This is a genomic window from Actinoallomurus sp. CA-142502, from assembly GCF_050936355.1.
Classification (GTDB): Bacteria; Actinomycetota; Actinomycetes; order Streptosporangiales; family Streptosporangiaceae; genus Actinoallomurus; species Actinoallomurus iriomotensis.
The window spans coordinates 7,957,729-8,015,399 of record NZ_JBNJMY010000001.1 but is presented as its reverse complement, the minus strand read 5'-3'; the positions used below and the strand labels follow the sequence as shown (position 1 = coordinate 8,015,399).

Annotated in this window: 43 protein-coding genes and 1 riboswitch (2 of these 44 only partly in view); of the genes, 22 read left to right on the top strand and 21 right to left on the bottom strand. The window is 71.0% G+C overall.

Annotation, left to right across the window (positions count from 1 at the left end; all coding sequences use genetic code 11):
- From ACQEV1_RS37415 to ACQEV1_RS37380, 8 genes are all read left to right on the top strand, one after another.
- On the top strand, positions 1-1,405 hold the 3' portion of the coding sequence (locus tag ACQEV1_RS37415; protein ID WP_433400724.1) for a bifunctional aldolase/short-chain dehydrogenase. Its footprint begins 635 nt before the window's first position; 1,405 of the gene's 2,040 nt are visible here — the last part of the coding sequence; the start codon falls outside the window, past its left edge; it ends in the stop codon at positions 1,403-1,405.
- A gap of 280 nt (positions 1,406-1,685) precedes the next feature.
- A complete protein-coding gene (locus ACQEV1_RS37410; RefSeq protein ID WP_433400721.1) occupies positions 1,686-4,685 on the top strand; it encodes a glycosyl hydrolase in 3,000 nt (999 codons plus the stop codon).
- Between the two features lie 106 nt (positions 4,686-4,791).
- A complete protein-coding gene (locus ACQEV1_RS37405; protein WP_285635769.1) occupies positions 4,792-6,846 on the top strand; it encodes an alpha-L-rhamnosidase C-terminal domain-containing protein in 2,055 nt (684 codons plus the stop codon).
- Between the two features lie 86 nt (positions 6,847-6,932).
- A complete protein-coding gene (locus ACQEV1_RS37400; protein ID WP_433400718.1) occupies positions 6,933-9,353 on the top strand; it encodes a beta-L-arabinofuranosidase domain-containing protein in 2,421 nt (806 codons plus the stop codon).
- Positions 9,350-12,472 carry a family 78 glycoside hydrolase catalytic domain gene (locus ACQEV1_RS37395; protein WP_433400715.1) on the top strand — a complete coding sequence of 1,041 codons (3,123 nt, stop codon included), beginning with the start codon at positions 9,350-9,352 and terminating at the stop codon, positions 12,470-12,472. Before ACQEV1_RS37400 ends, ACQEV1_RS37395 begins: the two co-directional genes overlap by 4 nt.
- Positions 12,473-12,535: 63 nt before the next feature.
- Positions 12,536-15,700 carry a family 78 glycoside hydrolase catalytic domain gene (locus ACQEV1_RS37390; RefSeq protein ID WP_433400712.1) on the top strand — a complete coding sequence of 1,055 codons (3,165 nt, stop codon included), beginning with the start codon at positions 12,536-12,538 and terminating at the stop codon, positions 15,698-15,700.
- A gap of 11 nt (positions 15,701-15,711) precedes the next feature.
- On the top strand, positions 15,712-18,375 hold the full coding sequence (locus tag ACQEV1_RS37385; RefSeq protein WP_433400709.1) for a family 78 glycoside hydrolase catalytic domain: 2,664 nt from the start codon (positions 15,712-15,714) through the stop codon (positions 18,373-18,375).
- A 171-nt stretch (positions 18,376-18,546) separates the two neighbouring features.
- Positions 18,547-19,368 carry a DUF1684 domain-containing protein gene (locus ACQEV1_RS37380; protein ID WP_285635784.1) on the top strand — a complete coding sequence of 274 codons (822 nt, stop codon included), beginning with the start codon at positions 18,547-18,549 and terminating at the stop codon, positions 19,366-19,368.
- Between the two features lie 49 nt (positions 19,369-19,417).
- On the opposite strand, the gene ACQEV1_RS37375 is transcribed toward ACQEV1_RS37380, so the two are convergent.
- From ACQEV1_RS37375 to ACQEV1_RS37365, 3 genes are all read right to left on the bottom strand, one after another.
- Positions 19,418-20,143: a DUF899 family protein gene (locus ACQEV1_RS37375; protein WP_433400706.1), complete on the bottom strand. Its 726-nt coding sequence runs from the start codon at positions 20,141-20,143 to the stop codon at positions 19,418-19,420.
- Positions 20,144-20,223: 80 nt separating this feature from the next.
- A complete protein-coding gene (locus ACQEV1_RS37370; RefSeq protein WP_433400703.1) occupies positions 20,224-21,447 on the bottom strand; it encodes an RNA polymerase sigma factor in 1,224 nt (407 codons plus the stop codon).
- On the bottom strand, positions 21,444-21,779 hold the full coding sequence (locus tag ACQEV1_RS37365) for a YciI family protein (RefSeq protein WP_285635789.1): 336 nt from the start codon (positions 21,777-21,779) through the stop codon (positions 21,444-21,446). The genes ACQEV1_RS37370 and ACQEV1_RS37365 overlap by 4 nt, the downstream gene beginning before the upstream one ends.
- 61 nt (positions 21,780-21,840) lie before the next feature.
- On the opposite strand from ACQEV1_RS37365, the gene ACQEV1_RS37360 reads away from it, so the two are divergent.
- On the top strand, positions 21,841-22,722 hold the full coding sequence (locus ACQEV1_RS37360) for a PaaX family transcriptional regulator (protein ID WP_433400700.1): 882 nt from the start codon (positions 21,841-21,843) through the stop codon (positions 22,720-22,722).
- Positions 22,723-22,786: 64 nt separating this feature from the next.
- Here ACQEV1_RS37360 and ACQEV1_RS37355 read toward each other — a convergent pair whose 3' ends face one another.
- Complete coding sequence (locus ACQEV1_RS37355; RefSeq protein WP_433400697.1) at positions 22,787-23,200, bottom strand: RidA family protein; 414 nt, start codon at positions 23,198-23,200, stop codon at positions 22,787-22,789.
- A gap of 201 nt (positions 23,201-23,401) precedes the next feature.
- On the opposite strand from ACQEV1_RS37355, the gene ACQEV1_RS37350 reads away from it, so the two are divergent.
- The 5 genes from ACQEV1_RS37350 (at position 23,402) to ACQEV1_RS37330 (ending at position 29,818) form a co-directional block, all read left to right on the top strand.
- On the top strand, positions 23,402-23,896 hold the full coding sequence (locus tag ACQEV1_RS37350; RefSeq protein ID WP_433400694.1) for a cupin domain-containing protein: 495 nt from the start codon (positions 23,402-23,404) through the stop codon (positions 23,894-23,896).
- Positions 23,893-24,828 (top strand): acyl-CoA thioesterase, encoded by a 936-nt coding sequence (locus ACQEV1_RS37345; RefSeq protein WP_285635797.1) that lies wholly within the window; start codon positions 23,893-23,895, stop codon positions 24,826-24,828. The genes ACQEV1_RS37350 and ACQEV1_RS37345 overlap by 4 nt, the downstream gene beginning before the upstream one ends.
- Before the next feature lie 40 nt (positions 24,829-24,868).
- Positions 24,869-26,542 carry an AMP-binding protein gene (locus ACQEV1_RS37340; RefSeq protein WP_433400691.1) on the top strand — a complete coding sequence of 558 codons (1,674 nt, stop codon included), beginning with the start codon at positions 24,869-24,871 and terminating at the stop codon, positions 26,540-26,542.
- The gene (locus tag ACQEV1_RS37335; RefSeq protein ID WP_433400688.1) at positions 26,539-28,917 is read left to right on the top strand and encodes a bifunctional salicylyl-CoA 5-hydroxylase/oxidoreductase; all 2,379 of its coding nucleotides are present in this window, start codon (positions 26,539-26,541) and stop codon (positions 28,915-28,917) included. Before ACQEV1_RS37340 ends, ACQEV1_RS37335 begins: the two co-directional genes overlap by 4 nt.
- Positions 28,918-29,296: 379 nt before the next feature.
- On the top strand, positions 29,297-29,818 hold the full coding sequence (locus ACQEV1_RS37330; RefSeq protein WP_433400685.1) for a hypothetical protein: 522 nt from the start codon (positions 29,297-29,299) through the stop codon (positions 29,816-29,818).
- A gap of 497 nt (positions 29,819-30,315) precedes the next feature.
- Here ACQEV1_RS37330 and ACQEV1_RS37325 read toward each other — a convergent pair whose 3' ends face one another.
- Positions 30,316-31,125 (bottom strand): glycoside hydrolase family 16 protein, encoded by an 810-nt coding sequence (locus tag ACQEV1_RS37325; RefSeq protein ID WP_433400682.1) that lies wholly within the window; start codon positions 31,123-31,125, stop codon positions 30,316-30,318.
- A 334-nt stretch (positions 31,126-31,459) separates the two neighbouring features.
- Here ACQEV1_RS37325 and ACQEV1_RS37320 point away from each other — a divergent pair, with 334 nt between their 5' ends.
- Positions 31,460-32,425 (top strand): hypothetical protein, encoded by a 966-nt coding sequence (locus tag ACQEV1_RS37320; RefSeq protein ID WP_285635804.1) that lies wholly within the window; start codon positions 31,460-31,462, stop codon positions 32,423-32,425.
- A 202-nt stretch (positions 32,426-32,627) separates the two neighbouring features.
- Here ACQEV1_RS37320 and ligA read toward each other — a convergent pair whose 3' ends face one another.
- The gene (gene ligA, locus ACQEV1_RS37315; protein ID WP_433400679.1) at positions 32,628-34,619 is read right to left on the bottom strand and encodes an NAD-dependent DNA ligase LigA; all 1,992 of its coding nucleotides are present in this window, start codon (positions 34,617-34,619) and stop codon (positions 32,628-32,630) included.
- 53 nt (positions 34,620-34,672) lie between these two features.
- Here ligA and ACQEV1_RS37310 point away from each other — a divergent pair, with 53 nt between their 5' ends.
- Positions 34,673-34,810 (top strand): hypothetical protein, encoded by a 138-nt coding sequence (locus ACQEV1_RS37310; RefSeq protein ID WP_433400676.1) that lies wholly within the window; start codon positions 34,673-34,675, stop codon positions 34,808-34,810.
- Between the two features lie 277 nt (positions 34,811-35,087).
- Here the strand turns inward: ACQEV1_RS37310 and ACQEV1_RS37305 are convergent, their stop codons facing one another.
- Positions 35,088-35,213 (bottom strand): hypothetical protein, encoded by a 126-nt coding sequence (locus tag ACQEV1_RS37305; protein WP_433400673.1) that lies wholly within the window; start codon positions 35,211-35,213, stop codon positions 35,088-35,090.
- Positions 35,214-35,466: 253 nt separating this feature from the next.
- Here ACQEV1_RS37305 and ACQEV1_RS37300 point away from each other — a divergent pair, with 253 nt between their 5' ends.
- The gene (locus ACQEV1_RS37300) at positions 35,467-36,711 is read left to right on the top strand and encodes an MFS transporter (protein ID WP_433400670.1); all 1,245 of its coding nucleotides are present in this window, start codon (positions 35,467-35,469) and stop codon (positions 36,709-36,711) included.
- An 11-nt stretch (positions 36,712-36,722) separates the two neighbouring features.
- Here the strand turns inward: ACQEV1_RS37300 and ACQEV1_RS37295 are convergent, their stop codons facing one another.
- The 3 genes from ACQEV1_RS37295 to ACQEV1_RS37285 are packed head-to-tail and all read right to left on the bottom strand — an operon-like array spanning position 36,723 to position 39,470.
- Positions 36,723-37,352: a DUF5825 family protein gene (locus tag ACQEV1_RS37295; protein WP_433400667.1), complete on the bottom strand. Its 630-nt coding sequence runs from the start codon at positions 37,350-37,352 to the stop codon at positions 36,723-36,725.
- A 20-nt stretch (positions 37,353-37,372) separates the two neighbouring features.
- Entirely contained in the window at positions 37,373-39,277 is a 1,905-nt protein-coding gene (locus tag ACQEV1_RS37290) for a RiPP maturation radical SAM C-methyltransferase (RefSeq protein WP_433406043.1), read from the bottom strand.
- A 40-nt stretch (positions 39,278-39,317) separates the two neighbouring features.
- Positions 39,318-39,470 carry a hypothetical protein gene (locus tag ACQEV1_RS37285; RefSeq protein WP_433400664.1) on the bottom strand — a complete coding sequence of 51 codons (153 nt, stop codon included), beginning with the start codon at positions 39,468-39,470 and terminating at the stop codon, positions 39,318-39,320.
- A 606-nt stretch (positions 39,471-40,076) separates the two neighbouring features.
- Between ACQEV1_RS37285 and ACQEV1_RS37280 the strand changes: the two genes are divergently transcribed.
- The 3 genes from ACQEV1_RS37280 (at position 40,077) to ACQEV1_RS37270 (ending at position 43,850) form a co-directional block, all read left to right on the top strand.
- Positions 40,077-40,421, top strand: coding sequence for a hypothetical protein (locus tag ACQEV1_RS37280; RefSeq protein WP_433400661.1), 345 nt, complete (start codon positions 40,077-40,079; stop codon positions 40,419-40,421).
- A gap of 24 nt (positions 40,422-40,445) precedes the next feature.
- Positions 40,446-40,766 (top strand): hypothetical protein, encoded by a 321-nt coding sequence (locus ACQEV1_RS37275; RefSeq protein ID WP_285635816.1) that lies wholly within the window; start codon positions 40,446-40,448, stop codon positions 40,764-40,766.
- A 150-nt stretch (positions 40,767-40,916) separates the two neighbouring features.
- On the top strand, positions 40,917-43,850 hold the full coding sequence (locus ACQEV1_RS37270; RefSeq protein ID WP_433400657.1) for a BTAD domain-containing putative transcriptional regulator: 2,934 nt from the start codon (positions 40,917-40,919) through the stop codon (positions 43,848-43,850).
- Between the two features lie 94 nt (positions 43,851-43,944).
- Here the strand turns inward: ACQEV1_RS37270 and ACQEV1_RS37265 are convergent, their stop codons facing one another.
- The 11 genes from ACQEV1_RS37265 to ACQEV1_RS37215 all read right to left on the bottom strand — a co-directional run bounded on the left by ACQEV1_RS37265 (position 43,945) and on the right by ACQEV1_RS37215 (position 56,558).
- Positions 43,945-45,018 (bottom strand): cobalamin B12-binding domain-containing protein, encoded by a 1,074-nt coding sequence (locus tag ACQEV1_RS37265; RefSeq protein ID WP_433400654.1) that lies wholly within the window; start codon positions 45,016-45,018, stop codon positions 43,945-43,947.
- The gene (locus ACQEV1_RS37260) at positions 45,015-46,619 is read right to left on the bottom strand and encodes a PP2C family protein-serine/threonine phosphatase (protein ID WP_433400651.1); all 1,605 of its coding nucleotides are present in this window, start codon (positions 46,617-46,619) and stop codon (positions 45,015-45,017) included. Before ACQEV1_RS37260 ends, ACQEV1_RS37265 begins: the two co-directional genes overlap by 4 nt.
- A 1,593-nt stretch (positions 46,620-48,212) precedes the next feature.
- On the bottom strand, positions 48,213-49,820 hold the full coding sequence (locus tag ACQEV1_RS37255; protein WP_433400648.1) for an acyl-CoA dehydrogenase family protein: 1,608 nt from the start codon (positions 49,818-49,820) through the stop codon (positions 48,213-48,215).
- Positions 49,817-50,452: a TetR/AcrR family transcriptional regulator gene (locus ACQEV1_RS37250; protein ID WP_433400645.1), complete on the bottom strand. Its 636-nt coding sequence runs from the start codon at positions 50,450-50,452 to the stop codon at positions 49,817-49,819. The genes ACQEV1_RS37255 and ACQEV1_RS37250 overlap by 4 nt, the downstream gene beginning before the upstream one ends.
- Before the next feature lie 118 nt (positions 50,453-50,570).
- On the bottom strand, positions 50,571-51,182 hold the full coding sequence (locus ACQEV1_RS37245; protein ID WP_285635834.1) for a hypothetical protein: 612 nt from the start codon (positions 51,180-51,182) through the stop codon (positions 50,571-50,573).
- 90 nt (positions 51,183-51,272) lie between these two features.
- Complete coding sequence (locus ACQEV1_RS37240) at positions 51,273-52,034, bottom strand: CHAP domain-containing protein (RefSeq protein WP_433400642.1); 762 nt, start codon at positions 52,032-52,034, stop codon at positions 51,273-51,275.
- A gap of 10 nt (positions 52,035-52,044) precedes the next feature.
- Positions 52,045-52,187: riboswitch (cyclic di-AMP (ydaO/yuaA leader) on the bottom strand.
- A 553-nt stretch (positions 52,188-52,740) separates the two neighbouring features.
- Complete coding sequence (locus tag ACQEV1_RS37235) at positions 52,741-53,511, bottom strand: sirohydrochlorin chelatase (RefSeq protein WP_433400639.1); 771 nt, start codon at positions 53,509-53,511, stop codon at positions 52,741-52,743.
- A complete protein-coding gene (locus ACQEV1_RS37230; RefSeq protein ID WP_285635844.1) occupies positions 53,493-54,206 on the bottom strand; it encodes a phosphoadenylyl-sulfate reductase in 714 nt (237 codons plus the stop codon). Before ACQEV1_RS37230 ends, ACQEV1_RS37235 begins: the two co-directional genes overlap by 19 nt.
- On the bottom strand, positions 54,203-54,385 hold the full coding sequence (locus tag ACQEV1_RS37225; RefSeq protein ID WP_285576265.1) for an Insertion element protein: 183 nt from the start codon (positions 54,383-54,385) through the stop codon (positions 54,203-54,205). Before ACQEV1_RS37225 ends, ACQEV1_RS37230 begins: the two co-directional genes overlap by 4 nt.
- Positions 54,386-54,449: 64 nt before the next feature.
- A complete protein-coding gene (locus ACQEV1_RS37220; RefSeq protein WP_433400635.1) occupies positions 54,450-56,102 on the bottom strand; it encodes a nitrite/sulfite reductase in 1,653 nt (550 codons plus the stop codon).
- Positions 56,103-56,405: 303 nt separating this feature from the next.
- Complete coding sequence (locus tag ACQEV1_RS37215) at positions 56,406-56,558, bottom strand: hypothetical protein (protein WP_285576269.1); 153 nt, start codon at positions 56,556-56,558, stop codon at positions 56,406-56,408.
- Between the two features lie 55 nt (positions 56,559-56,613).
- Between ACQEV1_RS37215 and ACQEV1_RS37210 the strand changes: the two genes are divergently transcribed.
- Positions 56,614-57,411 (top strand): TIGR03084 family metal-binding protein, encoded by a 798-nt coding sequence (locus ACQEV1_RS37210; RefSeq protein ID WP_285635850.1) that lies wholly within the window; start codon positions 56,614-56,616, stop codon positions 57,409-57,411.
- A gap of 190 nt (positions 57,412-57,601) precedes the next feature.
- Positions 57,602-57,671: the beginning of a YihY/virulence factor BrkB family protein gene (locus tag ACQEV1_RS37205; RefSeq protein ID WP_433400630.1), read on the top strand. 1,049 nt of this gene lie beyond the right edge of the window; 70 of the gene's 1,119 nt are visible here — the first part of the coding sequence; it begins with the start codon at positions 57,602-57,604; its stop codon lies off the right edge, out of view.

The window sequence follows — 57,671 nt, the reverse complement described above, 5'->3', positions numbered from 1 at the left end:
CCGCACCGACCCGTTCGGTGCGGAGATCTACGCGACGCTGCCCGAAGCCGAGCGGCGCGAGCGTGCCGCCGCGCTGTTCCCGCTGATCCGCGGGCTGGCCTCCACCGACCGGCCGCAGGTGGGCCACTTCAGCGACACCCCTGAGGTGCTGGACTTCGTGGCCCGGGCCGAGCACCCGCGGCTGGCCGCACTGGGCACCTCCTGCCCGGACCACTTCCTGCGCACCAAGGTCCGTCCGCTGGTCCTGGACCTGGCACCGGACGCACCCCTGGAGCAGGTGGGCGACCGGCTGCGTGAGCTGCACGCGGCCTACCGGGAGGACTACCGCGCCTACTACGAGCGCTACGCCACCGAGAACTCCCCGGCGATGCGGGGCGCGGACCCGGCGATCGTGCTCGTGCCCGGTGTGGGGATGTTCAGCTTCGGTAAGGACAAGCAGACCGCGCGGGTGGCGGGGGAGTTCTACCTCAACGCCATCAACGTGATGCGCGGCGCCGAGGCCCTGTCCTCCTACGCTCCGATCGCGGAGTCGGAGAAGTTCCGGATCGAGTACTGGGAGCTGGAGGAGGCCAAACTCCGCCGCATGCCCAAGCCGAAGCCGCTGGCCACGCGGGTGGCGTTGGTGACCGGCGGCGGTTCGGGCATCGGCGCGGCCACCGCCCGCCGCCTCGCGGCCGAGGGCGCCTGCGTCGTGGTCGCCGACCGCGACGCCGCCGCGGCCGAGAAGATCGCCGCCGAACTGGGCGCGTCCGCGCTGCGAGCCACCGACGTCGCCACCAGCGTCGCGGTCGACGTCACCGACGAAACCCAGATCGCCGCGGCGCTGCGTGAGGCGGTGCTGGCGTTCGGCGGGGTGGACCTGGTGGTCAACAACGCAGGGCTGTCGTTGTCCAAGCCGCTGCTGGAGACCACGGTCGCGGACTGGGACCTGCAGCACGACGTCATGGCGCGGGGCTCGTTCCTGGTCTCCCGTGAGGCGGCCCGGGTCATGATCGAGCAGGGGCTGGGCGGTGACATCGTCTACATCGCCTCGAAAAACTCGTTGTTCGCGGGGCCGAACAACATCGCCTACAGCGCGGCAAAGGCCGACCAGGCCCACCAGGTGCGGCTGCTGGCCGCCGAGCTCGGCGAGCACGGCATCCGGGTCAACGGCATCAACCCCGACGGTGTCGTCCGCGGCTCGGGGATCTTCGCCGGCGGCTGGGGCGCCAAGCGTGCCGCGGTCTACGGCGTGCCGGAGGAGAAGCTGGGTGAGTTCTACGCCCAGCGCACCCTCCTCAAGCGCGAGGTGCTGCCCGAACACGTCGCCAACGCCGTCTTCGCCCTCACCGGCGGAGACCTGACCCACACCACCGGCCTGCACATCCCCGTCGACGCCGGAGTGGCGGCCGCCTTCCTCCGCTGATTCACGTGCGCGACAGCGCACCGCAGACCGACGGTGGGCCCGTCTGCCCGTCCGCGGCGGGCCCACCGTCACCCAGCCCACGAAACCGGCCGACCCCTGTCGCCGGACGATCGGCGCGAGAACGCCCGATCGCCGCGCCCACGCCTCACGTCCATCGACGTGCGCCTTCACAACTCCATCACCGAGTCGGGGGACTCACATGTACAGCCGGGTGATCGAACTCGCGGGCCACGCCTCCTGAGTGCCTTCACCCATTCAGCACTGAAGGATGCACCCTCAGATGAAGACCCCTTCGTCGCCGGCCGGCGGGTTCAGCCGCCGCGGCTTCCTCCTGACGGCCGGCACCGCGGCGGCGGGCGCCGCGCTGGCCTGGGGCTCGCCCCTCGGTGAGACCGACGCCCGCGCCGCGGTGTCCACGACGGCCGGCCGGTTCGCCCGGCCCGACGTGTCCGTGGCACCGAAGTTCCGCTGGTGGTGGCCGGACGGCAACGTCGACCCGGCGGAGATCCGCCGGGAGGTCGACCAGATCGCCGACGCCGGGTTCGCCGGCGCGGAGATCGCCGCGGTCCACCACAGCATCTCCGACAAGTCGGTGCTCGACCCGGCCGGTCACGGCTGGGGCACCCCCGCCTGGGTGGACGCCGTCGAGGCCGCGCTCGACCAGGCGCACCGGCGCGGTGTGACGATCGACCTCACCATCGGCCCGTCCTGGCCCGCCGCCGTACCGACGATCACGCCGGACGACACCGCCGCCGTCAAGGAGCTGGCGTACGGCTCGGTGACCGTGGCGGCCGGCGCGACCTACACCGGGCCGGTCCCGGCGCCCGTGGTCGCGGCCGCCTCGGCGGTGAAGGTCCAGCAGCCGATCCTCGTGCAGGCCGCCCGCATCGATTCGGCCAACTCCACGAGGAAGGAGACCGGGCTGGACCTATCGTCCGTCCAGGACCTGACGTCGAAGGTCCGCGACGGGCAGATCTCCTGGACCGCGCCGTCCGACGGCTCCTGGGTGATCATCGGCCACTGGGAGCGGGGATCGGCCCAGACGCCCGAGTCCGGTCCGCACACGAGCCCGGCGGCGTACGTCGTCGACCACTTCAGCGCCGCCGGCACCAAGGCCGTGACCGGCTTCTGGGAGAGCCACATCCTCACCCCGGACGTGCGCCGCCTGATCGCGAAGGCGGGCGCCACGCTCTTCGAGGACTCGATCGAGATCGAGACCAAGGCGCTGATGTGGACGCCGGACCTGCCCGCCGAGTTCGCCAGGCGCAAGGGCTACTCGGTGCTGCCGTACCTGCCGGCCATCACGCAGAACAACGGGAACCAGGTCTTCGCCTACGAGGCCGCCGCGACCCGGCGGATCCGCTACGACTACTGGGACGTCATCTCCCAGCTGTTCAACGAGAACCACATCACCGCGCTGCGGAAGTGGGCGCACTCGGTCGGCCTGGAGATGCGCTGCCAGCCGTACGGCGCGCCGACGGACGCGATCGCCTCGGCCGCGATCCTCGACGTGCCGGAGGGCGAGTCGATCGGGTTCCACAACCTCGACGACTGGCGGAGCCTGGCGGGCGGGCGGGACATGGCCGGCCGCACGGTCCTCTCCGGTGAGATGGGCGCCTACACGGGCGGCGCGTACAACACGACGTGGAAGAAGTTCCTGCTCACCGCCGGCGGCGCGTACGCGGCCGGGCTGAACCGCAGCGTCATCCACGGCTTCTCCTACGCGAGCGCGCCGGGCGTCAAGTGGCCCGGCTTCGCCGCCTTCACCCCGTACGGAGGGAACATCGGCTACGCCGAATCGTGGGGACCGCGCCAGCCCACCTGGCGGCACATCCAGGACATCTCCGGATACCTGAGCCGTCTCCACCAGGTGCTCCAGTCCGGCACGCCGCGCATCGACGTGGCGATCTTCCGGCAGACCGGATACTCCAAGACCGGCATCGGCGCGTCCTGGTTCACCGCGAGCGGCATCCCGCTCGGCTGGACCCACCAGTTCATCAGCGCGCCGCTCCTCGACCTGCCGAACGCCGAGGTCCGCGGGGGCCGGCTCGCCCCGGACGGCCCGGCGTACAAGGCGGTGTTCGTCGAGGGCGACCACTTCTACAACATGGACTGCACGCTGCAGGTCGGCGTCGCCGAGAAGCTGCTGAAGTTCACCCGGGCGGGGCTGCCGATCGTGCTGCTCGGCGACTGGTCCGCGCCTGTGGTGCCGGGCCTGGGGTCCGACGCCGAGAACACCCGGCTGCGGTCGGTCGTGGCCGACCTGCTCAAGCAGCCGAAGGTCAGGGTCGTCGCGGCCACGGCCGACGTGCCGGCCGCGCTCGCCGCCCTCGGCGTGACCCCGGACGTGACCTACGCGCAGAGCTCCACGCTGCTCAACTTCCACCGCCACGACGACGGCGCCGACTACTACTACCTGTGCAACGGCAAGCACGCCGAGACCGTCAAGCCGCCGGTCGCCGCGATCGACCACCTGGTGTCGTTCGGCCGGACCCGCGCGAACGCGGTGCCGTGCCTGCTCGATCCCTGGACGGGGGAGGTACGGCGCATCGCCCTGTACACCGAGGACGGCGACAAGGTCACCGTGCGCGTCACCCTCCAGCCGGGCGAGGTGATGATCGTCGCGCTGGCGAGCCCCGGAAGCCTCGGTGACGCCGCCGGACGGACGCACGCCACGAGCACCGAGGCCGCCGAGGTGCTGTTCGCCGACGGCAGGCTCACGGCCCGCGCGACGGCGGCCGGCACCTACGCGACCACCCTGGCCACCGGCCGCACGGTACGGACGGAGATCCCGGACGTTCCCGCGCCGATCACGCCGGAGAGCTGGCGGCTGGAGGTCGAGGACCTGCGGCCCGGCGCGTCCGCGACCGAGACCGAGACGGTCGTCCACCGGCTGACCCTCGGCACCTTGCAGCCGTGGCCGGACATCCCCGAGCTGGCGGACGTCTCGGGCATCGGCCGGTACACCACGACGGTCGACCTGCCCCGGCCCTGGACCGCCGCGCACGGCGCGTACCTGGAACTCGGCCAGGTCTTCGACACCTGCCGGGTCACGGTCAACGGCAAGCGACTGCCGGCGGTCGACCAGATCAACCCGGTGGTGGACGTCGGCCCGTACCTGCGGGGCGGCGCCAACACCATCACGATCGAGGTCGCGACGACCCTGAACAACCGGCTGCGGGTCGCCGACCCTGCCGTGTACGGCGCCGCGTCCCGCCAGGCGTACGGGCTCATCGGCCCGGTCCGCCTCGTCCCGTACGCGCAGGCCGTCATCGCCTAGTCGTCCCCGGGCCGGTCGCGCGGACCCTTCGTCCTCCCGCCCCGGCCCGGCCCTCTCCCATCCCTTCGATTCATCTCTCCACCACAGGATGCTGCGAGGTATTCGCATGAGCCCCTGGAAGCGCCGTCACCGTCTTCCGCTCGCCGTCGTCGGACTGGCCGCCCTGGTGGCGCCGGCCCTCACCGTCCCGCAGGCCGTCGCCGGCACCCCCGCCAAGGCCGGCGCGGCGCGGCCGTGGGACGCCTACAACCTGTCGCCGAAGACCCGGACCGTACGGCCCGTCGCGATCTACAACAACAACGGCACGGTGACCGACCCGTCCGCCGTGCTGAAGGGCAAGGCGACCCGGATCAGTGGCAAGGGCTCGTACGTCACGCTGGACTTCGGCAAGGAGGTCGGCGGACTCACCACGCTGCACTTCGCCGGTTCCGACGGCGCGCAGCGGGTCGGCCTGGTGTTCAACGAGTCCTCCGACTACGTGCCGGACGTCGTCTCCGACTCCTCCACCGGTGGGCCGCGCAGCAACGACGGCATCCTGTACGCCGACGTGAACGGCAAGACCACCTACACCACGCCGGCCAGGTACCTGCGCGGTGGGTTCCGTTACCTGACGATCCTCCTGGACTCCGCCGGGAGCGTGGACCTCGACGGCGTGTCGGTGTACTTCACCTCCGCGCCGACGATGAAGCACCCCGCCGACTACGCCAACTACTTCTACTCCAGCGATTCGCTGCTGAACCGCATCTGGTACGCGGGCGCGTACACGATGCAGCTCAACACCATCGACCCGAAGACCGGCCGTGTCTGGGAGGCGCCCGCCGAGCTGTGGGACAACACCGGCGACGTCGGCGTGGGGAACACGATCCTCGTCGACGGGGGCAAGCGCGACCGCACCGTCTGGCCGGGCGACCTCGGCATCGAGATCCCCTCCGCGTACGCCGCCTTCAACGACACCGTCTCGGCGCGCAACGCGCTCACCACGATCTACCAGCACCAGAAGGACACCGGGGAGCTGCCGTACTCCGGGCCGATGATGAACAAGTACGGCTCCGACACCTACCACCTGTGGACCCTGTCGGCGAGCTACGACTACTACCGCTACACCGGCGACTCTTCGTGGCTGGCGAGCGTGTGGGGGAACTTCAAGCGCGGCGTCGACTACAGCCTCGCCAAGGTCGACGCGAACGGCCTGCTGTCCATCACCGGCACCGGCGACTCGGTGCGCATCCTCACCAAGGGTGAGAACTTCACCGCCAACGCCCTGCTGTGGCGGGTCCTGACGACCGGATCGGAGCTGGCCACCGCCCAGGGCGACACCGCGCTCGCGGCGTCGTACGCGAGCAAGGCGGCCGCGCTGCGCACCGCCATCAACACCAACTTCTGGGACGACGGCGTCGGCGCGTACAAGTACTACCCGAACCAGACGATCCACCCGCAGGACGGCAACTCCCTGGCGGTCTGGTACGGCCTCGCGGACGCGGACCAGGCCCAGCGGATCAGCGCGCAGCTGACCGGCAACTGGAACGACGTCGGCTCCACCGCCCCCGAGAACAAGGGCAACCCCGGTGTCTTCTCCGGCTCGATCGAGGTCAACGCGCACTTCGCGGCCGGCGGCCAGGCCGCCGACCAGGCCGGAATCGACCTGATCCGCCGCGAGTGGGGCTACATGCTGACCAACCCGCACGGCACCCAGAGCACCTTCTGGGAGTCCTACCGGGCGGGCGAGACGTGCCTGTTCTGCAGCAGGTACACCAGCCTCGCCCACGGCTGGGCGACCGGCCCGACCCCCGCGCTCAGCTTCTACGTGCTCGGCGTCGCCCCCGACACGCCCGGCGGGCGCACGTTCCATTTCATCCCGCACCCGGCCGACCTGACCTTCACCAAGGGCCGGGTCACCACCGAGTACGGCCCCGTCGACGCCTCCTGGCGGATCCAGAACGGCGCCTACCGCGCCGACCTCACCGCGCCGAAGGGCACGACCGGCCGGGCCGGCGTCCCGACTCTCGGCAAGAAGGTGCAGGTCTTCGTCAACGGGCACCTCGCGTGGAACGGCACCAAGGGCACAGCGTACGGCGCGCACAGCGACGGCGAGTACGTCTACCTCGAAGGCCTGACCGCCCACCACTACACGATCAAGACCAAGCCCCTGGGGGCCAAGTGACCACGCCGTTCTCTCGGCGGGGATTCCTCGGTGTGGCGGGCGGTGCGGTCGCGGCCGTCGGCCTGGCCACACCGGGGAGGGCGGCCATGGCCGCCACCGCCGGCGCTGTCGCGTCGGCGGCGCCGTCCGTCGCGCCGTTCCCGCTCGGCGGCGTGGCGCTGCTGGGCGGTCGGTTCCACGACAACATGGTCCGCACCTGCGCGTACCTGAGGTTCGTCGACCCGGACCGGCTGCTGCACACCTTCCGGCTGAACGTCGGCCTGCCGTCCACGGCCGAGGCGTGCGGCGGCTGGGAGGCCCCGGACGTGCAGCTGCGCGGCCACTCCACCGGGCACCTGCTGTCCGCGCTCGCCCAGGCGCACGCGAACACCGGTGACGACGCGTACGCCGCCAAGGGCCGTTACCTCGTCGCCGAGCTGGCAGAGTGCCAGGCGGCGGCGTCGGGCGCAGGCTACAACGCCGGGTATCTGTCCGCCTTCGAGGAAAAGGTTTTCGAGCAGCTGGAGGCGGGCGGGAGTCCCTGGGCCCCGTACTACACCCTGCACAAGATCATGGCGGGGCTGCTCGACCAGTACCGGCTGAGCGGCAACGCGCAGGCCCTCGACGTGCTCAAGGGCATGGCCGCCTGGGCCGACGCCCGCACGTCCGAGCTCACGCACGACCAGATGCAGTCCGTGCTGCGCGTGGAGTTCGGCGGCATGAACGAGGTGCTGGCCGACCTGTACCTGCTCACGCGCGACCCGGCGCACCTGCGCGTCGCGCGGCGGTTCGACCACGAGGCGGTGTTCGGCCCGCTCGCCGCCGGGCAGGACCGGCTGGCCGGCCTGCACGCCAACACCCAGATCCCGAAGATCGTCGGCGCGGTGCGCGAGTACGAGGCCACCGGTGACTCCCGCTACCTCGACATCGCGCGGTTCTTCTGGGAAACGGTCGTCCACCACCACAGCTACGTCATCGGCGGCAACAGCAACGCGGAGCTGTTCTGCCCGCCGGACCAGATCGTCTCCCAGCTCGGCGAGAACACCTGCGAGAACTGCAACAGCTACAACATGCTGAAGCTCACGCGGCTGCTGTTCTTCCACGACCCGCGCCCGGCGTACATGGACTACTACGAGTGGACCCTGTACAACCAGATGCTCGGCGAGCAGGACCCCGACTCCGCGCACGGGTTCTGCACGTACTACACCGGCCTGTGGGCCGGCACGCAGCGGCAGGTGAAGGGCGGGCTCGGCGCCGACCCGGGCAGCTACAGCAGCGACTACACCAACTTCTCCTGCGACCACGGCACGGGGATGGAGACGCACACCAAGTTCGCCGACTCCATCTACTTCCGCACCGGCGACACCCTCTACGTCAACCTGTTCATCCCGTCCGAGCTGAACTGGTCCGAGCGCGGTGTCCGCGTCCGGCAGGAGACGGACTACCCGCGGGAGGACACCACTCGGCTCACCGTCGGCGGCGAGGGGCGGTTCGCCATGAAGATCCGCATCCCCGGCTGGACCCGCCACGCGCGGGTCCGGGTCAACGGCCGGGACGCCGGGGCGGCCCGGCCCGGCACCTACCTCACCGTCGAGCGGCGCTGGCGCGACGGCGACACCGTCGAGGTGACCCTGCCCATGGCGCTGGACTGGCGCAAGGCACCCGACAACCCGCAGGTCCAGGCGGTCAGCTACGGCCCGGTCGTGCTCGCCGGCGGGTACGGCTCCACCGCGCCGGCCACGATCCCGGCGATCGACCCGAAGTCGGTGAAGGGCGGTCCCGGCCTGACCTTCACCGCGACGGCGGACGGCGCCGGCGTCACCCTCGTCCCGTTCTCAGAGATCCAGCACCAGCGTTACACCGTGTACTGGGCGGTGCCGCCCGCCCCGGCACGGCCGCGCCTGACCGCCTCGTACCCCTTCGCGGAGGGCGGCGGCACGACGTCCAGGGACGCCACGAAGACCTGGCCGGACGCCACGCTCGCCGGCGGCGCGACCTGGACGAGCGACGGCGCGGTCGCCCTCGACGGTAAGAGCGGCCACGTCGCCCTGCCGCCCGGTCTGATCAGCGGGATGTCCGCCCTCACCGTCACCGCCTGGGTGAACCCGGAGGAGCTCGCCAACTCCGCCCGCGTGTTCGACCTGGGCTTCCACAAGAACACCTACATGTTCCTCACCGTTCGTACCGGTCTGGGCAAGGCCCGCTTCGCCATGAAGATCGCCGGAATGGCCGCCGAGGACTACGTCGACGCCGCCGGCCCGATCCCGGCCGGCGCCTGGACCCACGTGGCCGTCACCATCGCCGGCGGCTCCGCGGTGCTCTACTTCGACGGCGCGGAGACCGGCCGCAACGACGCGCTCGTGATGAGCCCGCTGCTGCTCGGCGCCACCCAGCTGAACTACCTCGGCCGCTCGCAGAACAGCAGTCATCCCTACCTGCACGGGCAGGTCGACGACTTCCGCGTCTACGACCACGCCCTCAGCGCCGCCGAAGTCGCGGCGCTGCACGCCGAAGGAAGGACCTCGTGACCGGCACACCCCTGCGGCGGCTCGCCGCCGTGACCGCGATCGTCGCCACGGTCGGCGCGGCGACGGCGGTGCCCGCCGTCGCCGCCGGCGGCCCGGCCGTCACCGGCCTGCGCGCCGGAGACCTCACCGAGCAGCTTGGCATCGAGGACACCACCCCGCCGCTGACCTGGCGACTGGGCGACACGGGCCAGAACGTCACCCAGGCGGCGTACCAGATCCAGGCCGCGACCAGCCCCGACCGATTCGACCGGCCCGACCTGTGGGACACCAAGCGCGTGGCCTCCGGCGGCCAGCGCGTCGACTACGCGGGGAAGGCGCTCGGCAGCCGCACCCGCGTCTACTGGCGGGTCCGCGTGTGGACGACGCCCGGCGGCGTGTCGGACTGGAGCCGGCCGGCCTGGTTCGAGACCGGCCTGACCTCGGCCAAGGACTGGTCCGGCCAGTGGATCACCCATCCGGACTGGCGGTTCAAGGAGAAGCAGCCCACCCCGATCACGGTGAAGCTGCCCGAGACGACCGCCCGGTACGTCCGGCTCGACGTGACCAGGCTCGGCCTGCCGCTGGTGGAGAACCTGCCGGACAAGACCTACCGGCTGCAGCTCGCCGAGCTGGAGGTCCGCGACTCCTCCGGGACGAACCTGGCCGCCGGCATGACGGTCACCAGCAACGACACCGGTAACCAGGTCAACCACAAGTACCTGCCGAAGTATCTGACCGACGGCACCGAGACGACCAACCAGGAGCTCGCGGGCTGGTCCAGCTCGGCGTACACCTCCGCCGACGCCTCCGCCAAGCCGATCACGCTGACCGTCGACCTGAAGTCGGCCAGGACGTTCGACCAGGTGCTGCTCTTCCCGCGCACCGACGTCCCGGCGGCCGGCGACAAGGTCCCGTTCGCGCCCGTCGACTACTCGGTCTCGACGGCCGACGACGCCAACGGGCCGTTCACGACGCGGCAGACCGTCACCGGCCAGGAGGCGCCGCGGTCGCCGGTCCCCGAGGCGATGCCGATCTTCGCGAAGGACTTCTCGCTGCCGTCCGGCATCCGCTCCGCCCGCCTGTACGTCGCCGGTGAGGGCGTCTACGAGGCCGGGCTGAACGGCCAGAAGGTCGGCGACGCCGTGCTCGAACCGGGCAACACCGACGTCACCGACCAGGTGCCGTACGCGACGTACGACGTCACGAAGCTGCTGCGCAAGGGCGACAACGCGATCAGCATGAAGCTCGGCAACGGCACCGCCAACGTCATCTCCACCGTCGACCGGTACCGCAAGTTCGCGCTCACCCAGACCGACCCGGAGCTGATCGCCCAGCTCGAGGTCACCCTCGCGGACGGCAGCGTGCGGCGCGTCGTCAGCGGCACCGACTGGCAGACCACGCTCGGCGGGACGACCTTCTCCAACTGGTACGGCGGTGATGACTTCGACGCCCGTCGCGAGCCGACCGGCTGGGAGCGCCCCGGCGCCAAGCGGCAGGACTGGGACCACCCGATCGCGGTACCGAGCCCGGGGGGCGCGCTGACCGGCCGTATCCAGGACCCGGTCCGCGTCCAGGAGACCCTCCAGGGCGCCAAGGTCGGGTCCGGTGACGGCTACCAGGTCTTCGACCTCGGCCGGAACATCGCCGGCTGGCCCGAGCTGACCATCCAGGCGCCCGCCGGGACGACCGTGCGGATGTACCCGTCCGAGAGCCTCACCAACGGCCGCGCGAACCAGTCGACCAGCAACGTCGGCGCCCCGATCTGGGACGAGTACACGACCAGGACCGACAGCCCGGAGACGTGGCACCCGCACTTCTCCTACCACGCGCTCCGCTACGTCGAGCTGCGCGGCGTGCCCGACGGCGCGACCGTCTCCGTCCGCGGCCTGGCGCTGCACGCCGACAACGCCTCGGCGGGGTCGTTCTCCTCGTCCAACGACGTGATCAACGGGATCCACACGCTGATCCGGCGGGCGATCGAGAACAACATGCAGAGCATCCTCACCGACTGCCCGAGCCGGGAGAAGCTCGGCTGGCTGGAGCAGGACCAGCTCGTCTTCGGCTCCCTCGCCGCCAACTACGACATGTCCGCGCAGCTGCGCAAGGTCGTACGGGACATGGCGGAGGCCCAGACCGGCACCGGCCTGATCCCGTCCACGGTGCCGGACTACACGGTGCTCGCCGGCGCGTACCGCGACGACCCGAACTGGGGCGGCGCGTTCGTCGTCGTGCCCTGGGACCTGTACGAGACCTACGGCGACGCCGGCACGATGGCCACGTACTACTCCCAGATGCGGAAGTACGCCTCCTACCTGGAGGCCCGCGCGGTGGACGGGCTGACCGACTACAGCCTCGGCGACTGGTACACCCCGGACAGGACGTTCCCGAAGTTCGTCTCCGGTACGTACGGCTACTGGCGGGTCCTGGACACCATGTCCAAGATCGCCGGCGTGCTCGGCAAGACCGATGACGCGGCGGCGTACCGGGCCAAGGCGGACGCCAGTGCCAAGGCCCTGGCCGACAAGTACTACGACCCGGACACCGGCACGTTCGCCGGCGGCGGCCAGGGCGCCGAGGCGCTCGCCCTCGACATGGGCGCCGTCCCGGCCGACCAGCGCGAGCGGCTGCGGAGCCACCTCGTCTCCAGCGTCGAGTCGGCCGGGTACCACCTGCAGCTCGGTGAGATCTCGCTGCCCAGTGTGTTCCGCGTGCTGCCCGACGACGTGATCTACAAGGTCGCGACGCAGACGACCAGCCCGAGCCTCGGCTACCAGGTGGTGCACGGCAACACCACGCTCGGCGAGAGCTGGGACGGCGGCAGCGGCCAGTCGCAGGACCACTTCATGCTCGGCTCGATCGACGCGTGGTTCACGAGCCACCTGGCCGGCATCCGGCAGGCGCCCGGCTCGACCGGCTTCCGCAAGCTGCTCATCGCCCCGTCCGTCGTCGGCGACCTGACCCACGCCGAAGGCGTCTACCGGACGCCGTACGGCGAGGCCCGGTCGGAGTGGACGAAGACCGACGACGGCATCCGCCTGAAGGTCACCGTGCCGCCCGGCAGCACCGCCGAGGTGCACGTGCCCGGCTCCGGCGAGGTGCGCCAGGTCGGCTCCGGCACCTGGACCTTCACCTCGAAGTGACCCGAACGGGGCCCCGCTCGTACGGGCGGGGTCCCGTTCCTCCCCGCCTCTGGAGAACTCGTGATGAGACGCATCGGCCGCGGCGCCTCGGCGTTCGCGCTCCTGCTCGCCCTCGGCACGCTCGCCGCGCACCCCGCCGCGGCGAGCGAGTCCGTCGGGGTCACCGGCCTGCGCGCCGCCGACCTCACCGCCCCGCTCGGCATCGACGACACCACCCCGCCGCTGAGCTGGCAGATCACCGCCACCGGCAGTGACGTGACGCAGACCGTGTACGAGATCCAGGCCGCGACCAGCGCGGACGGGCTCAGGCATCCCGACCTGTGGGACAGCGGCCGCGTCGCCTCCGCCGACCAGCGCGTCGACTACAAGGGACGCCGCGTGGGCAGCCGTACGCAGGTGTACTGGCGCGTCCGCGTCTGGACGCACGGCGGGGCCTCCCCGTGGAGCGCGCCCGCCACGTGGTCCACCGGGCTGCTGTCGGCCGGCGACTGGTCGGCCAAGTGGGTCGGCAACCCGGGCTGGGAGACCGCCCAGAACACCCCGCACCCCATGACGATCAAGCTGAGCAAGGCGCAGGACGCCCGCTACGTCCGGCTCGACGTCACACATCTCGAGGGGTCGACCGTCGACCCCTCCTCGGCCGACCTCAAGCTGCGCCTCGAACTCGCCGAGATGGCCGTCGTCGACAGCACCGCGCCCGGCACGGACCTCGCCCGAGGCGCGACCGTCACCGCGTCGGAGTCCGACGACGCGGCGGGGGAGTGGAAGCCGGAGTACCTGACCGACGGGTCGGCCTCCTCCCGCCGCGCCCCGTACGGCTACCGCAGCGCCGAGCACCCGACCCGGGACGTGTCGGCGCACCCCATCACGCTGACGCTCGACCTCGGGCAGGTCCGCCACTTCGACCAGGTCCTGCTCTACCCCCGCGACGACACCACGACGCAGTTCGCCTCGACGGTGAACTGGCCGCGTGACCTCGCCATCGACACCGGCACCAGCGCCGACGCGCTGACGCAGGTCACGAGGCTGACCTACCAGAACCCGCCGACCGCCCTGCACGACCAGCCCGCGGCCCTCCCGCTGTTCGCCCACGACTTCACGGTGAACCGGCGGGTCAGCGCCGCCCGCCTCTACATCACCGGCGTCGGCGTGTACGACGCGACGCTGAACGGCGAGGCGGTGAGCGACGCCGTCCTGGAACCGCCCAACACCGACGTCCGCCACCGGCTCGTCGCCTCCACGTACGACGTGACGAGCCTGCTGCGCCAGGGCGGCAACCGCATCGGCGCCGCCCTCGGCACCGGGACCTTCGACGTCAACAAGACCCCCGACGACACGAAGCGCTACCAGAAGTTCGACGCCCAGAACGGCGCGCCCCGCCTCATGGCCCAGCTGGAGATCCGGTACGCGGACGGCAGCCGCCAGACCGTCGCCACCGACGGGTCCTGGCGCACCACGCTCGGCCCCACCACCTTCAGCAACTGGTACGGCGGCGAGGACTACGACGCCCGCCGCGCCCAGGCCGGCTGGGACACCCCCGGCACCGCCCTCACCGGCTGGGACGCCGCGCAGGTGACCGGCTCACCCGTGCCGGGCGCCCGGATCGAGGGCCGCACCGCTCCGCCGATCGAGCCGGTGCAGACCCTCAAGCCCGTCGCGGTCACCGAACCGCGGTCCGGCACGTACGTCTTCGACTTCGGCGTCAACGCCGCCGGCTGGCCGCGGCTGCGCGCCGACGGCCCGGCCGGAACGAAGATCCAGATGTGGCCGGCCGAGAAGCTGAAGTCCGACGGCACCATGACGCAGTCGACGTTCATCGGCCCGGTCCACGACACCCTCACCCTCGACGGGAAGGGCCCGCAGGTCTGGCATCCGCGGTTCATGTACCACGGGTTCCGCTACCTGCAGGTGACCGGCCTGACGTCGAAGCCGACCAGGGACGACGCGAGCTCGATCGTGCTGCGCACCGCCAACGACGCGGTCGGATCGTTCTCCTCCTCCAACGACCTCATCAACAGGATCCACGGCATCATCGACCGGGCGATCCAGAGCAACATGTACTCCGTCCTCACGGACTGCCCGCACCGGGAGAAGCTCGGCTGGCTCGAACAGGACAACCTCGTGTTCGGCTCCGTCGCCGCAGGCTACGACGTCGAGGCCTACTACCGGAAGATCCTCCAGGACGTCGCCGACGCGCAGCTGCCGGACGGCATGGTGCCCGACGTCGCCCCCGAGTACGCCGAGTTCTCCGAATGGGACACCGGCTACCGCGACGACGCGAACTGGGGCGGCACGCTCATCCGCGCGCCCTGGCTGATGTACCGCACCTACGGCGAGACCCAGACGATGCGCGCGTACTACCCGAACATGCGCCGCTACCTGGACTACCTCACTTCCAAGTCCAGCGGCGGGCTGCTGCCCACCGGCCTCGGCGACTGGATCGCCCTGGACACCACCACCCCGCGCGAGTACGTCGGCTCCATCGCCTACGCCCAGCTCGCTGGCGACCTCGCCGACATCGCCACCGTGCTCGGCGAGAGGTCCGACGCCAAGCGCTACCGCGCCCTCGCCGACAAGGTCGGCGCGGCGATCAACGCCAAGTACCTGGACGCCGGCGCCCACACGTACGCCACCGGCAGCCAGGCGGCCGACGCGCTCGCCCTGCGGATCGGCATCGTCCCGCAGGACCAGCACGCGGCGGTGCTCGCCCACCTCATCGCGAGCATCCGCGCGAAGGACGATCACCTCACCGTCGGCGAGATCGGCCTGCCCGCCGTCATCGACGTGCTGTCCGCGGCCGGCCGCGACGACGTCGTCTACGACCTCGCGTCCCAGACGACCGCGCCGAGCTACGGCGCCCAGGTCCTCAGCGGCTCCACCTCGCTCGGCGAGGCGTGGGACGGCATGGCCGGCAACTCCTCGCAGAACCACTTCATGCTCGGCGCGATCGACGCCTGGTTCACCGGGCACCTCGCCGGCATCCAGCAGACCGCCGACTCCGTCGGCTACCGCCACCTCCGGATCGCCCCGGCCGCCGTCGGCGACCTCACCCACGCGGCGGGCGCCTACCGCACCCCGTACGGCCAGGTCCGTACGGACTGGACCAAGAAGGGAGACCACGTCGACCTGACCGTCACCGTGCCGCCGGGCAGCACCGCCGAGGTGCACATCCCCGGCTCCGGCCAGGTGCACAACGTCGGATCCGGCACCTGGACCTTCCACTCCTGAAGGAGAACACGATGAGGAACCGTTTCCTCGCGGCCCTGACCGCCGCCGGCGCCGCGACCACCGCGGTCGCCGCGCTGATGCCCGCCCCCGCCTGGGCCGGAGCGGACCACGCCCCGCTGGCGCCGACCGGCCTGACCGTGGGCGACCAGGCCCGGCCACTGGACGTCGAGGGCAGCCCGGCGTTCGGCTGGCTGCCCCGCGACGTCGACCCCGGCGAGATCCAGACCGCCTACGAGATAAAGGTCTCCGACGGGAACAAGACCGTCTGGGACAGCGGCAAGGTCGCCTCCTCCCAGGAGTCGTACGTCGCCGGGCCGGGCGACCTGGCACACGGGAGCAGCTTCACCTGGACGGTCCGCACCTGGGACCGCGCCGGCAAGGCGTCGCCCTGGGCCCGGTCCGCCGCCTTCGACACCGGCATCGCGGACGCCGACTGGCAGGCGAGCTGGATCCGCCGCACGACGGCGGAGAAGGACGACTACACCTACGCCCGCAAGGAGTTCACGGTCGGGTCCGGCGCGGTCACCCGGGCCCGCGTCTACGTCGCCGCCAGCCAGCAGTACGACCTGCACGTCAACGGGCGGCTGGTGGACCGCGGCGCGGCGTACTCCTATCCCGGCGAGGGCTACTACAAGGCCGTCGACGTCACCGGCCTGCTGAAGGCCGGCAAGCCGGCCGCCGTCGGCGCCCTCTACCACTGGTACGGCGCCGGCCAGGGACGCCCGTCCGGCGAACCCGGCCTGCTCATGAGGATCGTCGTCGACCACGCCGACGGCACCCGCCAGGTCGTCGTCACCGACGGCTCCTGGAAGGTCACCCGCGCCAACTGGAAGACCGCCTCCTACCGCAACGGCGACGGCCGCGACTACATCGAGGACATCGACGGCACCGCCGAGCCGACCGGCTGGGACCGGCCCGGCTTCGACGAGTCCTCCTGGGCCGCGCCGCAGGTCGTCGGCGCGCATCCGGCGGGCGTCTTCACCCACCTGCAGGGCCAGGAGTCCGCGCTGGACCGCCGGACGGTGAGCCCGGTCCGGGTCACGAAGCTGTCGTCCGGCGCGGTCGTCGCCGACTTCGGCAAGATCATCCCGGCCGTGCCCGTCGTCCGCCTCCGCGACGGCGCCAAGGGGACGGCCGTCACGATGACGGCCGGCTACCTGCTGAACGGCGACGGCACGGTGTCCAACTCCAAGAAGGACAACCAGAGCACCGACCTGACGTACCGCTACACCGAGCGGGACGGCGACCAGACGGTGCGGTACTACACCTACGAGGGCTTCCGCTACCTGCAGATCAACGCGGACGTCCCGGCCGAGGACATCAGCGCGATCGTCCAGTACACCGACGTCCCGTCCCAGGCCCGGCTGCACACCTCCAACAGCGGCGTGGACGCGGCGTACGACCTGATGCAGCGGTCGGCCCTGTACGACTCGCAGGAGCAGTTCCTCGACACCCCGACCCGGGAGAAGGGGCAGTTCCTCGGCGACTCGGTCGACGTCTCCCTCGCCACCATGTCCGGCTGGGGCGAACGCCGCCTGACCCGCAAGGCGATCCGCGAGTTCATCGCCTCCCAGGCGCGCTACTGGCCGGACGGGCGGCTGAACGCCGTCTACCCGAACGGCGACGGCAAACGCGACATCCCGGACTACACCGAGATGTTCCCCAGCTGGGTGTGGGAGTACTACCTGCAGTCCGGTGACACGTCCACGCTCAGCGCCGCCTATCCGGTCATGAGCGCCGTCGCCGACTACGTCCGCCGCTACGTCGACCCGTCCACCGGCCTCGTCACCAAGCTGGCCGGCGGCTCCGGCGCGTACCTGAACGGCATCATCGACTGGCCGAACCGCTACGGCTACGACACGGACGCCACCGCCCGTACGACCGTCAACGAGCTCGCGGTCGACCTGCTGAACTCCACCGCCAGGGCGGCCCAGGCGCTCGGCAAGGACGCCTCGGCGTACCAGCGCGACGCCGCGACCCTCACCACCGCGATCAACGGGAAGCTGCGCCGCTCGGACGGCGTCTACATCGACGGCCTGGAGGCGGACGGCTCGCCGAGCACGCACGCCTCCCAGATCGCCAACGCCTACGCCGTCGCGTTCGGTCTCACCTCCGACCCCAAGGTGACCGACTACGTGGCCGGACTCGGCCTGCAGATGTCCCCGATGACCGTCCACTGGCTGATGGCCGCCCTGGCCGGCCGCCCGGACGCGTTCGTCACCCGCCTCACCGACCCGAACGGCATCGGCTACGGCAAGATCCTGGCCTCCGGCGGCACGTTCACGTGGGAGTCGTGGGAGGCGGACCAGACCGGCGACAGCCTCTCGCACGGCTGGGGCGCGTCCCCGGTGATCGACGTGCAGCAGACCCTGCTCGGCGTCACCGTCACCGCCCCGGGCGCCGCACGGATCCGCATCCGCCCGCCGGCGTCCGGCCTGACCTCGGCGTCCGGCACGATCCCGACCCAGCGCGGCGACGTCAAGGTGTCCTGGGTGCACAAGGACGGCCACCTCACCCTGACCGCCGACGTCCCGGTCAACGTCCAGGCCGAGATCGACCTGCCCACCACCGGCAAGGTGAAGGTCGCCGGCGACGCCCGGTACGCCGGGCAGAAGGACGGCCACACGGTGTACGAGACCGGCTCCGGCCACGTGGTGTTCAACGCGGCGGGCTGAGTCCCTGGAAGAAGGTGCGGCGCGTCCCACGAGGGGGCGCGCCGCACCCGTGCGCGGTGCCGTCGCTGTTCCTCGGCCGGCCTGGAACGGTGTACAACCGGAGGACGTCCACATCGTGGACACCCGGCCGTCCCCGGCCGGGGGCACGCGCCACGAAGGAGGGGGTGTCCCATGGCCTTTCCGCGCACCGCGACCGACACGGAGCGTTTCGTTCGCGAGTGGCACGACTGGCACCGCGGGCACGAGTCGGCCCGTGCCGATCCGCACGGGTTCCTCGCGATCACCGGGCTGCACTGGCTGACCGAGGAACCGGAGCGGTTCGACGACGCACCGGGCGCCTGGTCGACCGGACCGGACGGGGTGGTCGTGGCTCTGGGCGAGGGTGAGGAGCTCGTGGTGGACGGCTCGCCGGTCCGCGGCGAGCACCGCTTCGGAATGTCGGCCGAGCGCGACGGCGTCACCGTCACGTGGGGCGACGCGGTGATCGAGGTGGCCAGGCGCGGCGGGCACGACATCGTACGGCCGCGGCACCCGGACCATCCGCTGCGGACCGGCTACCGCGGCACCCCCGCGTACGAACCCGACCCGCGCTGGGTCGTGCCGGGCCGCTATGTCGCGTTCGACGAGCCGCGGCCGACGACGGTCGGCGCCGTGGTCGACGGCCTGCGGCACGTCTACGAGGCGCCGGGCCGGATCGACGTCGAGCTGGAGGGCCGGGCGCTGAGCCTCACCGCGTTCCCCGGCCGGCCGCCCGGCGGCCTGCTCGTGCTGTTCACCGACGCGACCTCGGGCGTCACCACGTACGCCGCGTGCCGCGAACTGCTCGTCGAGGCACCCGGCGCCGACGGCACCGTGACCCTCGACTTCAACCGGGCCGTCAACCTGCCCTGCGCCTACACCGGGTTCGCCACCTGCCCGCTGCCGCCTCCGGAGAACCGGCTGCCGATCGCGATCAAGGCCGGCGAGAAGATCCCGTACGAGCGCGCACGCTGACCGCCGTGGGCCGGCCACCGGACGGTGGCCGGCCCTTCGTGTCGTTCGGTCAGTGCCCGCCCGCCAGGTCGTCGCGGTGTCCGGCCTCCAGGCGGGCCAACTGGGCGGTGGGGCGTCCGTTCGTCCGCGAGTAGTCGCCGGTGATCCGCGGCCAGCCCGTCGGCGAGTCCTCCCACGGCTCCTGCCGCCCGTACACGGTGCGGTCCAGCAGGCCGTAGGTCTGGTCCATCGCCTCGACGCCGCGGCCGGTGGTCCAGTAGGTCTCGAAGACCCGCTCGCCCTGCCGCAGGTAGCACGCCAGCATGAACGGGCCCCGCCTCGCCATCAGCGCCTCGGCGGAGCCCGCCGCGGAGTACCAGGGCACGTCCCAGCCCATGAAGTCGCGGTAGCGGACGCTCTCCTCGTACGGGCCCTGGCAGAACGTCGCGTAGGTGACGCCGCGGGCCCGCAGGTAGGACAGCTCCCGCACCTGACTATTGAAGAAGGTGCAGCCCGGGCACTGCTCGGCGGCCGGGTGGCCGGTGTGCCACATCTGGAAGTAGGCGATCAGTAGCGGGCGCCCCTCGAACGTCTCCAGCAGCGTGACCGGGCCGTCCGGGCCGATCAGCTCGGCGGCGGCGTCGACCTCCACCATCGGCAGCCGCCGGCGGGCCGCCGCGATCGCGTCGCCTTCGTGGGTGTGCGCCTTCTCCCGGACCCGCAGGGCGTCCAGTTCGGCCTGGTAGCCGGCTCGATCGGTGATCTCGGGGGCCGGCGCGGTGGTGTCGGTGTGCATGAGGTTTCCCCTCGTCTTCGGTGGCTTTCGCCCCACCGACGAAGGCGGGCGGCCCGGATCGACATCGGCGCGAAGAAATCTCAGAGTTCTTCGAGCCGGCCGGTCAGGTAGCGGCGCTCGGCCTCGGTCGGCGCCAGCCTCAGCGCTTCCTCGTACGCCGTCCTCGCCTCGGCGGCCCGGCCGTCCCGGCGCAGCAGGTCGGCCCGGGTGGCGGGCAGCAGGTGGTAGCCGTCGAGCCGGCCGGACGCCGCGAGCTCGTCGACCAGGGCCAGGCCGGCCGGGATGCCGTCCGCCATCGCGACCGCCACCGCGCGGTTGAGGTCCACGACCGGGGACGGCGCCAGCCGGGCCAGCTCGCCGTACAGGATCGCGATCTGCGGCCAGTCGGTGCCCGCCGCGTCCGGCGCGGTGGCGTGGCAGGCGGCGATCGCGGCCTGCACCTGGTACGGCCCGACGCGCCGCGTGGCCAGCGCCTGGTCGAGCGTCGCCACTCCCTCGGCGATCAGCCCCCGGTCCCACCGGGACCGGTCCTGGTTCTCCAGCGTGACCAGCACGCCGTCGTCGACACGGGTCGCGCGCCGGGCCTCGTGCAGCAGCATCAGCGCGAGCAGCCCGCGCGGCTCGGGTTCCTCCGGCATGAGCCGCACCAGGAGACGCGCCAGCCGGATGGCCTCGGCCGTCAGGGTGCGCCCGGTGCCCTCCTCGTCATAGCCCCGGTTGAAGATCAGGTAGAGCACCGCGAGAACGGCGGCCAGCCGCCGGGGGAGGAGCCCGGCCGGCGGTACGCGGTACGGGATGCCGGCCTCGGCGATCTTGCGCTTGGCCCGGACCAGGCGCTGTGCCATCGCGGGCTCGGCGGTCAGGAAGGCCCGGGCGATCTCGGCGGTGCTCAGGCCGGCCAGCGTACGCAGCGTGAGCGCGACCCGGGCCGGGAACGGCAGTGCCGGATGACAGCAGGTGAAGATCAGCCGCAGCCGCTCGTCCGGGATCTCTCCGGAGGACGGCGGCTCCTCCGGGTCGCGGGCCAGGACCGCGAGCTGACGCAGCTTGGCCGCGCCGGCGGCGTCACGGCGCAGCCGGTCGGTCGCGCGGTTGCGGGCCGCGGTGGTGAGCCAGGCGCCCGGGCGGCGCGGCACGCCGTCGCGTGGCCAGGTCGCCAGCGCTGCGGCGATGGCGTCCTGTGCGCAGTCCTCGGCCAGATCCCAGTCGCCCGTCAAGCCGATCAGGGTCGCCACCACCTGGCCCCACTCGTCCCGGAACGCCGCGTCGACCGCCGCCCGGACCCGGTCGCGGGACGCGGTCACTCCCAGACGGGGCGGATCTCGACACCGCCCCAGCGCGCGTACGGATGGCCCGAGGCGATCGCGATCGCCTCGTCGAGGTTCGCGCACTCGACGATCACGAAGCCGCCGACGAAGTCCTTGGTCTCGGCGAACGGCCCGTCCGAGACCAGGGTCTCGCCGTCCCGGACCCGGACCGTGGTCGCGTCCACCACCGGCCGCAACCGCGCCCCGACGAGCGCCCCGCCCCGCCGGTCCAGATCCGCCAGCCACGCCTGGTGCACCGGATCCGCCGCGAGTTCCTCGTTGCTCGGCGAGACCGTCTCGTCGTCGCAGATGAGCAGCACGTATTTCATGCGCTCGATTCTGCCTGTGCGGGCCCCCGGACGGCCTCGTGGGCGGCGTTATCGTGTCCACGTGACGACGTTGAGCGGCGCGACCGAAGAGACGGAGCCCAGATCGACGCAGCCCCGGGCCTTCATTGTCACGATCTACGGGCTGTACGCGCGCGACGTCGGCGGCTGGATCAGCGTGTCCGCACTGATCCAGCTGATGGGGCGGCTTCAGGTCGACGCGCCGTCGGTGCGCTCGGCCATCTCCCGGCTGAAGCGCCGGGGCCTGCTGGAGGCGCGAAAGGTGGACGGTTCGGCCGGGTACAGCCTGTCCCGGCAGGCCAGGGGGATCCTGGATGAGGGAGATCGGCGGATCTTCGGCCGTCGGCGCGCCGAACTGGCGGACGGGTGGCTGCTCGCGGTCTTCAGCGTTCCCGAGTCGCAGCGGCAGCAGCGCCACGTGCTGCGCTCGCGGCTGAGCTGGCTGGGTTTCGGCACGACGACGTCGGGAGTGTGGATCGCCCCTCGCTACCTGTACGAGGAGACCCGCGAGGTGCTGGAGCGCCACGAGCTGTCGGAGTACGTTGATCTGTTCGACGCCGGCTACCTGGCGTTCGGGGACGTCGCCGAGCTGGTGGGCCGGTGGTGGGATCTGGAGGGGCTGCGGCGGCTCTACGCCGAGTTCCTGGGCTCCTTCGACGCGGTGCTGGAACGCTGGCTGCGGGATGACGCGGGCGGAGACGCGGAGGCGTTCGAGGACTATGTGCGGGCGTTGACCGCGTGGCGGCGGTTGCCCTTCCTCGATCCGGGGCTGCCGCCGGAGCTCCTGCCGCGCGACTGGCCCGGAGTGCGCGCGGCCGCCCTGTTCGACGAGCTGAAGGACAGGCTGACCGAACCCGCGCACCGCTTCGCGAGCTCGGTGATCGAGGAGAACAGCGGCCGGGCCGCGACGGCCGGGCGGCGTTAGGCGCAGAGGCCGGGCGCGACGACGGCGGGAGGCGCGGGGAGTACCGCGCCGCCCGCCATCGGTTTCACGGCTTGATGAGCCGCTCCTCGGGGATGACGGCGACGCCCAGGATCTCGATCATCGCCTCCGGCTGCCACAGGCCGGTGCAGCCGATGCCGGCCATGGCCGGATAGACGGGCCCGGCGAGCTCGCGCCAGACGCGGCCGATCTCCTTGCCGTGCGCCTGGTAGTCGGGGATGTCGGTGAGGTACAGCGTGACGCTGACGAGGTCCTCCGGCCGCCCGCCCGCCGCCCGGAGTGTGGTGAGGACGTTGCCGAAGGCCTGACGGAACTGCTCGACGATCCCGCCTTCGACGATCTTCAGGTCCTTGTCGAGCGCGGTCTGGCCGCCCAGGTACAGCGTGTTGCCGACGAGGGTTCCGTGCGAGTAGCCGCTGGGGGCCGGCAGGGCATCGGGGTTGACAGGGATCGGGCTCATCGCGCCTCCGTCGGGTCTCGGGCCGCGCGCCGTCGGCCGCTCGGGCCGCCGCAGCCTTGGGTATTGACTTTATATGACGTGCGTGAAAAAAACGGCATATGCCGGGTGGCCGCCGGGACGACGATCGCGGCTCCCTGGGGCGAGGTGGTCCGCTGCGGCCTGAGCCGCGCCGGCCACATCCTCAACGACTAGGAGGCGCGCATGCGGCCGTCCGAGGGAGACCTCAGTAACTTCCGCCTCGAAGGGGACAACTCGATGTACGCCACCGAGAGCGGTCTGGTCGTCCCCGTCGTCACGAGGGGAGGGCTGGAGTCCGAGCTGACCGGTCAGTCGGAGGGCGCCTCGCGGATCTCCGGCGTGAGTCCCCAGCACACGCCCGCGACCCGCATCTGGTTCGGCAAGGTCCACAACGACCCGGGTTACCGCTCGGTCCCTCACCACCACGGCGAGGCCGAGACCGGCGGGTACGTCCTGTCGGGCCGGGCCCGCATCTACTTCGGCTCGAAGTACGAGGACTACCTCGACATGGAGGAGGGGGACTGGGTCTTCGTCCCGCCCTTCATGCCGCACGTGGAGTGCAATCTGGACCGCAACCGTCCTCTCACCTGGATGACCACGCGTACGCCCGACAACATCGTCGTCAACTTCGCCGACGTGGCGGACGAGGCGCTGATCGACTGGATCGAGCGGCCGTGACGGCCCCGGTCCGGCACGGCTCCGTGCCCACTTCCGCGGTGTTCACGGCCGCCGTGGCCCTGAACGAGGTCGAGCCGCGGCACTACGACGTGGCCTACACCGGGGTGACCCAGCCCTGCCCCTGGCCCAAGGCGTACGGCGGCGACCTGGTGGCCGCGGCCGCCGCCGCCGCGATGCGGACCGTTCCGGAGGGACCGGACGGCGGCAAGACGCTGCACTCCATGCACTCCTACTTCATGCGCCCGGTCGACATCGGAGCCGAGGTCCGTTACGAGGTGGAGTTGCTCCGGGACGGCCGCGGTTACGGCACGCGGCAGGTCCGTGCCTACCAGTCCGGCAAGCCGGTCTATGTGGCGCTCGCGTCCTTCGCCGCGGGTGAGCCCGGCGGGACCCTCGCCGTACGGCCCCCCGAGGTCCCCGATCCCGCGACGCTGCCCACCTCCGCCGAATACCTCGAGCGGCTCTCCGGCGGCACGATGACCGAGGAGTCGAAGGCGTACTGGAGCGGCGGACGCGGTTTCGACATGCGGCACGTGCCCGGACCCGTCTACCTGACCGTGGACGGGCAGCGGGCGCCGTACCAGTCCGTCTGGGTGAAGCCGTACGACGATCTGCGCCCGGTCGAGGGCCTGACCCGGACCCAGCGCGACCTGGCGGCCCTCTCCTACGTCTGCGACTACACCATCCTCGAACCGGTCCTGCGGGTGCTCGACCTGCCGTGGGCCAAGCCCGGCCTGGTCACCGCGAGCCTGGACCACGCGATGTGGTTCCACCGCGTCCCCGGCGAGGGCGTCCTCGACGACTGGCTGCTCTACGCGCAGGAGGCCGGTGCCGCCGGCTCCGGGCGCGGCGTCGGCCACGGGCGTTTCTTCACCCGTGACGGGCAGCACCTGGCCACGGTCGTCCAGGAAGGCATGATCCGTGCCTCCTGACGGTGCTCCTCCTACCTCTGCGACTGCGGGAGGGCCTCCGATGCGGCTCTCACCCACGTTCCACACGGACACCTTCGCCCGCGATCACCTGCCGCCGTTGGAGCAGTGGCCGCGGCTGGAGTTCACGACCGACCTCCTGCGGTACCCGGACCGCCTCAACGCGGCCGGCGAGCTCATCGACGCCGCGGTCGCGGCCTTCGGCTCCGACCGGCCGGCGATCCGCACCGACGCGGGGGAGACGTGGACCTACGGCGACCTGCGGCGGCGCGCCAACCAGGTGGCCCAGGTGCTCGTCGAGGACCTCGGCCTCGTGTCCGGCAACCGGGTACTCCTCCGGTCCCCCAACAATCCCTGGATGGTGGCCTGCTGGCTCGGTGTGCTGAAGGCCGGGGGCATCGCCGTCACGACGATGTCGGCGCTGCGTGCCCGCGACCTCGCCCCCGTGGTCACCAGGTCCCGGCCGGCGATCGCGCTGGTCGACCATCGGTTCGTGGCGGATGTGGAGGCCGTACGCGGGTCCCACGCCCCCGGCCTGGCGGTGGTGCCGTTCGGCGGCTCCGGCGACGACGACCTGCTCGCTCGCTGCGCGGCCAAACCGGGGGTGTTCACCAACGTCCTCACCGCCGCCGACGACGTCGCCCTGTTCGGGCCCACCTCGGGCAGCACCGGCACCCCCAAGATCACCGCCCACTTCCACCGTGACGTCCTGTCCATCGACGCCACATTCGGCCGGGGGATCCTCAGGCTCACCGCCGATGACGTGGTCGCCTGCACGGCCCCCATCGGGTTCACCTTCGGCCTCGGCATGCTCGTGGTCTTCCCCCTTCGGGCGGGTGCCTGCGTGTTCCTCGTCGAGAGCGCGACACCGACCCGGCTCGCGGACATCGTCGAGGAGCACGGGGTCACGGTGCTGGCCACCGCTCCGACGGCCTACCGGCAGATGCTGAGGGCGGGCAAGATCGACCAGCTGCGCGGGCTCCGCGTCGCGGTGAGCGCGGGCGAGCACATCCCCCAGGGTGTCTGGGAGGAGGTCGAGGCGGCCATCGGGCTCAGGATCGTCGACGGCATCGGCGCCACGGAACTGCTGCACATCTTCATCTCCGCGGCCGGCGACGACATCCGCCCCGGCGCGACCGGGAAGCCGGTCCCCGGCTTCCGCGCGACGGTCCTCGGGCCGGCCGGCGAGGAACTGTCTCCCGGTGTCGAGGGCAGGTTGGCCGTGATCGGTCCGGTCGGCTGCCGTTACCTGGACGACGACCGCCAGGCGGCGTACGTCGTCGACGGCTGGAACGTCACCGGTGACACCTTCTATCGGGACGAGGACGGCTACTTCTACTACTGCTCGCGCACCGACGACATGATCGTCTCCTCGGGTTACAACATCGGCGGCCCGGAGGTCGAGGCGGCCATCAACACCCACCCGGACGTGATGGAGTCCGCGGTCGTCGCCGAGCCCGACGCCGAGCGGGGATCGATCGTGTGCGCCTTCATCGTGCTGGCGGACGGCGCCGAAGGTGACGCGGCGAAGGCCAAGGAGATCCAGGACTACGTCAAGCAGCAACTGGCGCCGTACAAGTACCCACGCGACATCCGCTTCCGCGCGTCCCTCCCGCGCAACCCCAGCGGAAAACTGCAGCACTTCGTCCTGCGGAGGCTCATCGAAGAGGAACAGGCGGGCGACACGGCCGCCTGCGCCGGGAGGGGAGACCTTTGAAGATCGCGATCGCGGGCGGCGGCCCCGGTGGTCTCTACTTCGCCGCCCTGATGAAGCAGCTGGACCCGAGCCACGAGGTCACCGTCTGGGAACGCAACGCCCCCGACGACACCTTCGGCTTCGGCGTCGTCTTCTCCGACGAGACGCTGGGAGGCATCGAGAACGCCGACACGGTCATCTACCACCAGATCGCCCGCCACTTCGCCCGCTGGACCGACATCGACATCGAGTTCAACGGCCACGCCTTCACGGTCGGCGGGCAGGGCTTCGCGGCCATGAGCCGCAAGGAGCTCCTGCACCTGCTGCAGCGGCGCGCCGCGGAGCTGGGCGTGACCGTCCACTACGAGACCGAGGCTCCCGACGCAGACGAGCTGCGCGCGTCCTACGACCTCGTCGTGGCGTCCGACGGCGTCAACTCCGGCATCCGGACCAAGTACGCGGACTCCTTCGCGCCCTCGCTCGACCACCGCCGGAACAAGTACATCTGGCTGGGTACGGACCTGGTGTTCGAGGCCTTCCAGTTCTTCGTCAAGCAGACGGAGTGGGGCACCATGCAGATCCATGGGTACCCCTACTCCGCGAGCGGATCGACCTTCATCGTCGAGATGCACGAGGACGTCTGGCGCCGCGCGGGATTCGACGCCACCGAGGGCGAACCGTTCCCGCCCGGAGCATCCGACGAGTACGCGGTCGAGAAGATCAAGACGATCTTCGCCGGCGAACTCGCCGGCCACGAGGTGCTCACGAACAACTCCAAATGGCTCAGCTTCACGACCGTCCGCAACCGGCGCTGGCACGAGGGCAACGTCGTTCTCCTCGGGGACGCCGCCCACAGCGCGCACTTCTCCATCGGGTCGGGTACGAAGCTCGCGATGGAGGACGCCCTGGCGCTGGCGGCGTGCCTGCACGAGCATCCGTCGCTCGGCGAGGCGCTCGATGCCTACGAGGCCGAGCGGAAGCCGGTGGTGGAGTCGACCCAGCGCGCGGCGCAGGCCTCACTGGAGTGGTTCGAGAACATCGGCATGTACGCCGGGCAGGACCCCGTCCAGTTCTGCTTCAATCTGCTGACCCGCTCCCGGCGCATCACCTTCGAGAACCTCAAGGATCGCGACCCGGAGTTCGCGCGCCGCGTCGGGTCGGCGTTCGCGGAGGCGGCCGGGGCCGACCAGGCCGCTCCCGCGATGTTCCAGCCGGTCGACATCGGGCCCCTGCGGTTGAAGAACCGGGTCATCGTGTCGCCGATGGACATGTACTCGGCGGAGGAGGGCGTGCCCGGCGACTTCCACTTGGTGCATCTGGGCTCCAAGGCACTCGGCGGCGCCGGACTCGTCATGACCGAGATGGTCTGCGTCTCCCCGGAAGGCAGGATCACCCCCGGCTGCACCGGTCTGTGGAACGACGAGCAGCGTGACGCCTACCGTCGCGTGACCGACTTCGTGCACTCGCGGACGACGGGGAAGATCGGCGTCCAACTCGGCCACTCGGGGCGCAAGGGCTCCACCAGGCTGATGTGGGAGGGCATCGACCAGCCCCTCACCGAGGACAACTGGGAGGTCATCGCCCCGTCCGCCCTCTCCTACGGAGAGGGCTGCCACCTGCCCCGCATGGCCGGCCGCGACGACCTGGACAAGATCGTGGCCGACTTCGTCGCCGCCGCGCACCGCGCCGTCGCCGCCGGCTTCGACCTCATCGAGGTCCACGCCGCACACGGCTACCTCCTGTCCTCCTTCCTCTCGCCGGTGGCCAACCGGCGCACCGACGAGTACGGCGGTTCGCCGGCCAACCGGCTGCGGTTTCCCCTGGAGGTCTTCGACGCCGTCCGCGCGGCCGTCCCCGAGCGGATCCCGGTGACGGTCCGGATCTCGGCGACCGACTGGGTGCCCGACGGCAACACCGAGCAGGACGCCGTCGAGATCGCCCGAGCCTTCGTCGAGCACGGAGCCGCGGCCATCGACGTGTCATCGGGACAGGTGACGAAGGAGGAGAAGCCGGCGTTCGGCCGCTCCTACCAGACCCCGTTCGCCGACCGGATCCGCCAGCTCGTCGCCGCGCCGGCGGGTGTCAAGGTCATCGCCGTGGGCGCCATCTCCTCCTACGACGACGTGAACTCCATCCTGCTCGCCGGGCGGGCGGACCTGTGCGCCCTGGGCCGGACCCACCTCTATGACCCCCAGTGGACGCTGCACGCCGCGGCGGAACAGGAGTACCGGGGCGAGGGCGCGGAGTGGCCGATCCAATTCCGTGCCGGCGACCGCAAGCCCCCGGCCGCGCGCACCGACAAGATCCCGCCGCGCCTCGCGCTCCTGCGACAGCAGGCGGGCCGGCAGGTTCACCTCCGATGGACTCCGCATCGTGACCACGCTCCGACACCGTGACCCGGCGGACGTCCCGTACACCCCGCCCGGGGATCGGTTCTGAACCTTCCTCACCGTGAGGGTCGTCCATCACGCTCCCTTCACCGCCGCTGCGCATGGCGGCCCGGCGGCCGGTGGTGGCGAAGGCCACCCTCGCGGCGTGCATCCGGGCGGCCGGGCCCGCCGGCGGCTCGTCCGATCCGAGGGGGCTCGGGGCCACGCAGCCGGGACAGTCCGGTGACGCCGAAGACGAACGGCGGTTTCACGGCGTGGGTGGCGTCGAACTCGAGAAGAGCATTCCGCCCGCCGTCATGTGTCATCCGCCGGACTCCATGAGATCGGCTATGGCGGTGCGCTTGTCAGTGGCGGGTGGTAGGCCGAGGGGATGAGATGGTCGGAGATGACAGCCAGCCAGCCCGCCCTCGGCGCGGTCGCCCACGACGAACTGATCAGGCCGGGCGCGCTGCTGGTGGGCACGACCCGCCGTGACGGCACGCCGCGCATCAGCGGCGCCGAGCCACTGGTCATGGACGGCGACCTGTGGCTGTCGATGATGTCGGCCTCCACCAAGGCCCGCGACCTGCACCGCGACCGGCGGATCCTGCTCCACAGCATCATCACCGGCCCAGAGCCCGCACCCGAGCTCAAATTGCGCGGAAGCGTACGGGAGGAGACGAGCCCGCCGACGCTGCGGAGGTACGCCGATGCCGTGGCGTCCCGGCTCGGCTGGCAACCGGTCGTCGGCCGGTTCACCCTGTTCTCCGTCGACATCGACGAGATCACCTACATCGCCTACGACCCCGAAACGGGCGGCCAGCACGTCGCCCGCTGGCCCGCCGGCGAGGAGTACCTGCGCCCCGCCACCACTCCCACCAGCCTCGGCCCGCCACGACCGGTCAACCGGATCCTCACCGCCGACTGACCACGCCCGAAGTCGCCGTCCAGGTCGGCTCGCCGACGCTGTTCCTGGACCCGCAGGCGGAATTCTTCAGGAGAGCGCATCGCCGTCTTACCGCCCGCGGCCGACGCGAGAAACGCAATGCATGACCGGCGACACCGCGGCCGACGGCGACGGCCGGTCCCGGCAGGCGGCGCTGGGCACCGGTCCGGTGGGCGGCTGCGACGAGGCCAGGGCGACCTACCGGGGAACACCCTGACCTTCCCAGAGAAGCCGTCGCCGTCACTCGGGGCCGGCCCGCGTTCCGCCCTGCTGACCCCCTCATCGTCGAACAGCCGGCGCACCTGGGTGGTCGGCAACGGTTACGTCGGCGTGGTCTTCATGCAGGGCGCGGTGACCAGAGCACAGGTGGACGCCTTCGCCTCCGCGGCATAGCGGACCGCCCGGCAGAAGCTGGGCTGACAGCTGGTGAGGGGCCCCGTATGGCCCAGCGGGGCCTCCTCACCACGTCGGGCGTCCGGTCAGGAGCTGCGGAACACCTTCACCGAGTCCACCAGCATCTGCGCGGAGTCCACGTCCGAGGGCGGCGCGTCGTGGTAGTGCCCGTCCGCGACGGCCAGGTCGACGATCAGGTACGCCCCGTCGCTGTCGAAGCCGCGCCCGTCGGAGTGGAGGAGCTTGCCGTCGTAGTACCAGTCCACGCTGGAAGCGCCGAGGTAGGCGCCGATGTAGTGCCAGCCCGCCGACACGTCGGAGCCGGTCTGGTGGTAGTCGGCGGCGCCGCCTCCGGTGTGGTTGGTCAGCTCCAGGATCCGCGGGTTGTCGGGGTGGTACTCGAAGACGTCCACCTCGTTGCCGCCCGCGTTCCAGGTCCAGAACGCCGGCCACATGCCGATCCGCCCGGGAAGCCTGGTGCGGATCTGGATGTAGTCGCCCTTCTTCACGAAGGCGCCTCCGGAGGGATCATGGCCGCAGGAGTCGCCGGTCGCGACCAGCCCCGACGTCCAGCCGTACGACGTGCCGCCCGGCGAGGTGTGCGCCTGTCGCCGTGCCGTGATCGTCAGCCGGCCGTTCGCCACGGACAGGTTTCCCGGCAGGTTGTACTCCAGCTTGTGGTCGGGTTTGTTCCCCCGGCAGGCGTCGGAGTACGACGCGCTCCAGGTGGTCCACTTCGACCCGTCCAGCGTGGAGCCGTCGAACTCGTCCTGCCAGGTGGCCGACCAGTGCCCCGGAGGCAGCGGATCGGCGGCCCGTGCCGGTCGCGGAGCGGCCGCCAGGGTCGTGCCCACCAGGGCGACGACACAGCCGACGGCACGGAGGGTTCGCCGCATTCGGTGGTCCTTTCACGTGAGTAGGACCCGCTCCCCGATGTCCCGTCGGCGTCCATGATCGCAGCCCGCCGTGGTCTCGTGACTACTTTCTGCGATTTTCTCCGGTTCGTACGGCGGTCATGGTGCCGGTCCCTGGAACCACGGCAGGGCCGACCGCGCCGTGGGCGCGATCGGAGCACGGCGACGACCGGGCCACCGGTCAGGAGCGGTCGGCCGTCCGGATCGTTCTGCCGGGCACCGACCAGGCGCTCTACGATCATGGACGAAGCGTCCGGCGTGCCGCCATCGCCTGGCCGCCGCGGCCGGGCCGCCCAGATCGTTGGAAGGTGTTGTCTTGCCCGTATCCGCTGAGTCCCTGATCGCCGAGGTGCCCGCCTTCGCGCCGTACGCCCGCTCGGCGTCGCTGCTGAGACCGGCCGCGGGTACGCCCGGTGTCCAGGACGGCTCGGTCGGTGGGCCACTGCTGTGGCCGCGGGACGAACCGTGGCCGCTCTGCCGGACGCCCCACATGATGGTGGTGCGGGAGAAGCTCACCGACGAGGAACGCGAGACCTGGCAGCGCATCGACCGTGACATGAAGGAGCGGCATCGCCGGAACCCGCACCGGGCGTACGAGATCACCGAGGAAGAGGCCCGGGCCATGGACCGCATCATGGCCGGCGCGGGAGCGCTCGACACCGTCGCGTGGGAGAGAGCACGCGGGGTGCGGGACACGTCCGGACCGGCGGTCCCGATGGTGCCGGTCCTTCAGCTGTACGCCCGCGACGCACCCGGCGACCACTGGCCGGCCGGGATGGACGTCCTGCAGGTGCTGTGGTGCCCCAACGACCACAGCGAACCTCCCGGCCAGCCCGGCTACTACGGCCCGACGGTCGAAGTGCGCCACCGCTCGTCGTCCGCCGTCACGACGACGCTGAACCCGCCCAAGCCGGACCGCGCCGACGACTGCTACCTCCCGAGGCCCTGCACGCTCGACCCGGTGCGGATCACAGACCTGCCGGCCGTGGACGAACTACCGGCGAACCTGTACGACGAGGGCTGCCGCTGGGCGGAGAAACACGGCGTCGAGTACGACCGCGGACTGGCGTGTCGCGGCGGCTGGAAGATCGGAGGATGGCCGAGCTGGCACCTCACGGACCTGATCCCCATCGACTGCTCCTGCGGCACCCGCATGCGGTTGTTCCTGACCATGGAGAGCAGCAACGACGGCCCGGACATCGACGTCGGCCGCTTCGGCGAACTCCGCATCTTCACCTGCCCGGCGGATCCGACACATCCCATCAGGCTGAACATCCAGTAGCCACCCCTGAACGGCCCTCGTCTGGAAGGCATCCGCGAGAACCTGAAGACCGCATCGCCGACGCGGCACCCACGATGCCGTACCGCACGACATCTCCGCCGCAGACCGGCGCACCGTCGCCGGCCTGATCACACAACGCGCCGGAGAGGAAACCGACCTCGAACGCCGACTGGCGGCCATGGACCTTCCTGAAGCCCTACATCTAGAGCACACCGGCCTCGGCCAGCCACTGCCAGAGCTCGTCCTGCCGGACGATCGTGACGCCGAGCTTGTCGGCCTTGGTGGTCTTGGCGGCTCCGACGTTGTCGCCGGCGAGCAGGTAGTCGGTGTTGGCCGAAACCGACGAGGCGGTCGTCGCCCCCGCCTTCTCGACCAGGCGTGTGACGTCCGGGCGGCTGATCTTCGCGCCCGAGCGTGGGTCGGTGAACGACCCGGTGATCACGGCCGACTTGCCCTTCAGCGGTGAGTCTCCCGCGGCCGCCGCGTCGACCGGCCGGTCCTCGTCCAGCACATCGAGGTTCACGCCGCGCTCACGCAGTCTGGCGATCTCCTCCCGGACCTCCGCGCGGGCGAAGAAGGCGACGACGCTCTCGGCGACCTTCGGGCCGATGTCGCGGATCCCCACCAAATCCTCGACCGTCGCCGCCGCGACGTCCTCGATGCGCTCGTAGCCGGCCAGGCACAGGCGCTTGGCCGTGCCCTCGGAGGCCATCGGGATCGCCAGCCCGATCAAGGCGCGCCGCAGCCCCATACCCTTGGAGGACGCGATCGAGTCGACCATGTTCTTGGCGCTGACCTCGCCCATCCGCTCGTAGGCGAGCAACTGCTCAGCCGTCAGATCGTAAAGGTCACTGCGGCGCTTGAGCACACCGTCCTCGGCGAGCCTCTCAATCCAGACGTCGCCGACTCCCTCCATGTCGGCCGCCTGCCGTGAGGCCCAGTGCATCAGCCGGCGTGTCGCCTGCGCCGGGCACTGCAGGTTCACACACCAGCGCTCCTCACCGGTGCCACGGATCTCCAGTTCGGAACCGCACGACGGGCAGTGCGTCGGCGGGACGATCTCGACCTCGGTCCCGTCGCGCTCCTCCGGCAGCGAACGGCCTGCGAAGGGGATCACATCGCCGCGCCGTACGACCGCGACCATGTCTCCGATCCGTAGATCGCGCTCACGGATCAACCTCGGGTTGTGGAGGGTGATGTTCTCCACCGTCACTCCACCGACGAACACCGGCGCGACCCTCGCGCGCGGCGGAACCCGGCCGATCTTGCCCACCGGCCACTCCACCGACAGCAGCTTGGTCAGCTTCTCCTCCGGCGGATACTTGAACGCGATCGCCCCACGCGGCTCGGCGCTGTTGAAGCCCGCCGCATCGAACGCCGTCGGCTCATGCAACCGTACGACCGCGCCGTCGATGTCGTAATCGAGCCCGTCGCGGCGGCGGCCGATCTCCTCGATCGCCGCGATCACCTCCTCGGCGCTCGCGCACACGTACTGGGCGACCGGCTCGAAACCCGCCGGGACCTCCAACGCGGCGCCGTCACGATCGGCGCCGAACGCGAAGAACCGCAGCAGCCGCTTGGCGTTCGCGGCGGCCACAGGATCCTTCAGCACCAGCGTCCCGGCCGCGCCCGACCGGGGGTTGGTCAGCGTACGGTCCGGGTGCGCCTCGTTGTAAGCGGCCCACACCGACCGCAACATCACCGCCTCGCCACGGACCTCCACACGCCCAGGCGCCTCGATCGTGACCGGCAGACCGGGAATCACATGGCGCACCTTGTCGGTCACCAGCTCACCGACCGTGCCCGTGCCGCGCGTGGCGACATAGTCCAGGTTCCCGTCGCTGTAGACCACGCTGAGCGAAAGCCCGTCAAGCTTCTCCGACACGCGGAAGACCTGGCCGCCGAAGCGCTCGCAGAACGTCCGGATCTGCTCCTCGCCGGTCGCCTTCGCCAGTGAGAGCATCGGACGCGCGTGCCGCACCGTCGGGCCGGTCAGCTCCGCCGGCGCGTTGACCTTGCCGAGCGGGCTGTCGGCCGGCTCCAGCTCCGGATGCTCAGCGACCAGCGCCGCCAGCTCATCCTTCAACGCGTCGTAATCGGCGTCTGGCAGCGGGCTGTCGCCGGTGCCGTAGTACAGGTCGTTCAGGCGCTTGACCTCAACGGTCAGCTCAGCGATCCGCTCACCTATGTCCACCCCTCGATTAAACGCCAAGCCACCGACAACCACGCCTTGCCAGAGCCCACCGGATGCTCGGTACGCACGGCGCCGACGTGTCCGGGCAGTCCGACACCGGCGGGCCGGAGGCCGACCACTCCGGGTTCACCGGCTCCAGGTTCGACAGGCCGGAGGGAATCGTCGGCGGGAACACCGCTGGCGGAGGGTGACGCGCAACGGCGGTATCGACAGCGGAGAGCGGACCCGTACAGGCCGACGCCGAAGCGCGCGGCACGAGCGAGCTCTCGCGTGTCGGCGTGGCCGGGCCCGCGCTGAGGCGAGCGTGCGCCTCGGCGCGGTACCCGGCAGCACCGACCTCAGGTTGGCGAAGAGCCACCCCGAAATACTCGTCGGAAAGGCCGATCGGAGCCGATGGCCGATACTCGCCACCGGCCATCCTGGTGGCCGCGTCACTTGACGGCGGCTCTGTGCATCAGCCCGTCAGAATCAGTTGACCGTCCAATCGGTCGTGAGGCTTTGGATCTGGCCCGGCCCCTGCGCTCCGCCGAGGAAGGCACTCCAGCCGGCTCCGGTCGCCATGGTGACTTTGGGATCGAGGTCGAACTCATCCATTCGAAAATCCCTTCGCCGATTGATCCAATTGGCATATCAAAACCAGTAAAGCGCACGGTGAACGGAGGTGTCCATGCCACCTAGGTGGAAGATCGAGGCGCCGAGACGCGTGCGTGCAGCCTGACGACAACGGTCCTTTCGGTGTCATCCGGGGTGGTGCTCGCCGCGTGTTCCCGGCACCATAACGGGCATTGCCCCCGCCAATCGCTACGCACAAGATCACATAGGCAGAGAAGGGATGGATCGTGGTCGCATGAATGGGCTGGCCGTCCTCTCAGAACGCAACTTCCGGCGGTTCTTCGTCGGCCAGTCCGCGTCACTGCTCGGTGACGGCATGGTCATGGTCGCTCTCGCGTTCGCGGTGCTGGACCTCACCAGGTCACCCGCCGGCCTCGGCTACGTCCTCGCCGCCCGCAGCATCCCGATGGTCGCCGTCATGCTCATCGGCGGGGTCATCGCCGACCGATTCCCACGCCGTCGCATCATGGTGACCGCCGACGTCGCCCGCTTCCTCGGCCAGGCGACGATGGCGGCGCTGCTGATCAGCGGACATGCCAGGATCTGGGAACTCGCCGCCCTCCAAGCCCTGCACGGCGTGGCGACCGGCACCTTCAATCCCGCCTCCACCGGGCTGATCCCCTCCATCGTGACCGGCGGCCGACTCCAGCAGGCGAACGCGCTGCGCGGGCTGTCGATCTCGATCGGCAGCATCGCCGGACCCGCCGCGGCCGGTGTCCTGGTCGCGACGGCAGGCCCCGGATGGGCGGTCGCCGCCGACGCGGCCACCTTCGCCATCAGCGCGATCATGCTCACCCGGCTACGGCTCCCCGCGCACCTCCCACCGGCGGCGCAATCCTTCCTGCGGGACCTGCGCGAGGGGTGGAACGAGTTCAGTTCCCGCACCTGGGTGTGGACCATCGTCACCGTCGCCTCGTTCACCAACATGCTCTTCTCGGCGTTCCTGGTCCTCGGCCCGGCGGTCAGTGAACACTCCCTCGGCGGCCCCGCCGCATGGGCGACGATCGTCACCGCGATCGGCGTCGGGTCCGTGATCGGCGGCATCGCCGCCCTCCACATGCACCCGGCTCACCCGCTGCGGACCGGCGTACTCGCCCTCGCGCTCTGCCCCCTGCCCACCCTCGGCCTCGGCGCTCACGTGCCCGCCATCGCGGTGGCCGGCCTCGCCATGCTCTGCGGCATCGGCCTCACCGTCTTCAACACGCTGCTCGAGACCGCCCTGCAACACCATGTCCCCGACAAATCCCTGTCCCGGGTCAGCGCCTACGACTGGTTCGGCTCCCTCGCCGGCCAGCCCATCGGCCAAGCCACCGCAGGCCCACTCGCCGCGGGACTCGGCACCTACCCCATCCTCTGGCTGGCCGGCATCGCCCAGCTCCTCATCGCCCTGATCACCCTCGCCGTTCCTGCCGTACGCCGGCTGCCGGCGGGCGGCGAGCGCGAGAGATCGACTCCCGTCTCCACACGTCAGGAGTCCTGAGCCGGTCGGTGCTACACCGCCGAGTAGGGGATCGGCCAGCGGCGCAGCCGGAACGGCAACACCACGTGCCGCCCGGCGCCGAGCCGCAGCGCGAGGCCGGTGGTGAGCAGTTCGTCGAGCAGCCGACCGGCCGCCGCGTCGCCGGTAGGGCACGTCGGCGTGGACAGGAGCGTCTCGAAGGCGGTGGCCCACCGGCCATCCGCGACGGTGCGCAGCCGTGCGCCGTCCGGCCGGATATCGCGCAGGGCGAGGAAACCCGGCCCTCGCCGGTACGTGCACAGCCCGAAGCGGAACCGCTCTCCCCACCGCGCGGCGAACCGCCGGCCCGCCGCGTTCGCCGCTCCCGCCGGTGGGTGCAGGTGGACCACGGTGCGCAGCGGCCAAGGCGGTTCACCGGCGAGATCCCAGTGCAGATCCACCTGGCCGGCCGTCGCCTCGGTGAGCAACCGCAGAGCGACGACGTCGAGGTCCGGATCCGCGCCCAGCCGGATGGGGTCGAGCAGCGTCAGGGATCGCGATCCGGACTCGGCCTCGGCCACCACTCGTACGGCATGACTCGGGTCGGCCAGGAGTTCGTCGATGTGCACCGTCACGGCCGCCGGCCGGCGCGCACCCGAATCGGTCACCTCTGCCGTGTGCATTGAATCTCCCGATGAAGCGATCAAGGTGCCGGTACGGGCCATGGCAGTGGCACGGACAGGTCGACCTGGTCGGACGGGCCACGGATGCTCGTGGTGGTGAGCCCGACCCAGCGGTCGCCCTCCACGAAGACGAGTCCACGCTCACGGAGACCGTGCAGCCAGCGGAACAGCTCGTCGGGATCCCAGGGCACACCGGCCTCCTCGAGGCGGCGCAGCAGGCCGGTGGGTGTACGGCCGTACTCCAGCTCCAGCCAGGCGCGCTGTTCCCGCGGATCCTCCAACGTATGGTCCGCGGGCTGCCATCCGGCCCGCCGATCCTCCAGCACGAACACCCCGTCGACCTCGAACCGGCTCAGCGAGCTGATCGCATGGTCACGTGCCCATTCCTGCGCGGCGGTCCTCAGCGGTTCGACCTGTTCTTCGGTGAGGCCACTCGGCGGAGTGTCGAACAGGTACACGAGGTCGTGCATGCGCTCCGGGGGCAGGTCGTAGACATAGCGGTACGGCTCCGCCGGCTCGCGAGTCGAAAAGCCCAGCGACGGATCCTCGAAATGTGGGCTGAATCGATTGAGCTGGATTCGGGCCACGCTGTTGGGCGGCTGGAGGTGAACCAGAGCGGGCAGCTGCGCGACGAGTGAGAGGTAGTCCGCCACACGTTCGCCGGGAAAGCCGTACAGCCAGTTCCAGGCCACCGTCAGCCCGGCCGACTGGCAGTCCCGCAGCGTACGCACGTTGCGAGCCGCCGGCACTCCTTTGTCCATCCGGTGCAGGACGTCGTCCACCAGGGACTCGATGCCGGGCTGCACGCTGTAGACGCCGGCCGCCCGAAGCACACCGATCTGTTCGCTGGTGAGATTGGCCTTGACCTCATAGTGCAGACGCATGTCCCAGCCCAGGCCGGAAACCTGGGGCAGAACGTCCCGCAGATACTGCGGCTCAAGGATGTTGTCCACGACCGTGACGTCGAGGACCTTGTGACGCGTCACCAGGTGTTCCAGTTCGGCGAGGAAAGTCTCCGGCCGCTTGGCGCGAAACGCCATCGTGGTGCCGTTGAGCCCGCAGAACGTGCAATGGTGATGCTCTCCCCACCAGCATCCGCGGGCCGACTCCATGACCAGCTCCGGCTCCACGTACGCGCTCACCGGAGAGGCGTCGAACGCGCCGAACCAGTCGTCGAAGTCCGGCGCGGCCATGTGGACCGGCGACACCAGTCTCACCGGCTGGCGGTTCGCGTGTGGCGTGCCGTGCTCGTCACGCCAGCAGAGTCCGGGGACGGAGGCCAGATCACCCGCGCCGTCATCAGCGGCGAGCGTACGCAGCAGCAAGGGCAACGTCTCGTCGGCCTCACCGCGAAGCACCAGGTCGACGAAGTCGAACTCACGATGCAGCGCGACGCCCATCTCTCCGTCGCAGTTTCCACCGCCGAAGAGCACGGTGATATCGCCTCGTCGCTGCTTGAGCCGCCGGGCGACGGCGAGGCTGGGCACGTTCTGCATGAACGTCGTGCTGAATCCGACGACCTGCGGATCCAGTGCGATCAGCTCGTCGACGACGAGATCACAGAACGCGTCGGCCAGCTCACGCATCTTGCTCGCCTTCGTCAGTGAAAGTCCCCGACGAGCGGCGTACTGGCGCATTCCCTCGGCTCCGTACCCGTCCCCGTTCAACGCTCCGGCGAACACCCAGTCGCCCAGTGCGTGAGGGAAACCCTCCTCAGCGATGGCGGTGTAGTCGTACGGACCGAGCGCGCCATCGCTTTGCCGCAGGAGGAATTCCGCGAACCGCAGGCCACCGTGGTATGCCAGAGGTCTGTCGACGCCGTGCGCGACGCATGCCGAGGCGAGGACTCCAAGCTGCAGCGACGGCCGCGACACGTCATGCCAGGGCATGCAGACCAGGCATACCCTCGGTGAACCCGCAGTCATTTCCATTCGTCAAAGTGTCCGGACTCGTAACGGCCGGCGGTCAGACGTTGTCCCGGCCGCGTTCGGTGGACTCTCGTCGGCCGTCGGCCTTGACCTGCTTTTCCGGGGCGGCGTACATCGTCACGCCGGGCTTCGACGGACGCCATGCGTCGGCGATGTGCTTGATCTTGAGGGCAGACGCGGAGCTACTCACAGGTGTTCCGTCCTTCCAACATCGATCGGACTTGGCCACTTCTACGGTGAAACCAGGCTCGTAACGGCCGGCGGTCAGGATTCTCGGTTGCGCTCAGTGGACTGAGCCTTACGGTCATCTCGTCGGCCGTTGGCCAGGGCCAGCTTCTTCGGGGCGGCATTCATGATGAGGCCGGGCTTCGATGGACGCCATTCGTCGGCAATGTGTTTGATCGCGAGGGCAGAGGTGGAGCTACTCACAGTTGTTCCGTCCTTCCAGCTCGCAGCGGCCGGCGGTCAGACGTTGTCTCGGCCGGGATCGGGCATGGTCAGCCTTTTTGAGGACTGATCGATAGTCGTACTGGGCCTCGACGGACGCCATTCGTCGGCGATTCGTTTGATCGTCAGGGCAGGCATGGAACTACTCACAGTTGTTCCGTCCTTCCGGTATCGATCCGACTGGCCACCTTTAGGTGAACGCTGCTCACGATGAATCGGCGCCCGGCTACGGTCAAGACAGTTAAGGTATTTTCGAAGCTTATATACGGTCTCGGTGTCATTGTCGTCCTGAACAGGTGCGCAATGATCGGGCAACGGGTTCGCAACGCGCTCACGCGACGATCGGGGCATGAATGATCAACCCCGCTCCAGGCGCCTCAGGCGCACATCGTCGAAACTGCTGGCAGGCGCGATGCTGATGCTGGCGGCGTCGGGAACGGCCGTCGGGCTGACCGCGGCGCCCGCATCCGCCGATCCCGGATCCTGCGGAGTACGCGTGGACTCCTATCCGGCCGGAGGACTCCAGCAGAACTATGTCGTCCGGAACAAGTGCGCGACCGCGTACAACTTCGCGGTCATTCTGCCGAGCGCGAGCAGGCAGGCCTACCCGGGCTGTGTGAGGCTCCAGGGCGGCGAGACCTATACCTACTGGGCGGTCATCGCCGACGCCAACTGGTACGTCACTCTCTGCTGATCTGTCGTGAAAGGAGTTCGGCACATGCGCAAGCCCATTCGTAAGACGCCACTCGTTTCCCTGCTCATCCTGACCGCCTCCGTAGTGGTCGCCGGCGGAGTGACGGCGTCACCCGCCTCCGCCGATCCCGGGTTCTGCGGGGTCCGCGTCAGCATGCAAGAGGGCGGTGGGCATCAGGAGATCTACACCGTCCGCAACCAGTGCGGCACGGGATACAACTTCGCGGTCTTCCTCCCGAGCCTCGGCCGCCGGGCGGACCCGGGGTGCAAGTACATCGGGCCCACGGGAACCACCGGCTTCTGGAGTGTCCAGGTCGACCCGAACTGGTACGTCCAGGTCTGCTGAATGATGGTCTCCGAGCCGTCCCTGGACGGCTCGGAGACCATCCACCGGCATGACCTGCTCGCACACGACCGTGTCGGCGCCACGGGCTAACGTGCTCCCTGTCGAGCCGCGGCACAGGGCCGCGGATAAGTGCTACCCCCGGGGCGTGCGATGCGGATGCGAGCCGGCGTGCTGGGCGAGATCGAGGTGATCCTCGGCGATCGGGAGATCGACGTGGGTCCCGCCCGGCGCCGCTGCGTTCTCGCGGTGCTCCTCGTCGAGGCCAACCGGGTCGTGCCGGTCGAGGAGCTGGTGCGGCGCGTGTGGGACGGCGCCCCTCCCGCCAAGGCCACCGCGTCGCTGCGCAGCCACCTGTCGCGCCTGCGCATGGCGCTGATGCCGGAGGCCTGCGCGATCGTCCGCCGTTCCGGCGGCTACGTCCTGACGATGGACGAGTCGGCCGTGGACATCCACCACTTCCGGCGTCTCCTCCTCCAGGCCCGGACGGCCGGCGACGACCAGGCGGCGGAGCTCTTCGAGGAGGCTCTGCGCCTGTGGCGGGGCGAACCGTTCGCGGGTTTGGACAACCCGTGGCTGGCCGCCGTACGCGAGGCGGTCCGCGCTGAGCGACTGGCGGCCGAGCTCGACTACCACGACATCGAGCTCCGCCGTGGCCGGCACGGCCGCCTTCTCGCCACGCTGTGGGCCCGCGCCCAGGAGCATCCACTGAACGAGCGTCTCGCGGCCCAGCTCATGCTCGCCCTCTACCGCGATGGCCGCCCGGCGGACGCTCTGGCCTGCTACCAGCGCATCCGCGACCGCCTGGTCGACGAACTGGGTGCCGATCCCGGTCTCGATCTCACCCGTCTGCACCACCGGATCCTCACCGCCGATCCCACCCTCACTCCTCCCGCGCCCAGACCACGCGCCCTCGTCCCGGCGGCACGAGAGCCGTCCCTTCACGCGTTCGCGCTCGCGCGATTCGCGCCGCCGGCCCCCGAAGCCCCCGCACGTCCGGCACCGGCGACCGGACGGTCCGACCTGCCGAGGGACGTCAGCCACTTCACCGGCCGTACGGAAGAGCTGTGCCGGTTGCTCGAGGACGCCGACGACGTGACGTCCGCGCCCGTCTTCGCGATCGACGGGATGGCGGGGGTGGGCAAGACGGCGCTGGCGGTACACGCCGCTCACCGGCTCGGCGTCCGCTACCCGGACGGGAGCCTCTTCCTCGATCTGCACGGCCATACGCCCGGACATGAGCCGCTGACCTCAGGAGCGGCCCTGGACAAGCTGCTGCGAGCGACCGGTATGCCCGGTGCCGAGATCCCCGACGATCTGGATGAGCGGGCCGCCCTCTGGCGGGCCCGGTCGGCGGGCCGCCGCCTGCTCCTGGTTCTGGACAACGCCGCCGACTCGTCCCAGGTCCGGCCGTTGCTTCCCGGCGCGCCCGGCTGCCGCGTTCTGGTCACCAGCCGCCGTCGCCTGGTCGAGCTGGACACCACCGCGACGCTTTCCCTGGACGTTCCGCCGCTGGACGAGGCGCTGGCCTTGTTCGCCCGCGTCATCGGCGACTCGCGTGCGCGGGCCGAGCCGGCCGCCGCCCGTGAGGTCCTGGGCCTGTGCGGCCGGCTGCCGCTGGCGATCGGCATGGTGGCCGCGCGGCTGCGCAGCCGTCCGGCCTGGACGGTGGGGCACCTGTCGGGACGACTCCGGGAGGAGCGGTTGGCCGAGATCGCCACCGGTGTGGCGGCGGCGTTCACGATGTCGTACGAGCACCTCGTCCCGGACCAGCGCCGGCTGTTCCGCCTTCTGAGCATGCACCCGGGCGCCGACTGTGACGCCCACCTGGTCGCCGCGCTGCTGGCGACGGACCTGAACGAGGCCGAACGCCTGCTGGAGCAGCTCGTCGATCTCCACCTCCTTCAGCAGCCTCGCCCGGGCCGTTACCGCTTCCACGACCTGCTGCGCGAGCACGCCCGCTCCATCGCCCGAGCCGAGGAGCCGGAGGCGAGCCACCACGAGAGCCTCCTGCGGATCCTCGACTACTTCCTGTTCACCGCCGCCCACGCTCGCCGCCGGTTCGCTCCAGGCCAGCGCCGGCTCCCGCTCGACATCACGCACCCGCCCGCGCACGTGCCGCCGCTCGACGACCACTCCCGCGCCATCGCGTGGTGCGAAACCGAGGCCACCAACCTCACCGCCGTCATCGACCACGCGGCCGAGCACGGCCGCCACACCCACGCCTGGCAGCTCGCGCATGTTCTCCAGCACTTCTTCGACATCCGCGGCCGTACCGACGACTGGATCAGCACACACCGACGCGCCCTGGCCGCGGCCGACGCACTCGACGACCCGCAGGCGCAGGCCGAGACCACGCGGAGCCTCGGCGTGGCCTACTGGCATGCCGGACGCTACGAGGAGGCACTCGCCCACGGCACCCGTTCCCTCGACCTCTGCCGGCGGATCGGAGACAGGTGGGGCGAGGCCACGACCCTCGTCGGCTTCGGCGTCGCCTACCGTGCGATGGGCGCGCTCACCGAGGCGTTCGACTGCTTCGAGCAGGCCCTTCACCTCTACGACGAGGTCGACGCGACGTGGGGACGGGCCCTCGCGCTCACCAATCTGGGCATCGCGTGCAGCGACGCGGGGCGCCATGACGAGGCGGTCATCCGTGGGACGCAAGGCTTGGACCTCTACGGCACGACTGAGGACAAATGGGGCGAAGCGCTGGCGTTGACCAGCCTCGGCATCACCTACCGGCGCACCGGCCGATTCCAGCTCTCTCTGGCCCACCATGAACGAGCACTGCGGCTCAACCGCGAGATCGGTGACGTACGTGCCGAGTGCAAGGTCCTCAACGATCTCGGCCACACTCACCACGCGGCAGGCCAGAGGGCCCACGCGGAGGCCTACCACCGCCGGGCCCTCGCCCTCGCCCTCGTCATCGACGACCTCTATCAAAGGGCCCAGGCACATGAGGGAATAGGCGAGGCCACGCTCACCACGGCCCCCGACGCCGCCTATCACCATCTGCGGGACGCCCTGACGATCTACACCTGGCTCGGCGTCCCCCAGGCCGCCTCCCTGAGCAACCGCCCGCGCTGACGCCGTACCGTGCGGAAGAAGGCCCGGAGGGAGGGCGCCGAAGGCGGGGCCCCAGCCGCGGACGACCGCTGCCCATCCCGTTCCCGGACGAGGACTAGCGGACCGTGGTCGCGCCCTCCAGGGCGACGTGGCCCGCCTGGAGCAGGCCGACGGCGCGAGGGAAGTCCTTCAGCTGTTCGGCCAGCAGGTCCAGCGCGAGGCCGACCGAGTGGGCGGGGACGCCGCGCGCGGTGAGGATGTCGCCGGTCCAGGCGATGAAGCGGGTGAACAGGTCCGAGTCGTCCAGGTAGAGGGCGACGCCGAGGAACTCGGTGATGTGGGCGATGTCCTCGGCGGTGTGCTGGCGCTGCTGGTCGGTGTAGTCGGCCATCGCCGGAAAGCGTTCCTGCAGCTCGGCGAGGACCGCCGCGACGAGCCGGTGCGCGCTGCGGGTGACCAGCGTGTACTCCTGGTCGGCCAGGTGCGGCAGGTCCTCCACCGCCTGGTGTGCCGGTGGCGGGGCGAACGGCCGGGAGATGAGCTCGTCGAGCCGGTCGGCCGCGGCGCGGGCGTTCGGGGCCCAGGCGTCGGCGCAGAGCCGTTCGGCGTAGCGGCCGCGGGGGCCGAACGCCGCCCCGCCGGCCATGACCGGGACGCCCGCGGCCTGGCACGCGGTGATCGTGGCATGCGCGGTGGGCAGGCGGGTGGGGATGGAGGAGGACAGGGCCAGCGCGTCGGGGCCCGTACGGTGCAGGTGGTCGATCAGGTGCGGAACGGGGACCTGCGCGCCGAGGAAGTCGACCTCCCAGCCCCGCAGCCGCAGGGTCTCGGCCAGCAGGCGGGCGGGCAGGGCATGCCACTCCCCGTCGACGCACGCCACCGTGACCCGGCCGCGCCGCCGCTTCTGGGGCGGGGGCGTGTGGTGGGCGAGGGCGGCGATGACGCGGTCGTTGATGGCCGTCGCGGTGTGCTCCTGGGCGACGCTGATGCGGTTCGCGGCCCATTCGAGGCCGACCTTGGCCTGTACCGGCGCGATCACGTCCAGGAGTGCCGACTCGGCGTCCAGGCCGGCGTCCACGGCCGGCAGGATCACCTCGACGGCGGCGTACTCGTCGCCGTCGCGCACGGCGTCCCACAGCCGGGGGACCAGGACCTCGGGGTTCAGGCGGTCCGTCGCCGAAGCGGTCATCGGGTTTCCTCGCGTCGTAGGCGTCCGTTGGGCGGCGCGGTGATCGCCACGACGGCCATGTCGTCGTGGTCGCGGCTCCCGGCCCACTGCGCCGCGAGCATCTGCACCCGCTCCACGACGGCTTCGGCGGGCATCCCGGCGCACCCGGCCAGGGCCTCCGCCAGCCGCTCCTCGCCGAACATGACGTCGCCGAGCGGACCGCCGCGGGCCTCGGTGATGCCGTCGGTGTACAGCACGCACGTCTCGCCCGGCGCCAGCTCCACCTCGGCGGTGGTCGCGTCGATGTCGGAGAACACCCCGATCAGGCAACCACGGGTCGCGGCCTCCTCGACGCCGCCGCCGGACCGCACGATGAGCGGCGGCGGATGTCCGGCGCTGGTCAGCCGGAGCCGTACGCTGCCGCCGGCCCGGATCGCCGAGGCCAGCACCAGGGTGGCGAACCGGCTGGACTCGGTGTGCAGCAGCGCCCCGTTGAGCAGGGACAGCATGCGCATGTGGTCGCCGGCCATGGGCAGCAGCGCCTGCAGCGTGGTGCGGATCTTGCCGGTGGTGACCGCCGCCTCCAGTCCCTTGCCGCACACGTCGCCGAGGACGGCGAGGGACTCGACGGCCTCGTCGCCGCCGGGGTGGACGTCGTAGAAGTCACCGCCGACGAGCTCGCTGCGCACCGAGGCGCGGTAGCCGCCGGCGAAGTCGACGCCGTGGACGTGGTGCAGCCGGGGCGGCAGCAGCTCGCGCATGAGGATCGTGGTGACCCCGGCCTGCTCGGCGTACATGCGGGCCGCCGACAGCGCCGCGCCGGCCCGCGCGGCGAAGAGCCGGGCGAAGACCTCCTCGTTCTCGCTGAACGACGGCCGGTCGCTGCGGCGCAGCAGGATGAGCGCGCCGGCCGGGATGCCGTGCCCGGGCAGCGGCGTCACCGCCACCGCGCCGACCGGCCCATCGAAGCCCTCCGGCACCGCCCACGAGGGGAGTTCGGCCGGGTCGATCCAGCGGGAGGGGATCGGCGGAAAGCCCTGGAGCGCCTCGCTCAGCCCCGGCACCTCGGCGGCGTCGGCCTGCACCGTACGGCGGGACACGTCCGCGCCGCGGATCGTGAAGGCCGCCGGCAGCCGGGTGCCCACGGCGGGCGCGATCAGCACCGCGGCGTCGGCCAGATGCTCGGCCGCCAGGCGTACCGCGACCTCCATGCACCGACCGATGTTCAAGGTCGACAGCAGGGCGTTCGACGCCTCCGCCAGGAGCGCCGTGCGCTCCCGTTCCGTCGCGAGTTCGGTCTCGGCCGACCGCCGGTCGGTGTCGTCGACCAGCCACCAGATGACGTGACCGTCCGGCGAGGGGGTCGGGTGCGCCTCGAAGCCGCGTTCCCCCGCCTCGCCCCGTACGGGCTCGGGGTGGTGCCCGTCGACCGCGCGGTGCGCCTCCGCCAGCCAGCCGGCCGTCGTCGCGGCGAGGCTCGTCCCTGGTTCCGCTCGCGGGAACAGCCGGGCGGCGGCCTCGTTGAGCTCGACCACCCGCCCGTCGGCGGCGGCCATCACCACCGGGTAGGGGGCGTCGCTCCACCGGGCGGCCGTCACCCGCTCGGGGCTCCGCCGGTCCACGGAGGTAACGCTGGAAAGGTCCACGCGCCGGGCCCGCGGTCACGCGAGCCCCCACCACCTTCGCGCTCGAAAATGTTGCTTGAAGACAACAGTCCCTTATGTGAGGTAGGAGAAGCAACTCCTGTCACGCTAGCCGCTCATCGAAATGCCTGGTCCCGGCGCTGGCGTCCGCCGCCCCCGTCGCGGCACGCCGTACTGTCGCCGTCCCCGTGCGAGCGTGACCGGTACCACGGCGTCGACCGGAGTCTCAGGTGCCGCCCGGCCTGAGATCCGACCCAGACCAGATACCGCTGCGAAGCGGCCAGGCACCGGCCGACCTCGGTCGCGACGATCGCACCCACGCCGTGGCCGAACCCCGAAGACACCGCCGACGACCCGCGACCTCACCCGGCTCGGCGTCTCGCCGTGCCGGGCACTCGGGCCGGGCAGGTCCAGCAGCAGGACATCCCAGTCGTCCGGCAGCTGCCGGACCAGCGGGTGGTACGCCACCGCCGAGCTTCCGGCGTGATGCAGGACCGCCACGCGGACAGCGGCGGGTACCGGCCGCGGGCCGATGGAAAGGCTCACTGGTCCGCCCCTGACGGCGCGCCGGCCGGCGCGACCGTCGACCGCTTGGCGATCGCGTGGGCGAGCTGGTTCACGAGCGGCATCAGCACCCCACACCATTGGGCCACAGGGCCAGGGCGATGCCGCCGGCCAACGCCACCCGAGTGCTGAAACGCGTCCGTCCCTCATTCGCGGGAGATGGTTTTGCGCTGGCTCGGGCGGCATGACAGGTGTCGCAAATACATCAAACATGTGTTGTAGTGTTCTATCCCAATCTGATCCTTTATGGGCGAGTCTCGGTCGCGGAGGCCGTCACCCGCGATCCCTCTCGATGCGATTTCTGGGGACGAAGTGGCCGGAAGCCTGTCAGGTGCGGGTGCGGGTGCGGGTGCGGGTGCGATCCAGGAGGGTTTCCTTTCGCCGGGCGTGGCGGGCCCTTCACCGGAGATGCTTCGAAAATATGTTAATTGTCTTGACCGTGGCCGGGTGCCGATTAACTGTAAAGGACAGTTTCGGTTGATCGGTACTGGAAGGACGGAGAACCGTGAGTAACTCTGCGTCTGCGCTTGTGATCAAGTGCTTTTCCGACGAATGGCGTCTGTCGAGGTCGAGTACGGGCAAAGACGCAGCGCCACGAGAGCCGGTCAAGGCCGGAGCCGTCGATCGGTGAGGCGACCCTAGGGCTCAGCGAATCGCGTGCGGCCGAGACGACCGACCGCCGGCGATCGCGAGTCTGGATCCACGACGGTCGGCGACGTGGCCGCCCTGCCGGGGAGCCTCCTGGTCGCCATGCCGGGCCCCGCCTCCGGCCGCCACCTGCACGCGCTCGCCCGCGGCCGGCGACCTCGTCGCCGACCGCGGGCTGACCCTGCTCGGCGTGGCCGTGGGCGACCTGTACGACGACCGGGCGGTCCAGCTCTCCCTGCCGCTCGACCACTTCGCGTCGGCGGCGCTCGACGGTACGGTCGACGAGGTCCGCGACCGCTTCGGCGGGCGCGCGATCGCACGGGTGCGAATACAGCCGTCCGCGCGCGCTGGACGGTCGAGCTATCCGGCCTTCGGGGTGGCGCGGGCGATGATGGCGTCGAGGTCCAGGCCCGGGGGGAGGGTGCCGAAGGCGGTGCCCCAGTCCCGGTCGAGGCGGGAGGCGCAGAAGGCGTCGGCGACGGCGGGGTGGCCGTGCCGGACGAGCAGGGCTCCTTGGAGTACGAGGGCGAGGCGTTCGACGATCCGGCGGGCGCGTAGTTCGGCCGTGGCGGTGTCGGTCAGTTCGTTCTTGATCCGCGTGACGGCCTCGTCCAGGCGCCGGTCGGCTCCTGTCGCCGCGCCGACCTCGGCGAAGTACGCCTCCACGGTCTCGGGTTCCTTCAGCATGGCCCGCAGCACGTCGAGCGCGGCGACGTTGCCCGACCCCTCCCACACGGAATTGAGCGGGGACTCACGGAACAGCCGGGGCATGCCCGACTCCTCGACGTAGCCGTTGCCGCCCAGGCACTCCAGGGCCTCGGCGCTGTGCGCGGGCCAGCGCTTGGTCACCCAGTACTTGCCGGCCGCCAGAGCGAGGCGCTTGAACGCCGTCTCGCCACGGTCGGTCGCGCCCGCGAGCCGCAGCATCAGCACCGTCGCGGCCTCGGACTCCACGGCCAGGTCGGCCACGACGTTGCGCATCAGGGGCTGGTCGATCAGGGCGGCGCCGAACGCCTGCCGGTGGGTGACGTGGTGCGCCGCCTGCACCAGGCCCTGGCGCATTCCGGCGGCGGCGCCGATGACGCAGTCGAGCCGCGTCATGTTGACCATCTCGATGATGGTGCGGACGCCACGGCCCGCCTCGCCGACGCGCCAGGCGACGGCGCGTTCGTACTCCACCTCCGCCGAGGCGTTCGAGCGGTTGCCGAGCTTGTCCTTCAGCCGCTGCAGGCGCATCGGGTTGAGCGTGCCGTCGGGCAGGACGCGGGGGAGCAGGAAGCAGGTGAGGCCCTCCGGGGCCTGGGCGAGCACGAGGAAGACGTCGCACATCGGCGCGCTGGTGAACCACTTGTGCCCGGTCAGCAGGTACGTCCCGTCGGCCTGCGGAACCGCGCGGGTCGTGTTGGCGCGTACGTCCGAGCCGCCCTGCTTCTCCGTCATCGACATCCCGGCGAGGATGCCGGCCTTGGTCAGCGGCGGGCGCAGGCCGAAGTCGTACGTGCCGGAGGTCAGCAGCGGTTCGTACTCGCGGGCGAGGTCGGGCTCCTGGCGCAGCGCGGGCACGGCGGCGTACGTCATCGAGATCGGGCAGCCGTGCCCGGCGTCGACCCGCCACACGTAGAACTTGGCGGCGCGGGCCACGTGCGCGCCGGCGCGCTCGGTCCACGCGCGGGCGTGCAGTCCGTGCCCGACCGCGACCTTCATCAGCTCGTGCCAGGCGGGGTGGAACTCCACCTCGTCGACGCGGTGGCCGTACCGGTCGTGGGTGCGCAGCACCGGGCGGTACTCATTGGCGAGCCGGCCCCACTCCTGCGCCTCCTCGCCGCCGGCCAGCCGGCCGAGCTCGTGGATCTCCTCGGTCGCCCAGCCGCCGCCCTCGCGGAACAGCCCGTCCAGCAGCGCCGGGTCGTCGGCCACGTCGTAGCCGGTCAGCGGAGGGACCTGGTTGAACACGTCATGCGTCGTCATGAGACCGCTCCGATGCTGCGCTGGACGAAGGTGATGAGGTGAGCCGTGCCGCTGGAGACGTCCGGGACCGGCGCGGTGACGGAGGCGTCCGTCACGGCGGCGCGCGCCGCCAGCGGGCCGATGAGGGCGTCGCCGATCGCCCCGACGAGTGCCGCCGCGCTCACCTGGACGTCCTGATCGGGCAGCTCGCCGGTGGCGATGCCCCGGGTGATGAGCACCCCGATGGCGTCGGCGAACGCGCGCCGGAACACCAGCCGCTCACCGTCGACGGCCGGGTCGGCGGGCTCGGCGAGCAGCGCGTACGCCATCCGCGGGCCCCGCAGCGCGCGGCCCGCGAAGGTCTCTACCACGGCGGCGATCGCCTCGGCGGCGGTGCTCTCCAGGGCCACCGCCCGCGCCACGGCGTCGACCTCGCGCCGGCTCGTCGTGCGGAACACCTCCGCGACCAGGTCGGCCTTTGCCGGGAAGTGGCGGTAGACGCTGCCGGTCGCGACGCCGGCCCGACGGGCCACGGCGGCCACCGAGCATCCCGCGTAGCCGTGCTCGGCGACGATCGCCACTGCGGCGGACAGGATGCGTTCACGCGAGGCGCTCAGGCGCGCTTCGACGCGGGGCGTACGGCGGTACGGCATACAAGAATTGAACCCTAGTTCACTTCTTAGGCGCAACCGCGTAACGCCGAAAAAGGTTCGGGGCCCCTCGGGTGGAGGGGCCCCGAACGCCCCCAGGGGGGAAGGGGGCGGAAGAGGGCTATTTCTCGGACACTCCGGTCGCCATGTCGTAGCCGGTGCCCGAGTGGCGGTAGACGGGGCCGTTACCCATCTCCAGCACCTGGAACTTGATCGGGATCGAGTTGGACCGGGTGCCGGTGAAGTACTGCATCATCTCCTCGGACAGGTCGATGATGGCCGGCGGGCTGTGCTGGGCGACCGCCCACTCGGCCGGGCCGAAGTCCTCGACCACGCCGACGGCGCTCTTCTTGCCGACGGTGATCTTCACCTTGGTGCCGAGCGGCCAGTACGGGCTGGCGATCGTGTGGTACGACATCGGCTTGCCGGACGCGGTCTGCGCGTCCCAGAACGACGTGCCGGTGGAGACGCCGGTCGGCAGGGCGGCCTTCTTGTCGGCCTTCTCACTGGGAAGCTGCCGGGGCAGCTTGGCCGTGTGGCCCTCCGTTCCGGGCCCCACGAGGCCGGAGTCGCCCTGCGACACCTGCACGGCGCTCGTACGGGCGGCCTGGGAGGACGTGGAGTGGACCAGTGCGGCGGACGCGCCCGCGCCCGCCACGACGACGCCGGCCGCGACCGACGCGAACGTCTTGCTGGTGAATCGATCCAGATACTTGTTGCTGATTCTGAACATGGGGGGTTGGCCTCTCAGCACAGGGGAGACGGGGACGGTGTGCAGGGCGGGCCGCCCCGGCCGGCCGTGCGGCCGGGGCGAGGGGAGGGCTCAGGCGTCGTTGGAGCCGTACTCGGGGTAGCCGTAGCCGACGACCGTGGACTTGTCGCGCGTGCGGATCTTCACGGCGTTGTCGGTGTTGCCCTCGATGGTCTGGATGGTGCCGTCGTGGTTGTCCTTGATGACCATGCCGACGTGGTCGATGTCGTCGATCGACTTGCTCCCGCTCCAGGAGAAGAACACGACGGCGCCGGGCGTGGCGTCCTCGCCCCAGCGGCCCTGGTCCTTGAACCACTGGGCGTGGGTACGGGTGAACGCGTCCGCGCCCATCCCCTTGACGCCCAGCTGGGCGCCGATCCAGGACACGAACATGTCGCACCAGTTCGCGTTGGCGTAGTCGGAGACCTGGCCGCCGTCGCGCTCGACGCCGCGCTCGGCCCACGGGGAGGAGACGAACCACTTCTGGAACTTGGTGCCGCCGCCCGAGGAGTCCTCGCTGACGCCGACCTGGGAGGTGGCGAGCTTCAGCGCGTCGCTCGCGGTGGGCAGCCACTCGCGCTTCTTGGCGGCGACGTTGCCGGCGCTCTTGTCGGACAGGGCCAGCGTGTGCGGTTCCTTGGGGGAGGCGGCGGTGCCGTGGGGAACGGCGGCCATCGCTTGGGCCGAGACCGCGTCGACGTTCTGGGAGGATCCGGCCGGGGCCGCCGCGATCAGGCTGATCGCGGTCGCGCCGACCGCGGTGACGGCGGCGAGGGAGCCGCCGAGTCTGGTGTTACGCAGCAGACGGCATGACTTCTTGTGTCGACCTGACACGTTGAGCACTCCTTTGCTTCCATGCCGCTTACCGGGTTAGCTGACGGGTTCGGGCGTGGAAGCTGCCCTACGGCGCGAGGGGATGCGCCGATTCACCCCAGTGGTGCGGTGGGTCCCCGGTTCCGCGATGTGCGGATTCAGCGGGAGCCGTCTCTGAGCGGACGGCTCGAAGAACAGGGGGATGGCGGCCGCGTGGGCGGCCACTTCATTCAGGTCTAGGGGATCTTGTCGTCCATTCGTCCGGTGCACTTTCACTTCCCGGCGCCTGCCGATGGCCCCGAGGGCTCGGGCGGGAAGTCACCCGGTGGGCACGCTGTTGGCGTGCCACATGCCCTGTGAGAGACACGAGGGGCCTGGCTCCGTCGCTGCGCGGCGGATGCGGCGCGTTCGCCGAACCGGCATCGAGGCGGATCCATGTGGGGGGATCGCAGGGGATGCGCAGAGCGGCGCGGTTATGAACCGTCGCGGCCTTGGAAGGGGGGCCCATCTCACGCGTCGTCGCGTGCCGCACTTCGTGGTGCTGGGGGGCAGGCCCTGGCCGGCGGGGATGTTACGGACGGCGCATGGGGGGCGCCGCCGGTCAACCGAACATAGCAAACATATTTCGGGCCGTAAAGGGGAAATATGGACACTCACCGCCTCTGACCTGCGAGAAGATCACATCGGCGGTCTGTCAACCCCCAGAACCCTTGCGAAATAAGGGTTTTCAGCCCACAGCAGCTTGATCACCCAGCGTGATGATCTCGGTGTAACGCTGCTCGATGATCTCGGCCAGCTCGGGCGCCGCGCCGAGCGCCCCCGAGACCGCCACCGCCCCCGCCGCGAGCGACTCGTCGCGGACCTTGTCGGCGAAGTAGCCGGGGGCCAGGAAGTAGGAGGCGACCGCGACCCGCGGGGCCCCGGCGTTCAGCAGCCTTCGTACGGCCTCGGCCGGCGTCGGGCGCGCGGCGGAGGCGTAGGCGGGGACGACACGCCGCCAGCCGCGCCAGCCGCGGGCCATCCGGCCGATCGTCGCGTTGGCCGACGGGTCGCTGGACCCCGCGGCGGCCAGCACGAGCGCCGTGTCCGGGTCGGGCGTCACTCCCGCCTCGGCCAGCCTCCGCTCCAGGGCCGCGGTCATCAGCGGGTGCGGCCCGAGCGTCGCGCCGTACCGCAGGCGCATCCGCGGGTGCTCCCGGCGCACCTCGGTCAGCGCGCCGGGAATGTCGGTCTTGCTGTGGTACGCGGCGGTCAGCAGGAGGGGGAGAACGACGGCCTCGCCCGCGCCGGTGCCGGCGCCGGCGAGCGCGCCGAGCGCCTGGCCGGGCGTCGGGGGCGCGTGGTCAAGATAGGACGTCACGACCCGCAGCCCGGACCGGCGGCGTACGAGATCGAGCAGGTCCTCGACCGTCGCCGCCGCACGCGGGTCCCGGCTGCCGTGCGCCACCGCCACCAGCGGCGGCGGAGGCGCGCAGGTGATCAGAGGTTGATGCCGCATTCGGACTTTCCGGTGCCGGCCCACCGGCCGCTGCGCGGATCGTCGCCGGGTGCGACCCGCTGCGTGCACGGCTCGCACCCGATGGAGGGGTAGCCGTCGTACTGCAGCGGGTTGACGAGGATGCCGTTCTTCTCGATGTAGGCGCCGAGCTGCTCGTGCGTCCACCGGGCGAGCGGGTTGACCTTGACCTTCCCGCGCGAGGCGTTCCACTCCACGACCCGGGACCCGCGCCGGTGCGAGGTCTCCTCCCGGCGGATCCCGGTGATCCACGCGAGGTACGGCTCCAGGGCGCGGTTCAGCGGCTCGACCTTGCGCAGGTGGCAGCACAGGTCCGGGTTCCGGCCGTAGAGCCGGGGACCCAGGTCGCGCTCCTGCTCGGCGACCGTACGCGAGGAGGTGACGTTCACCACGTTGACCGGGTAGACGGCCTCGACGGCGTCGCGGGTGCCGATCGTCTCGGCGAAGTGGTAGCCGGTGTCGACGAACAGCACGTCGATGCCCGGCCGGATCTTGGCGGCGATGTCCACCAGCACGGCGTCCTTCATCGAGGACGTCACGCAGATCCGGTCGCCGAAGGTCGCGATCGCCCAGCGAATGATCTCCTCGGCCGGCGCCTCCTCGAGGGCGTCGGCGGCCGACTCGACGATGTCGGTGAGGTCGAGCGCGGCGGTCGGGCGTTCGAAGGTGAGCGTCATCTCGCGCCTCCCTTCGGCGCGGCGGGGACGGCGGTGCTGAGCGCGCCGGTGCCGATGAACCGCAGCCGGAACGCGCGGGTGCAGGCACGGCAGTGCCAGCCGCCGCCGTCGCTCTCGTACGGCTCCAGGTCCTCGTCGCCGCAGTAGGGGCAGTAGAAGGGGACCGCTCGTTCAGTCATGAGTCCTCCTTCGTCGGAGGAGTCACTGAGGGCGCCGTGTTCTCGGTTCGCTCACTCCGTTCGCTCATTTCAGGTCCTCCTGTTCCGCCCGCTGCACCCAGTCGGCGAAGGACTCGCCGTCGCCGCGCTGCTTCTGGTAGCGGCGCAGGACCCGCTCGACGTAGTCGGGCAGCTCGTCGGCCGTGGTCTTCAGCCCGCGGACCTTCTTGCCGAAGGCGCCGCCGACCGCCCCGCCGAGGTGGATCTGGTAGCCCTCGACCTGGTTGCCGTCGGCGTCGGTGACCAGCTGGCCCTTCAGCCCGATGTCGGCGACCTGCACACGCGCGCAGGAGTTCGGGCAGCCGTTGAGGTTGATGCTCAGCGGCTGATCGAAGTCCGGGAGGCGCTTCTCCAGCTCCTCGATGAGGTCCATGCCGCGCTGCTTGGTCTCGACGATCGCGAGCTTGCAGTACTCGATGCCGGTGCAGGCCATCGTCTGCCGCCGGAAGGTCGAGGGCCGCACCTGCAGGTCGTGGGCCTCCAGTTCGGCGGCGAGGGCCTCGGTGCGGTCCTCGGGCACGTCGAGGATGACCAGCTTCTGCTCGGTCGTCGTGCGCACCTGACCCGAGCCGTACTCCTCGGCCAGGTCGGCGATCACGTGCAGCAGCTCGCCGTTGACCCGGCCCACCCTCGGCGCGAACCCGACGTAGTAGTTGCCGTCGCGCTGCGGGTGGATGCCGACGTGGTCCCGCCGGGCGTCACGGGGGGCGCCCGGCGCCGGCCCGTCGGGCAGCTGGTAGCCGAGGTACTCCTTCTCCAGCACCTCGCGGAAGCGCTCGGGTCCCCAGTCGTTCATCAGGAACTTGAGCCGGGCGCGGCTCCGCAGCCGCCGGTAGCCGTAGTCGCGGAAGATTCCGATGACCCCGGCCCAGACCTCGTGCGCCTGCTCGGGGCGGACGAAGGCGCCGAGGCGCTTGGCGAACATCGGGTTGGTGGACAGCCCGCCGCCGACCCAGAGGTCGTAGCCGGTCTCGCCCTCGTCGTTCACCACACCGACGAACGCGATGTCGTTGATCTCGTGGACGGTGCACTGCGCCGTGCAGCCGGACATCGCAGTCTTGAACTTGCGCGGCAGGTTGGAGAAGTCCGGGCTGCCGATGTAGCGGTCGTGGATCTCCTCGAGCTGCGGGGTGGCGTCGATCACCTCATCGGCGGCGATCCCGGCGAGCGGGCAGCCGAGGATCACGCGCGGGGTGTCGCCGCAGGCCTCCGTCGTGGACAGGCCGACGGCCTCCAGCGTCTCCCAGATCGCCGGCACCGACTCGATCTCGATCCAGTGCAGCTGGATGTTCTGCCGGTCGGTCACGTCGGCGGTGCCGCGCGCGTACTTGCTCGACACGTCGGCGATCGCGCGCAGCTGGTCGAGGTTCAGCCGGCCGCCGTCGAGGCGGACGCGCAGCATGAAGTAGCGGTCGTCGAGCTCCTCGTCCTCGAGGACGGCGGTCTTGCCGCCGTCGATCCCCGGGCGCCGCTGCGTGTAGAGCCCGTACCAGCGGAACCGGCCGCGCAGGTCGGCCGGGTCGATCGAGTCGAAGCCGGCCTTGGAGTAGACGCCCAGGATCCGGTCGCGGACGTTCAGTCCGTCGTCGTTCTTCTTGTTCTCTTCGTTCTTGTTGAGCGGTTCGCGATAGCCGAGGGCCCACTGACCCTCGCCTCGCCTCCGCTGACGGGGTGGCATCGTGCGCGTCCTCCGTGGTGGGTGGTGGACGCGGAGCACACCGGCAGGCTCGCTGCTGGCTCTACGCTGAGCTTAAGGAAATCCGACACCGGCATACCGCGCGCCCATGAGGCAGTGGCGGTTGATCAGTGTCAACGACAGATGGCGCTGCCCACGCGGAGAAAATCGACGTGCCGGCGCATCACCAGCAACGGGTTCGCAGCAGCCATACACCGATGATGACATGCCGTTCGATGAGTGTCCAACCTTGTCCGATATGCGAAACGGCGTCCCATCTCGGTGGCCTGAACCCGGCGCGGTGTCTCAGCCCTGGCGGAGCCAGTTGACCGGCGGCTCGGACCCGTCCGGGCCGGTGTCCGGCTCGTCCTTGTCGTCCGGGGGCTGGTGCTGGCAGTCGCACCACGTGCCGCCCCGGCACTCCTCGTGCCGCCGCTCGCGGCACGCCTCACAGATCATGCTCCCATTCTCGCAGCACGGACCGGCACCGAACGCCGTTCTGTACGCTGATGCGATGGGTGTGGCGACAGAGGTGCTGATCCGTGACCTGAGCGCCGAGACGGCCGACCTCGACCGGCTCCTCGGCCCGGACGTGTGGGACGTTCCGACTCCGGCCGAGGGCTGGGCGGTACGGGACCAGATCGCCCATCTGGCGTGGTTCGACGACGCGGCGGTGCGCGCGGTCACCACGCCGGAGGCGTTCCGCGACGAGGCGCGTGCCGCCGCGGCCGGGGGCCTGGACGCCGACGCGCTCACCGCGGAGCGGCGGTCGATGCCGGGGGAGGACCTGCTCGCCTGGTTCCGCGCCGCCCGCGCCGGCCTGACCGAGACGCTTACTGCGGCCGACCCGAGGACGCGGATCCCCTGGTACGGCCCTGACATGGGTCTCGCGTCGTTCGCGACGGCGCGGCTGATGGAGACCTGGGCGCACGGGCAGGACGTCGTCGACGGCCTGCGGGAGGCCGGCCGCGACGCGGTCCGCGAACCCACCGACCGGCTGCGCCACGTGGCCGAGATCGGCGTACGCGCGCTGCCGTGGAGCTTCGCCGTGCGCGGGCGCCCCGCCCCGCGCGTGCCGGTGCGGGTCGAACTCACCCTGCCGGGCGACGGGCCGTGGACCGCCGGGCCCGAGGACGCCGCCGACGTCGTACGCGGAACGGCGCTGGACTTCTGCCTCGTCGTCACGCAGCGGCGGCATCCGGCCGACGTGGATCTGGCGGTCTCGGGCGCCGTCGCGAAAGAATGGATCAGTATCGCCCAGGCGTTCGCGGGGCCGCCGGGCGCCGGACGCCGCCCGGGACGGTTCACCTGAGCCGAGGACCGGCGGGGATGAGGGAAGGGCGGTGGATGGGCGGCACGCGTATGAGGCGTACCTCCCGCCGGGTGCCCGGCGGCGACGGGTGTCTCCGTGCGCCGGACCGGCCGTACGCCGGGTGGCGCGACCTCCCCCGAAGTGGTCGTCGCAGCGCGTATCGGACGCGTCACGGCTACGGTAGACCTTCGTGACCACCCTCTCCGATGCTTCGGCGGGTGTCGCCGAGGTCTCGGTGCGCGCCCGAATCCGGTCCGCCG

Excerpts from the sequence above, each read along its gene's own strand:
- ACQEV1_RS37410 (WP_433400721.1), top strand. The coding sequence starts at position 1,686 with ATGAAGACCCCTTCGTCGCCGGCCGGCGGGTTCAGCCGCCGCGGCTTC.
- ACQEV1_RS37405 (WP_285635769.1), top strand. The coding sequence starts at position 4,792 with ATGAGCCCCTGGAAGCGCCGTCACCGTCTTCCGCTCGCCGTCGTCGGA.
- ACQEV1_RS37400 (WP_433400718.1), top strand. The coding sequence starts at position 6,933 with ATGGCCGCCACCGCCGGCGCTGTCGCGTCGGCGGCGCCGTCCGTCGCG.
- ACQEV1_RS37390 (WP_433400712.1), top strand. The coding sequence starts at position 12,536 with ATGAGACGCATCGGCCGCGGCGCCTCGGCGTTCGCGCTCCTGCTCGCC.
- ACQEV1_RS37385 (WP_433400709.1), top strand. The coding sequence starts at position 15,712 with ATGAGGAACCGTTTCCTCGCGGCCCTGACCGCCGCCGGCGCCGCGACC.
- ACQEV1_RS37380 (WP_285635784.1), top strand. The coding sequence starts at position 18,547 with ATGGCCTTTCCGCGCACCGCGACCGACACGGAGCGTTTCGTTCGCGAG.
- ACQEV1_RS37375 (WP_433400706.1), bottom strand. The coding sequence starts at position 20,143 with ATGCACACCGACACCACCGCGCCGGCCCCCGAGATCACCGATCGAGCC.
- ACQEV1_RS37365 (WP_285635789.1), bottom strand. The coding sequence starts at position 21,779 with ATGAAATACGTGCTGCTCATCTGCGACGACGAGACGGTCTCGCCGAGC.
- ACQEV1_RS37355 (WP_433400697.1), bottom strand. The coding sequence starts at position 23,200 with ATGAGCCCGATCCCTGTCAACCCCGATGCCCTGCCGGCCCCCAGCGGC.
- ACQEV1_RS37350 (WP_433400694.1), top strand. The coding sequence starts at position 23,402 with ATGCGGCCGTCCGAGGGAGACCTCAGTAACTTCCGCCTCGAAGGGGAC.
- ACQEV1_RS37340 (WP_433400691.1), top strand. The coding sequence starts at position 24,869 with ATGCGGCTCTCACCCACGTTCCACACGGACACCTTCGCCCGCGATCAC.
- ACQEV1_RS37330 (WP_433400685.1), top strand. The coding sequence starts at position 29,297 with ATGACAGCCAGCCAGCCCGCCCTCGGCGCGGTCGCCCACGACGAACTG.
- ACQEV1_RS37325 (WP_433400682.1), bottom strand. The coding sequence starts at position 31,125 with ATGCGGCGAACCCTCCGTGCCGTCGGCTGTGTCGTCGCCCTGGTGGGC.
- ACQEV1_RS37310 (WP_433400676.1), top strand. The coding sequence starts at position 34,673 with ATGCTCGGTACGCACGGCGCCGACGTGTCCGGGCAGTCCGACACCGGC.
- ACQEV1_RS37305 (WP_433400673.1), bottom strand. The coding sequence starts at position 35,213 with ATGGATGAGTTCGACCTCGATCCCAAAGTCACCATGGCGACCGGAGCC.
- ACQEV1_RS37300 (WP_433400670.1), top strand. The coding sequence starts at position 35,467 with ATGAATGGGCTGGCCGTCCTCTCAGAACGCAACTTCCGGCGGTTCTTC.
- ACQEV1_RS37295 (WP_433400667.1), bottom strand. The coding sequence starts at position 37,352 with ATGCACACGGCAGAGGTGACCGATTCGGGTGCGCGCCGGCCGGCGGCC.
- ACQEV1_RS37290 (WP_433406043.1), bottom strand. The coding sequence starts at position 39,277 with ATGACTGCGGGTTCACCGAGGGTATGCCTGGTCTGCATGCCCTGGCAT.
- ACQEV1_RS37280 (WP_433400661.1), top strand. The coding sequence starts at position 40,077 with ATGAATGATCAACCCCGCTCCAGGCGCCTCAGGCGCACATCGTCGAAA.
- ACQEV1_RS37275 (WP_285635816.1), top strand. The coding sequence starts at position 40,446 with ATGCGCAAGCCCATTCGTAAGACGCCACTCGTTTCCCTGCTCATCCTG.
- ACQEV1_RS37270 (WP_433400657.1), top strand. The coding sequence starts at position 40,917 with ATGCGGATGCGAGCCGGCGTGCTGGGCGAGATCGAGGTGATCCTCGGC.
- ACQEV1_RS37265 (WP_433400654.1), bottom strand. The coding sequence starts at position 45,018 with ATGACCGCTTCGGCGACGGACCGCCTGAACCCCGAGGTCCTGGTCCCC.
- ACQEV1_RS37255 (WP_433400648.1), bottom strand. The coding sequence starts at position 49,820 with ATGACGACGCATGACGTGTTCAACCAGGTCCCTCCGCTGACCGGCTAC.
- ACQEV1_RS37250 (WP_433400645.1), bottom strand. The coding sequence starts at position 50,452 with ATGCCGTACCGCCGTACGCCCCGCGTCGAAGCGCGCCTGAGCGCCTCG.
- ACQEV1_RS37245 (WP_285635834.1), bottom strand. The coding sequence starts at position 51,182 with ATGTTCAGAATCAGCAACAAGTATCTGGATCGATTCACCAGCAAGACG.
- ACQEV1_RS37235 (WP_433400639.1), bottom strand. The coding sequence starts at position 53,511 with ATGCGGCATCAACCTCTGATCACCTGCGCGCCTCCGCCGCCGCTGGTG.
- ACQEV1_RS37230 (WP_285635844.1), bottom strand. The coding sequence starts at position 54,206 with ATGACGCTCACCTTCGAACGCCCGACCGCCGCGCTCGACCTCACCGAC.
- ACQEV1_RS37225 (WP_285576265.1), bottom strand. The coding sequence starts at position 54,385 with ATGACTGAACGAGCGGTCCCCTTCTACTGCCCCTACTGCGGCGACGAG.
- ACQEV1_RS37220 (WP_433400635.1), bottom strand. The coding sequence starts at position 56,102 with ATGCCACCCCGTCAGCGGAGGCGAGGCGAGGGTCAGTGGGCCCTCGGC.
- ACQEV1_RS37215 (WP_285576269.1), bottom strand. The coding sequence starts at position 56,558 with ATGATCTGTGAGGCGTGCCGCGAGCGGCGGCACGAGGAGTGCCGGGGC.
- ACQEV1_RS37210 (WP_285635850.1), top strand. The coding sequence starts at position 56,614 with ATGGGTGTGGCGACAGAGGTGCTGATCCGTGACCTGAGCGCCGAGACG.